The organism is Agrococcus citreus, from assembly GCF_039527715.1.
GTDB classification, from domain to species: domain Bacteria; phylum Actinomycetota; class Actinomycetes; order Actinomycetales; family Microbacteriaceae; genus Agrococcus; species Agrococcus citreus.
In genome coordinates this window covers 34,346-90,258 of sequence record NZ_BAAAKK010000005.1, presented here as the reverse complement: position 1 = coordinate 90,258, position 55,913 = coordinate 34,346, and the positions used below count along the sequence as shown (strand labels likewise).

The window sequence follows — 55,913 nt, the reverse complement described above, 5'->3', positions numbered from 1 at the left end:
CGGGCGACCTCTACTACCCGGGCTCGGTCTTCAAGGTGCTCGTGCTCGCCGCCGCACTCGAGTCGGGCCGGTTCGACCTCGACTCCGAGTTCCCCAACCCCGAGACGATCACGCTCACCGGCTCGACGGCCGAGGTGCGCAACGCATCCCGCTCCACGTGCGGGCCGGGCGAGACGGTGACGCTCGAGACCGCGCTCATCCTGTCGTGCAACGTGCAGTTCGCGATGCTCGGCGAGCAGCTCGGCGAGGACGCGATCGCGGAGCAGGCCGCGGCGTTCGGCTACGGCCAGCAGCTCGAGATCCCGCTCTCGGTGACGCCGAGCAGCTACCCGACCGGGCTCGAGCCGTCGCAGGTGCAGCTGACCTCGTTCGGCCAGTTCGACGTGCGCGTCACGCCGCTGCAGATCGCGATGACGACCGCAGCGATCGCGAACGACGGCACGATGATGCAGCCGAACATGATCGACCGGGTGCTCGCACCCAACCTCGACGTGCTCGACGACCCGGAGCCGACCATCCTCGGCAACCCCGTCTCGTCGGCCACCGCGGCGGAGATCCGCAGTGCCATGGAGCTCGGCGTCAGCGAGGGACTCGCGTCGAACGCGCAGATCCCCGGCGTGACCGTGGGCGGCAAGACGGGCACCGCCGAGACCGGAGAGAACAACGAGCCCTTCAACCTGTGGTTCACGGGATACGGAGAGCTGAACGATCGGAGCGTGGCGGTGGCTGTCGTCGTCGTGCCAAGTGAGAACATCGTCGGTGATACTTCGAACAGGATCGCCGCGCCCATCGGGAGAGCAGTGATCGAGGCGGTGCTGAACTCATGAGACCATCCAGCGGACTCACCTTCGGTGGGCGATACCAGCTCGCGAGCCGGATCGCCATCGGCGGCATGGGCGAGGTGTGGCAGGCGACCGATCAGGTGATCGGGCGCACGGTCGCGCTCAAGATCCTCAAGGACGAGTACATGGGGGACCCCGGGTTCCTCGAGCGCTTCCGCGCCGAGGCCCGGCATGCCGCGCTCGTCAACCACGAGGGCATCGCCAACGTGTTCGACTACGGCGAGGAGGAGGGCAGCGCCTTCCTCGTGATGGAGCTCGTCCCCGGCGAGCCGCTCAGCGCCATCCTCGACCGCGACCGCACGCTGTCGGCCGACAAGGTGCTCGACATCGTCGCGCAGACCTCCGCCGCGCTGCACGCCGCGCACCAGGCGGGGCTCGTCCACCGCGACATCAAGCCCGGCAACCTGCTCATCACGCCAGAGGGCCGCGTCAAGATCACCGACTTCGGCATCGCGCGGATCGCCGACCAGGTGCCGCTCACCGCGACCGGCCAGGTGATGGGCACGGTGCAGTACCTCTCGCCCGAGCAGGCCTCCGGGCAGCAGGCCGCGCCGGCGACCGACATCTACTCGCTCGGCATCGTCGCGTACGAGGCCCTCGCGGGACGTCGGCCGTTCACGGGCGAGTCGCAGGTCGCGATCGCGATGGCGCACATCAACGACGCGCCGCCGGACCTGCCGGGCACCGTGCCGGAGCCCGTGCGCAACCTCGTGCTCTCGTGCATCGCCAAGACGCCCGCCGACCGGCCGACCTCGGCCGCGCACCTCTCGCGCGCCGCCACGATGCTCCGCCGCGGCGACATCGCCGGCGCTGCCGCGATCGTGCCGGGCATCGCCTCGACCGACTCGTTCGCGACGATCGACTCCCCCACCCAGGCGGCGACGCGCGTCATCACGACGCAGTCGAGCCCAGCGACGGCGGCGCTGCCCGTGACGCGCACGACGACGACGCAGCTCGACCGCGAGCGGCGGCGCCCGAACCCGTGGATCTGGCCGGTCGTGATCCTCGCCGTGCTGCTCGTCGCGGCCGGCGTCGCGATCGCGCTCATGCTCATCAACGGCAACCAGACCCCCGCCGCGCCGACCGAGACCTCGCAGCAGCCGACCGAGAGCACCTCGGCGATGGTCAGCATCGACGAGAGCACCTTCCTCGGCATGGACGAGGCCGAGTTCCGCAGCGCCATCGAGGACCTCGACCTCGTCCCCGCCGTGCAGACGGGCGACCCCGCGACGAACCCCGACGACGTCGGCACGGTCTACGCCGTGAACCCCGTCGGCCAGGTCGCGGAGGGATCGACCGTCACCGGCACGATCTACGGGCCCGAGGCCGAGATCACCGACCCGACCACCGCGCCGCGGCTCGCCGACGGCTCGGACCCGGCGGCGCTCACCGCGGGAGCGGGGACGTCGGTCGTCTGGGATGCCGCGAGCTGCCCCGCCGGCTACACGCTGGGCGGCACGGGCGTCGCCGCCTACACCGCGACGGTGGTGTGGCCCGACGGCCGCACCGAGGCCTTCGACTCGGGCACCGCGCAGCTCGACTTCACGAGCGTGCCGGCCGGTCAGACCACGGTGTCGTACGCCTACCGGTGCACGGTCCCCGACGGTGCGACGCTCACGAGCGGCGTCTCTCCCGTGCTCGTCATGACGGCCGCGGCGCCGGAGACGCCCGACCCGGAGCCGACGCCGGAGCCGACCGAGGCCGACCCGACGCCGACCCCGACGCCGACCGAGGCGCCCTGATCAGGGCGTTGCCGTAGAATCGACCGATCCCCGCGCGAGCGAGGCCCCCGGGCCGCGCAGAGAGGAGCAGCGGATGACCGACAGCATCATCGCGTCGCTGCGCACCCTCGGCGACCGCTACGAGATCGGCGACCTCATCGGCCAGGGCGGCATGGCGCAGGTCCACCGAGCGCGAGACACGCGGCTCGACCGGCAGGTCGCCGTCAAGCTCCTCAAGCCCGAGCTCTCGCTCGACCCCGAGTTCCGCACCCGGTTCCGCCAGGAGGCGCAGTCGGCGGCACGGATGTCGCATCCCACGGTCGTGCGCGTGTTCGACGCCGGCGAGGAGCCTGCGGTCGGCCCCGACGGCGAGCCCGCCGCCGTGCCGTACATCGTGATGGAGTACGTCGACGGCCGGATGGTGCAGGACATCATCGCGGAGGGACCGCTCTCGGAGGCCGAGGCGGTGCGCATCACGAAGGGCATCCTGACGGCCCTCGAGTACTCGCACCGCGCGGGCATCGTGCACCGCGACATCAAGCCCGGCAACGTGATGGTGACGCCCGGCGGCCAGATCAAGGTGATGGACTTCGGCATCGCGCGAGCGGTGAGCGAGACGAGCGCCAACGTCGCCCAGACCGGCATGATCCTCGGCACCGCGCAGTACTTCTCGCCCGAGCAGGCGCGCGGCGAGACCGTCGACGCGCGCACCGACCTCTACTCGACCGGCGTCATCCTCTTCGAGCTGCTCACCGGTCGCGCGCCCTTCGCCGCCGACACCGCCGTCGGCGTCGCGTACCAGCACGTCGCCGAGGAGCCCCCGGTCCCCTCGAGCATCACGCCCGGCATCACGCCCGAGATGGACTCCATCGTCGCGAAGGCGCTCGAGAAGAAGCGCGACGACCGCTTCCAGTCGGCGAGCGACTTCAAGGAGGCGCTCGACGACGCGCTCGCCGGCGTGCTCGTGCCCTTCGAGCGCACCGAGACGGCACCGCTCGACATCGGCGCCGCGACGACCATGTTCGCGGCGCTCGCCGCCGACGACGCCGAGCCCGAGACCGAGCAGCCGGTGCAGCGCACGCGCCGCCCGCAGCTCGCGTGGCTGTGGGCGGCGATCGCGCTCATCGCCGTGCTCGTCGTGGGCGCGGTCGTGTGGGCGGTCAGCCTCGGCGGCAGCCTGCCGATCGCGGGCCTGTCGACGGTCGTCCCGACCGTGGCGGGACTGCAGGAGGACGAGGCGGTCGCCGCGATCGAAGAGGCGAGCCTCACCCCCGAGGTGCGGCGCGTCATCGACGAGGCGGATGCGGGGACCGTGCTGCGCTCGGAGCCCGACGCGGGCATCACCGTCTCGCCCGGTGCGGTCGTGGCGCTCGTCATCTCGAACGGCCCGCCGCCCGCGCCGCTCATGCCCGTCACCAACCTGAGCGAGGCCCAGGCGCGGCAGGCGCTCGAGTCCTCGGGCTTCGTCATCGGCTCGGTGACGCGCGAGAACTCCGCGACCGTCGCGCAGGACCTCGTGCTCAGGACCGACCCGAGCGCCGGCACCGACGTCGCGCGCGGCGCCACGATCAACCTCGTGCTCTCCTCCGGCCTCGTCGAGGTGCCGAACGTGCTCGAGCGGCCGATCGCGGCCGCGGCGGAGGAGCTCACCGCGCTCGGCCTCGTCGTCGACCGCCGCTTCACCACCCGCTGCATCGGCGGCGACGTCGTCGAGCAGTCGCTCACCCCCGGCGCGCACCCGCAGGGCAGCACCATCACCCTGCTCTACTGCAACGGCCAGCCGCGGCCCGCGCCGAGGCCGCCTGCGCCCGTCACCCCGACGACGCCGCCCGAGCAGCCGGCACCGCCCGCGCCGCCCGCGCCGCCCGAGCAGCCCGGCCCGACCGATCCCGGTGAGGGCGAGGACGAGGGCTGATCCTCGTCGAGCCGCGGCTCAGGCCACGTGGTCGGGCGGCGACGCGAGCGTGACGAGCGGCGCGCGACCGGCCGCGAGCCGCGCGGCGCCGTCGAGGCCCGCCGCCTCGAGCCAGTTGCCCAGCATGCGGTAGCCGCCCTCGGTGAGCACCGATTCGGGGTGGAACTGCACGCCCCACACGGCGGCGTCCCGATGCTCGAGCGCCATGATGACCCCGCCGGGACCGGTCGTGCGCGCGGTCACCCGCAGCGCATCCGGCACCGTGCCGTCGACGACGGCGAGCGAGTGGTACCGGGTGGCGGTGAGCGGGCTCGGCAGCCCGTGGAAGATGGTCGAGTCGTCGTGCTCGACGAGGCTCGTCTTGCCGTGCATGAGCTCGGGGGCGTGCGTCACGACGCCGCCGAGCGCCTCGGCGATCGCCTGGTGGCCGAGGCACACGCCCAGCAGCGGCGTGCCGCGGTCGATGGCGGCGTGCACCATGGGGATGGAGACGCCGGCGTCGACGGGCGCGCCCGGTCCCGGCGAGAGCAGCACCGCATCCCAATCGCCGATCGTGCGCGCGTCGACCTCGTCGTTGCGCACGACCTCGACCTCGGCACCGAGCTCCTGGAGGTAGCCGGCGAGGGTGTAGACGAAGCTGTCGAAGTTGTCGACGACGAGGACGCGGGTCATGGGGCTCACTCGATCCGGGGGTCGGGGGTCGGGAAGTAGGTCTGCATCACCCACGGGTAGCCGTAGAAGATGAGCAGGAGTGCGACGGCTGCCACGAGGGCGAGCGCGATCAGGAGCCGCAGCGGCCACGGGCCGGGCAGCGACCGCCAGAGCGCGGCGTACATCAGGCGGCTCCGAGCGCGTCGGCGAGCTCGCGCGGCATGCCGTCGGCGGCGCTCTGCCAGCCGACGAGGGTCGCGTAGGCGACGAGCCGCCCGGCTGCCGACCACTCGGGGTTGCAGGTCGTGAGGGTGAGGTACCGGCCGTCGGCCGGCACGCTCGGCTGCTGCGGCACGGCCGCCACGACCCCGACCGCGGTGGGCGGCACGTACTCGTGGTTGCGGAACTCGTAGACGTACCAGGCGCTCGCCGTCTGCACGGTGATCCGGTCGCCCACCCGCATCTCGTCGAGGTGGGTGAAGGGCCCGCCCTGCCCGTTGCGGTGCCCGGCGACCGCGAAGTTGCCGAGCTCGCCCGGCTGCGCGGCGCCGCTGTAGTGCGCGAGGCCCTGTTCGAGCGAGTCGAGCACATCGCGGCCGGTGCCCTCGCCGATCACGCGCTGGAACTGCCCGAGCCGCGGGATGTGCATGACGGCGAACGACTCGCCCTCGGCGACGGCCGTCTCGACCGGCGGCTCATCGGTGCGCAGCTCGACGCCCGCCGTGGGCGCTGGCTCCATGGGCCCCAGCTGTGCGGCGAACACGCGCGCGGCCTGCTGCTGCTCGCCGCCGAGCACCGCATCCGAGAGCCAGATCTGCCACCCGGCGTAGCCGAGCGCGAGCACGCCCGCGGTCAGCAGGAGCTCGCCGAGCACGCTCGCCACGGTGGCGCGACGCGCGGGGCGTCGCCGGTCCGCGCGGTGCTGCCTGGCCACGGGGACAATCCTAGGCGTCGACTGCATTAGCATGGGTTGCCATGAGCCCTCGTGAGAAGTCCGTCGACAAGCCCTCGGCTGCGAAGCCGAAGGCGGCGCGATCGCCGCACGACGAGCAGCGGAACCCGGCGTGGTTCAAGCCCGTCATGTTCGGCTTCATGCTCGTCGGCTTCCTCTGGGTGATCGTCTACTACATCTCGGGCACGAAGTTCCCGGTGGAGGCGCTCGGCTCGTGGAACATCGTCGTCGGCTTCGGCGTGATGTTCATCGGCTTCATCATGACCACGCGCTGGAAGTAGCGAACTACACGGGTGTAGTTCTCCACACCTGTGGAGAGAACTGTGGACAACTCGCAGCGCTAGAGCAGCGTCGCCACGCGCGCTGCGAACAGCGCCCCGACGACGAGGGCCACGCCCCCGACGACGAGCCATGCCGCTGTCGTCGGCTTCGCGCGCCGCATCCGCCGATCGGCGAGGCCGATCCCGAAGCCGAGCGCGAGCCCGATCGCGAGCCCACCCACGTGCGCGGGCCACGAGATGCCGCCCACCGCGAAGGTGATCACGAGGTTGATGCCGACGATGATGAGCAGCGACGGCTGCACTCGGCCGACCATGCGCTGCATGCCGATGAGCATGCCGAACAGCGCGTAGATGCCTCCCGAGGCGCCGACGACGCCCGAGAGCGGTGTGAACCACGACACCGCGACCGCCGCTCCGGCGACGCTCACGAGGTAGGCGGCGAGGAACGGCAGCCGGCCGATGCGCTCCTCGATGGCCGGCCCCGTCATCCACAGCACGAGCATGTTGAACGCGAAGTGCAGCACCCCGGCGTGCACGAGCGCGTAGGTGACGAAGCGCCACGGCTCGGCGAGCGAGTACGGCAGGAAGAACAGCAGCGACGACGAGAGGTCGCCGGGCAGGATCTGCAGCACGCCGACGAGCGCCGTCACCGCGAAGATCGCGATCGTGACGGGCGCGGGCTGCGCGAGCCACTGCCGCGCGCGTCGCCCGACGGCCGTGCGGGGCGCCCCGCTCGCTCGTCGGGAGGCGCGCTGGAGCGACTGCTGCTCGGTGCGCAGCTCTCGCACGCACTCCGGGCAGCGCACGCCGACCGGCGCCTGCTGCTGGCACTCACCGCAGATGGTGCGCCCGCACCGCTGGCACAGCACCCAGCTCTGGCGGCCCGGGTGCCGGTAGCAGCGATCGGCTGGCGGTGCGGCGCTCACCTGGGCGTCAGGCCTGCGCGATCTCGATGGTCTCGATGACGACGTCCTCGAGCGGCCGGTCGCGGCCGTCGGTCGGCACCGCCTGGATCGCGTCGACGACGCGCTGCGACGCCTCGTCCTCGACGAGGCCGAAGACGGTGTGCTTGCCCTGCAGCCACGGGGTGGCGACGGTCGTGATGAAGAACTGCGAGCCGTTCGTGCCGCGGCCCGCGACCTTGCCGGCGTTCGCCATCGCGAGCACGTACGGCGCGCTGAAGCCGAGGTCGGGGTGGATCTCGTCGTCGAACTGGTAGCCGGGGCCGCCGACGCCCTGGCCGAGCGGGTCGCCGCCCTGGATCATGAAGTCGGGGATGATGCGGTGGAAGACGACGCCGTCGTAGAGCGGCGCGGTCGACTTCTCGCCGGTGGCGGGGTGCGTCCACTCGCGAGCGCCGGTGGCGAGCTCGACGAAGTTCTGCACGGTCTTGGGGGCGTGGTCGCCGAGCAGGTTGACCTTGATCTCGCCGAGATTCGTGCGGATGGTCGCGACAGCGGTGTGATGAGCCATGTCCCGATCCTCCCACAGCGCGGCCGCCGGGATGCGGCCGGAGCCTCCAGGTTCGACGACAGCGAAACCGCGAAGCACTGCGTGACGCACCCAGGAAAACCTGCAAGGATGACGGCCAGGCTTCGACCACGGAAGGACAACATGTCGCTCGAACTCACGCGCAAGCGCGCGAAGGAGATCAAGAAGCTCCGCAAGCAGGCCGACAAGCTCTGGGCTGAGCAGCGCGTCGTCAGCCAGCACGCCGCCAAGGTGGCGCGCGAGGCGCGCGACCAGGCTCGCGCCTACGGCACCGAGTCCCTCATCCCCGCTGCCGAGCACTACGTGCACCGCGGCGTCGACGCAGGCCGCGACGGCCTCTCCAAGGCCGCCAAGGGCTGGAACGCCGGTGTCGTGCCCGCGCTCGCATCGGGCCTCGGCTCGATCGCCGCGATGGCGCAGATCGCCAAGGACGACCGCGTCAAGCACGCGATCGACAACGTGCGCCGCTACGCGACCGTGCCCGACTTCGCACCCGCGACGCCGGTCAAGAGCGGCCCGAACGCTTGGCAGTGGCTGCTGATCGGCGTCGGCTCCGTCGCCGTCATCAGCGCCGGCTACGCCGCGTGGCAGACGCTCCGCGCCGACGACGACCTGTGGATCCCCGACGCCGAGGACTCCGCGATCGACGCGCCGCCGCGACCGGCCGACCAGCCGACCGGCGGCATCGCCGACGGTCCCGAGGCCGGCTCGCCGCAGGCCTGACCCTCCGACTCGAAGGGGCCCCCGCCGATCGGCGCGGGCCCCTTCGTCGTCTGCGGCCGCTGCTCAGCCGAGGCTGGCGCCGATCACCACGAGGATGCCGCCGCCGAGCAGGAGCCCGCCCGCGAGCAGGAAGGCGCGCATCCGTCGCTCGGGATCGCGGCCGGCGCGCATCGTGCGCACGGCGTCGAAGCCGCTCACGAGGCAGCTGGCGACCATGATGGACAGGCCGAGGACGACGAGCGGATGCATCAGCGCAGCGGAGATCCGGCGTCGTGCAGGTGGCTCAGCGCCCAGTCGACCGCGTGCACGTGCCGAAGCTGCGGGACGGAGGCGATCGGGTGCCACGCGACGTCGTCGGTCGTGCCGTCGAGCTCGACCGCGAGCTCGCCGCCGGTGATCTCGGCGCGGTAGAGGATGCGCAGCGCCTGCATCGCGTCGCCCTGCTGGCTCGTCGGCAGCACGGCCGAGTCGACCCCGAGCAGGCTCGTGAGCCGCACGTCGTAGCCGGTCTCCTCCTTGACCTCGCGCACAGCGCCGTCGGCCGGGTGCTCACCCGCCTCGACGCCGCCGCCGGGCAGGGTCCAGCCGCTCATGCCGCCCTCGTTCCAGTGCGGCAGCAGGATCTCGCGCTCGTCGCCGTCACCCCTGGTGATCAGGGCGTAGGCGGCCACTCGCATGCGCATTCGGCCATCCTACGTCGGTCAGCCTGCGGCCGGTCCCCGGTCCCCCGACTCGGCGGACCGAGCGGACTCGGCGGCCTGCCGGGCGGCCTCGCGGTCCGCTCCCCGCCAGCCCGGCGCATCCGGTCCGGGTGCCGAGTCGGACGCGTGCGCCGTGGGCTCGATCGCCTGGGTCGGCACGAGCTCGCCGACGCCCTCGCCGGGCGCCGTCTGCTCGACGGTGAGCTGGAAGTCGTCGCCGTGCTCGGTCACGCCCGCGACCACGGCCTGCTCGACGGCGGCGTAGGCGTACGCGCGCCGCACGACCACCGGATCCTGCGAGAGGTCCTTCGTGAGCGCGATCGCGAGGCCGATCATCACCACGACGAACGGCAGCGCGGCCACGATCGTGACCTGCTGCAGGCCCGTGAGCGCATCCTCGCCGCCGATGAGGAGCATGATCGCCGCGACGGCACCTGTGGCGATGCCCCAGAAGACGACGGTGCGGCGTGAGGGGCTGAGCGAGCCGCGGTGCGAGAGCGTTCCCATGACGATCGAGGCGGCGTCGGCGCCGGAGACGAAGAAGATCGCCACGAGCACCATGACGACGACCGACATGATCTGCGCGAGCGGCAGCTCGGCGAGCGCGGTGAAGAGCGTGGCCTCGGGCGTGCCCGAGCTGCCGAGATCGATGCCGGCGCGCTCGAGGTCGATGCCGAGCCCGCCGAAGATCGCGAACCACACGAGCGACACGAGCGTCGGCGCGACGAGCACGCCCGTCACGAACTGGCGGACGGTGCGACCGCGCGAGATGCGGGCGATGAACATGCCGACGAACGGCGTCCAGCTCACCCACCACGCCCAGTAGAAGATCGTCCAGCCCGAGAGCCAGCTCGCGACGACCTCGCCGCCGGCCGCCTCGGTGCGCGCCGACATGACGGCGAGCTGCTCGAAGTACGCGCCGATGGTGGTCGGCAGCAGGTTGAGGATGAAGATCGTCGGTCCGACGACGAAGACGAACAGCGCGAGCAGGCCCGCGAGCACCATGTTGATGTTCGACAGCCACTTGATGCCGCGGGAGATGCCCGAGACGGCAGAGACGACGAACGCGGCGGTGAGCACCGCGATGATCGCGACGAGCACCCCGTTGCCGAGGTCGCCGAGCCCCGTGACGATCTCGAGCCCGGAGCCGATCTGCAGCGCGCCGAGGCCGAGCGACGTCGCCGAGCCGAAGAGCGTGGCGAAGATCGCGAAGATGTCGATCGCCCGGCCGACGGGGCCCTCGACGGTGCGCTTGCCGAGAAGCGACGTGAACGCCGCCGAGATCGTGAGCGCGCGCCGCTTGCGGAACACGCTGTAGGCGAGCGCGAGGCCGACCACCGCGTAGATCGCCCACGGGTGCAGCGACCAGTGGAACATCGTCGTGGCCATGGCCGTGCGGATGGCCTCCGACTCGTCGCCGCCGCCCGTCCCGGGAGGGGGCGTGACGAGATGGCTGACCGGCTCGGTCACGCCGAAGAAGACGAGGCCGATACCCATGCCGGCCGAGAACATCATCGCGATCCACGAGACGGTGCTGAACTCGGGGTCCTCGCCGTCGTCGCCGAGCGGGATGCTGCCGAAGCGGCTCGCGGCGATCCAGACGACGAAGATCACGAAGCCGGTCGCGGCGAGCGCGAAGAGCCAGCCGGTGTTGTGGACGACCCAGCCGAGGCCCGCCGCTGAGGCGCTCGCGAGCGTCTCGGTCGAGATCGCGCCCCAGACGACGAAGGCGAGGGCCACCGCGGCCGCGATGGCGAAGACGACCTTGTCGAGCGGGAAGCCCGCGGCGTCCTTGGCGGGTGCGGGCGGCACGTCGAGCGCAGGGTGGAGCGGCTTCGCTCGGCGGGGCAGTCCCCGGAAGGGCTTCTCCGGGCGCCTGCCCTCGTTCGTCGTCTCGCTCATCGCTCCCCGTCACTCGTATCGCACGCCGTCGACACGCCAGAAGGACGCCTCGCGACCCGACTACGTTACTCGGGATCGGCTGTGGATCTCGTGCGATTCCGCCCAGAGCGTCACTCCGCGGCGAGGGCGCCATCGCCGGTCGCTCGCGCCAGCTCGCGCGCGCGGCGCGACCATCGATCGATGCAGGGGCGGTGCTCCTCGAGCGCGACCCGTCGCAGGTCGTCGAGCATGCGCACCACCCGACGGGGGATCTGGAGCGACTCCGCGCCGTAGTGCAGGGGCTCGGCGAGCGCGAGGTCGACGAGCTGCTCGACGCGCTGCGGGCGGTGCACCAGGCGGAGCGCGCCGTCGCGGTCGATGAGCGCCGGCAGCTCCGCCCGAGCGACCATCGGTCGCAGGATCCGATGCAGCTCGTCGAGCACCTGGACGGCGGTGGTCGGGTCGTTGATGCCGGGAGAGAGCGCACGCTCCGCGATGTCGACGAGCTTGCGGATCCCGAGCGCGGGATCCTGATCGGGCAGTCGGTCCTGCTCGACGGCGACGAGTCGACGGTAGGGCGCGAGCCGGTCGTCGCTCAGCGCCGGCGCACCGCGTCGTCGCCACACGCGCAGCGCCGGGATGCCTTCTGGCACGAACTCCCCCACCTGCACCAGGATCTCGACGACCACGTCATCCTGTTCCGCTCGCGCGACCAGGGCGCGATGATCGACCTCGACGACCGCGCCGTGCTCGCGAGCCGCCACGGTCTGCGGCGCGAGGTCCCCGGGCTCCCATCGGGCGGTGCCGAGGCGGGCTCCGGGCGCGACGGGCTCGGGGAAGTACCGTTCGACGACGCCGACGGTCGAGTCACCGAGGTGCGTCACGATCGATGACACCTGGATCGAGTGCGTGATGTGGTGGATGAAGGCCAGGAACATCCCGACGCTCGCCAGCACGAGCAGGAAGCTGAGCGTGACCGAGACCTGCGGCACGAACGCTCCGCCGTCTCCCGACTCTCCCCGGACCGATCGCAGCACCGTCAGCGCGTAGGCGAAGCTCGCGGCGAAGATGCCGAGCGTCACCTGCGTGACGCGGCTGCCGAGGAAGTCGCCCATCACGCGCGGGCTGTACTGGCTGCTCGCGAGCTGCACGACGACCATCGTGATCGAGAACACGAGGCCGGTCACGGAGATCATCGCCCCGGCGATGGTGCCCAGCATGTCGCGCGCTCCGCTGGGACCGCCGGGGAAGACGTACGGCAGCTCGTCGCTCGCGAGGCGATCGAGCTCCGGCATGAGGTAGCCCACCACGACCGCCACGACCACGATCACCATCGGCAGCACCCAGAAGGGACGCCACACGCGGTGCCAGCGCGTGATGGAGCGCGTGCGCGGGAGTGTCCCGACCTCGTGAGGTCCGCCGTCCGGATCGTGCGGCATCGTCACCTTCCTGGCATCATCCCGTACCGGTGCAGTCGGACCACCGTAGTGCGACACAGCGGTCGGTTCGGGACTGCACCCCGCAGTCGCGCGAAGGGTCCTCAGCGGATGCGGCCGCGGGAGCGGACACGGCTCTCCATCGTGTCGCGCAGCGGTGCGCCGAGGAAGAGCCCGAGCGACGAGCCTGCCGCGAGCGCGATGCCGATGGCGCCGGCGCCGATGAGGGTCGCGACGCCGACGACGAGCCGCTCGGGCGCGCCGTCCGACTCGACGAGCTCGAGCAGGCCGCGGAAGACGGCCGAGCCGGGCACCATGGGCACGATGGCCGCGGTCGTGACGGCGATCGACGGCACGTGCAGGCGGTGGGCGATGAGGATGCCGATGAAGCTCGCGACGAGGGCGCCGAGCGCGCTCGCGACCGAGACGTCGAGCCCCGCGGCGGACCCGACCGAGTAGCCCGCCCAGGCGATGCAGCCGAGCCCGGCGCTCACGACGATCGTGCGCAGCCCGGCGCCGTTCCAGATGGCGACCGACACGGCGATGACGAGCACGCCGACGAACTGCAGCGGCACGGAACCGAGCGAGGTGGCGTCGCTCGAGACGACGAATCCCATGCCGAGCGCCTGCGCGACCGACAGGCCGCCCACGATGCCGATGACTACGCCGAGCGTCAGCAGCGCGAGGTCCAGGATGCGGCCGCCGGCCGTGAGCGCGAAGCCGTCGATCGCGTCCTGCGCGGCGCCGACCACCGACATGCCCGCGAGCATGAGCACGATGCCGGCGGCGACGATGATCGAGGGACGAGCGTCGTCGAGGAGCGGCACGCCCAATTGCGCCAGCCGGCTCGTCGCGGCGGCGACCGCCGTGACGACGAACGCACCGACGATCTGCGAGAAGAAGAACGGCACGCGCAAGCGGGTCATGAGGCGCTGCGACATCGCGGCGCTGCACGCGGCGATGAACGCGAGCACGGTGATGATCGGCGAGGCGCCGAACAGCAGCGCGACGCCGACGCTCAGGAAGCCCTGTGCCAGGACGATGAACGCCGGCCGGTACATGAAGGGCATCCGGCGGATGGCGTGGAACCTCGAGCGGGCCTGCTCGAGGTCGAGCCCGCCCTCGATCTCGGCGACGAGGGCCTGCAGCCGCTGCAGCTTCGAGTGGTCGGGCACGGGGGCGCGCACGACGCGCAGCAGCGTGATCGGCAGATCGGTGTCGTGCCGGTGGTACGAGACGCCGATGGAGTTGTAGGTGACGTCGACGTGGACGGGGCGGATCCCGAGCGCGCCCGCGACGCGGATCGTGGCGAGCGCGACGTCGTTGGCCGATGCCCCGACCGCGGTGAGCGCCTCGGCGATGCGCATCGCCAGGTCGATCACCTTGCGCGCGTAGACCTCGTCGATCGTGAGGATCGCCTCGGTCATGGGGCGGGAGGCGGGGTCGGTGCGGATCGCGCGCACCAGGTGCTGCCGCCAATCCTTCCGCCCGTCCATCTCCACCATCCTCGCACGACGCACGAAAGCCCCACCGGAGTGGGGCTTGACGTGGAGCCTGGGAGAATCGAACTCCCGACATCCTGCTTGCAAAGCAGGCGCTCTACCAACTGAGCTAAGGCCCCGTGGCACCTGCGTGCCGTGGGAGTGTGCTTGGTGGGGCTACATGGACTCGAACCATGGACCTCTTCGTTATCAGCGAAGCGCTCTAACCGCCTGAGCTATAGCCCCAAGCACAAGCATCGACTCTACCAGAAGGATCGCGATGCTCGGCACCGCGTCACTGGTTGGCGAACCCCACCTGGAGCCCGCCCGTGATGCGCACGGAGAGGTTGTAGAGCACCGCGATGACGGCACCCAGCACCGTGATGACCACGAAGTTCAGCACCGCGACGAGCAGGGTGAACATCATCACCTGCGGCAGCGAGATGATCGACGTGATCGCGAAGTCGGGCTGCGCGAGGATGTCGCGCAGCACCTCGTCGATCTTGCCGAACAGCCCGACGACCTGCAGCAGCGTCCACATGACGAACGTCACGACGAGCTGCACGATGCCGAGCACGAGCCCGAGCACCGCCGACACCTTCATCGCCGACCAGAAGTCGATGTGCACGAGGCGCAGTCGCACCTGCTTGCTGGAGCCGCCGCGCCGAGGCGTCTTGCTCTGCAGCTTCTCGGCGATGCTCATTCGTCGGTCTCCTCGGTGGCGTCAGGGGCGGTGGCGTCGGCGTCGGCCTCATCGGCCTCGGGCGCAGCCGCGTCCGTGGCGTCCACGATAGCGGCATCGGTCTCGACGCCCGCGGCATCCGCCGCTGACGCATCCGTCGCGCCGCCCTCGACGACCTCGTCCTCGACCTCGCGCTCGACGTTGCGAGCGATCGAGATGACGAGGTCGGTCGTCGACTTCTCGGCGAACTGCACGCCCATCGTGGTGCGACCGGTCGCCCGCACCTCGTCGACGTGCGAGCGGATGACCTTGCCCGACTCGCGGATGAGCAGCAGCTCCTCGCCGTCGCCGACGATCGTCGCGCCGACGAGCGCGCCGCGGTCGTGGTCGCCCGACGAGAACGTGAGCACGCCCTGCGTGCCGCGGCCCTTCGACGGGTAGTCGCCCACGGGCGTCTTCTTGCCGAAGCCCTGCTCGGTCACGACGAACACGTAGCCCTCGTCGCCGATCACCATCGCGGCGAGCGCCTCGTCGCCCTGCTTGAGCCGCACGCCGCGCACGCCGCCGGTGTTGCGACCCATGGGCCGCAGCGCCTCGTCGGTCGCCGCGAAGCGCGCGGCTCGACCCGACTTCGTCACCACGAGGATCTCGTCGGAGGCGTCGGCGAGCATCGCGGAGATGAGCCGGTCGCCCTCGGTGAGGTTGACGGCGATGATGCCGCCCGTGCGGTTCGTGTCATAGAGCTCGAGCCGCGTCTTCTTCACCTGACCGTGCTGCGTCGCGAGCACGAGGTACTCGGCCTGCTGGTAGTCGCGCAGCGTGAGCACGGTCTGCACCTGCTCGTCCGGCTGGAAGGCGAGCAGGTTCGCGACGTGCTGGCCCTTCGCGTCGCGCCCGGCCTCCACGACCTCGTACGCCTTCATCCGGTAGACCCGGCCGAGGTTCGTGAAGAACAGCATCCAGTCGTGCGTGGAGTTCACGCTGAAGTGCTCGACCACGTCGTCGCTGCGCAGCTGCGCGCCGCGCACCCCCTTGCCGCCGCGGTGCTGCGCGCGGTACTGGTCGATGCGGGTGCGCTTGATGTAGCCGCCGTTCGTGAGGCTCACGACGACCTGCTCCTCGGGGATCAGGTCCTCCATCGAGACGTCGCCGCCGTAGCCGTGCATGATCTCGGTGCGACGGTCGTCGCCGTGCTTGTCGACGATCTCGGTGAGCTCCTCGACGATGATCGCCCGCTGCCGCGTGGGGCTCGCGATGATCTCCTTGTAGTCGGCGATGCGCACGGTGAGCTCCTCGGCCTCGTCGTGCACCTTCTGCCGCTCGAGCGCCGCGAGCCGGCGCAGCTGCATCTCGAGGATCGCGCTCGCCTGCTCGGCGTCGATCTCGAGCAGCTCCATGAGGCCGTCGCGGGCCTGCTCGGTGGTGGACGATCGGCGGATGAGCGCGATCACCTCGTCGAGCGCGTCGAGCGCCTTGAGGTAGGCCTCGAGGATGTGCATGCGCGCCTCGGCCTTGGCGAGGCGGAACTGCGTGCGGCGCACGATGACCTCGACCTGGTGGTCGGCCCAGTGCGTGATGAAGCCATCGATCGAGAGCGTGCGCGGCACGCCGTCGACGATCGCGAGCATGTTCGCGCCGAAGTTCTCCTGCAGCTGCGTGTGCTTGTACAGGTTGTTGAGCACGACCTTCGCGACCGCGTCGCGCTTGAGCGTGATGACGAGGCGCTGGCCCGTGCGACCGGACGTCTGGTCCTCGAGGTTCGCGATGCCGTGGAGCTTGCCGTCCTTGACGAGATCGGCGATGCGCACCGCGAGGCGGTCGGGGTTCACCTGGTACGGGAGCGCGGTGACGACGAGCGCCGTGCGCCCCTGCACCTCCTCGACCGTCACGACGCCGCGCATCGTGATCGAGCCGCGGCCGGTGCGGTACGCCTCCTGGATGCCCTTCGTACCGAGGATCTGCGCGCCGGTCGGGAAGTCGGGGCCCTGGATGCGCTGCAGCAGCGCCGCCTGCAGCTCCTCCTTCGAGGCCTCCGGGTGCTCGAGGTGCCAGATGGCGCCCGCCGCGACCTCGCGCAGGTTGTGGGGCGGGATGTTCGTGGCCATGCCGACGGCGATGCCGACGGAGCCGTTGACGAGCAGGTTGGGGAACCGCGAGGGCAGCACGGACGGCTCCTGCGTGCGGCCGTCGTAGTTGTCCTGGAAGTCGACCGTGTCCTCGTCGATGTCGCGCACCATCTCCATGGCGAGCTGCGACATCTTCGTCTCGGTGTATCGCGGGGCGGCGGCCTCGTCGTCGCCGGGCGAGCCGAAGTTGCCCTGGCCGAGCGCGAGCGGGTAGCGCAGGCTCCACGGCTGCACGAGGCGCACGAGCGCGTCGTAGATCGCCGTGTCGCCGTGCGGGTGGAACTGGCCCATGACGTCGCCCACGACGCGCGAGCACTTCGAGAAGGCCTTGTCGGGACGGTAGCCGCCGTCGTACATCGCGTAGATGACACGTCGGTGCACCGGCTTCATGCCGTCGCGCACCTCGGGCAGCGCGCGCCCGACGATGACGCTCATCGCGTAGTCGAGGTACGACCGCTGCATCTCGAGCTGCAGGTCGACCTGCTCGATCGCGCCGTGGTCGGGCAGGTCGCGGTCGACGGGCTCGGCGGGGGTGGTGTCAGTCAATGTTCCAGCTTCGTTCTACGAGTGCGAGTGTCGTGGGCGCGTCGGGCGCGTCAGATGTCCAGGAAGCGCACGTCGCGCGCGTTCTTCTGGATGAAGGTGCGGCGCGCGTCGACGTCCTCGCCCATGAGGGTCGAGAAGATCGAGTCGGCGACGGCCGCATCGTCCATCGTGACCTGCTTGAGCGTGCGCGTCTTCGGGTCCATGGTCGTCTCCCACAGCTCCGAGTAGTTCATCTCGCCGAGGCCCTTGTACCGCTGCACCGGGGTGTCCTTCGGCAGTCGCTTGCCGGCGGCCTGGCCCGCGGCGAGCGTCGCGTCGCGCTCGCGGTCGGTGTAGGCGTACTCGTGGTCGGCGTTCGTCCACTTGATCTTGAACAGCGGCGGCGCGGCGAGGTAGACGTAGCCCTTGTCGATGAGCGGCCGCATGTAGCGGAACAGGAGCGTCAGCAGCAGCGTCGTGATGTGCTGGCCGTCGACGTCGGCATCGGCCATGAGCACGATCTTGTGGTACCTGGCCTTCTCGGGGTCGAAGTCCTCGCCGAGGCCCGCGCCGAACGCGGTGATCATCGACTGGATCTCCGCGTTGCCGAGCGCGCGGTCGAGCCGCGCCTTCTCGACGTTGAGCACCTTGCCGCGCAGCGGCAGGATCGCCTGGCGGTACGGGTCGCGCCCCTGCACTGCCGAGCCGCCGGCCGAGTTGCCCTCGACGAGGAAGATCTCGGAGATCGCCGGGTCCTTCGACTGGCAGTCCTTGAGCTTGCCGGGCATGCCGCTCGACTCGAGCAGGCCCTTGCGGCGGGTCTGCTCGCGAGCCTTGCGAGCGGCGAGGCGCGCCATGCCGGCCTGGATCGCCTTGCGGACGATCTCCTTCGCCGAGCCGGGGTTCGACTCGAACCAGTGGCCGAGCTGCTCGCCCGTGACGCGCTGCACGAACGACTTCGCCTCGGTGTTGCCGAGCTTCGTCTTCGTCTGGCCCTCGAACTGCGGCTCGCCGAGCTTGACCGAGACGATCGCGGTGAGGCCCTCGCGGACATCCTCGCCCGTGAGGTTCTCGTCCTTCTCCTTGAGCTGGTTCGTCTGGCGCGCGTAGCGGTTCACGAGCGTCGTGAGCGCCGCCCGGAAGCCCTCCTCGTGCGTGCCGCCCTCGTGCGTGTTGATCGTGTTCGCGTAGGTGTACACGGCCTCCTGGTAGGAGCCGGTCCACTGCATCGCGATCTCGACCGAGATCCGGCGCTCCTTGTCCTCCGACTCGAAGTCGATGATCTCCGGATGCACCGGCTCGGCCTTCTTCGACTCGTTGAGGTAGGCGACGTAGTCGACGAGGCCCTGCTCGTAGAGGAACTCGTCCGAGCGCTGCACGGCGGCGGCGCTGTCGTCGCCGTCGGGCTGGATGAGCGCCTCGGGGCGCAGGTCCTCGAGCGCGATGCGGAGGCCCTTGTTGAGGAATGCCATCTGCTGGAAGCGCTTCGCGAGCGTCTCGTAGTCGAACTCGACCGTCTCGAAGATGTCGGTGCTCGGCCAGAAGGTGATGATCGTGCCGGTGGTGTCGGCCTCCTCGCCCGTCACGAGGGGGCCCTCGGGCTCGCCGACGGAGAACGACTGGCGGTGCACGTGGCCCTGACGGCGGATCTCCACCTCCATCCTGGAGGAGAGCGCGTTGACGACCGATGAGCCGACGCCGTGCAGGCCGCCGGAGACCGCGTAGCCGCCGCCGCCGAACTTGCCGCCGGCGTGGAGCACGGTCAGCACGACCTCGAGCGTCGACTTCGAGGGGTCGCTCGAGTGCGGGTCGACGGGGATGCCCCGACCGTTGTCGGCCACGCGGACGCCGCCGTCGGGGAGGATCGTCACCTCGATGTTGTCGCAGTGACCGGCGAGCGCCTCGTCGACGGCGTTGTCGACGATCTCCTGCACGAGGTGGTGGAGGCCGCGCGGACCGGTCGATCCGATGTACATGCCGGGCCGCTTGCGCACCGCCTCGAGTCCCTCGAGGATCTGGATCTGGTCGGCGCCGTAGTCGCCCTGCTCGCGCTGCTCGCGCGACTGGTCCTCGGGCCGTGCACCCTGCTCGTTCGCCATCGTTCTCGCGTCCGCCTCCCGCGCGGCCACCGGGGCCAGCGCAACCCTCCTATTCTACCCCGGAACGGCCTCGAGCACCGCGACGAACGCGCCTCTGGGGCACGATCTCGACTTCGGAGGACAGAACACACCGCCGGAGTCGCGTTTCGACGCGCTGGATGCCTCCACCGGCCTCTGCGGGCACGCTGCCGCAGGTGGACGATCCCCCGTCGAGCACGGCTCGAGCGTCAGTGCTCCGCCGCTCCGCGGAGCGTCGGGGCGACGACGCGGATGATCGCTGAGTCGTCGAGCGCGCCGAGTCCCTGCGCCTCACCGAGCAGGAAGAGCTGCTCAGCCGCGGCCGCGACGGGTGCCGCGAGGTGGTGCGCGCGGGCGGCGGCCCCCACGATCCCGAGGTCCTTGACGAAGATGTCGAGGCGGCTGAGCACCTCGGCACCGTGCTCGTCGTACGCCTGGAGGGCCCGGGGGCCGCGGTTGCCGAGCATGAAGGAGTCGGCGGCGCCGGCGGTGAGCGCCTCGAGGGTGCGCTCGCGCTCGAGGCCGAGCGCGTCGGCGAGCGCGAGCGCCTCGGCCGCCGCGGCGATGTGCACGCCGCACAGCAGCTGGTTGACCGTCTTGAGTGCCTGCCCGTCTCCGGCTCGGTCGCCGACGACCGTGAGCGTCGAGGCGAGCTGCTCGAGCACGGGCCGCGCGGTCTCGAGCGCGGCGGGCTCGGCGCCCACCACGATGAGGAGGTCGCCGGCGCCCGCGCGGACCGGCCCGCCCGACAGCGGTGCGTCGACGAGCGCCGCGCCCACCTCGCCCAGCCGCGCAGCGATGTCGGCGATGCCGTCCGTGCCGACGGTACTCGTCAGGATCACGACCGCCCCGTCGCCGAGGTGCCCCGCGAGGCCCTGGTCACCGAAGAGCAGCTCGCGGAGCTGCTCGCCCGTGCGGACCGCGACGAGCACGGCCTGCGCGCCCGAGACGGCAGCCGCGGCGGAGGCCGCGGGCTCGACGCCCTGGCCCTCGGCGAGCGCGAGCCGCTCCGTCGCGATGTCGAAGCCCCTCACCTCGAAGCGCTCGGCGAGCCGCGCTGCCATGGGCAGTCCCATGGCGCCGAGTCCGATGACGGCGACAGTCCTGGTCATTGCGATTCCCATCTGTGGTCGGGGGTCAGTCCGCGAGGGTGCGGACGACGAGTGCGAGCGAGTCGGTGTCGCCGACGTTGCCGGCGAAGACGACGAAGGGGATGCCGAGCGCGGGGCCGACCTGCGGCTGCCACAGCGAGACGATGCCGGGCAGCATCGGGCCGACGACCGTGGCACGACGGATCTGCAGCGCCTCGGATGCGACGTCGCTCGACGTGATGCCGCCCTTCGCGATCACGAAGCGCGGCGGTGCGAGCTCGAGCACGCGAGCGACGAGCTCGACGAGTCCCGACGAGACGCGGCGGGCGATCTCGAGGCTCTCGTCCCCATCGCGGCCCGTGACGAGCGCTCGACTCGTGTGGACGATCACGGTGCCCGATCCGATCGCACGGGCCACGGCATCCGCCCGCTCGACGAGGTGCGCCTCGCGCCGGTCGTCGATGAGCGAGCGCACGTCGAGCTCGATCGTGACGGTGTCGGGGCGATCGGCCTGCAGCGCCTCGAGCTGTGCGGTCGTGAGGGGCACGTGGCTGCCGACCACGACGAGCCCGCCGCGGTCGTGCGTCGTCTCGATGCGGTCGCGGGTCACCGGCTCGGCGACCTCCTGGCCGATGTGCGCGCGGAGGTACGGCGGACCGATGCGCAGCAGCGTCGTGATGCCCTCCCGGTCGAGGGCGTGGAGCGCGAGCGCGACCTGCCGCATGTCGTGCTCGTCGACCGCGTCGACGGCGACGACCGTGCCCGCGGGCAGCGAGCGCAGGAACGCCGTCACGGCCTCGGTGCCCGCGCGGATGATCGAGAGCGTCAGCGCGGCGACGTCGTCGCGGCGGGTGCGGCCGCCCGTCTTCTCCGCCACCCAGTCGCGGAGGTCGGACGAGCGGTAGCCGAACGTCGCGTCGGCGGCGAAGGCCGTCTCGCCCACGGGCGTCGCCTCGCCGTCGACGACCCAGTAGTGCACGGCGTCGACGGTGATCCGCCCCGCGTCGGGGAAGGCGGGCACGAGCATGACGAGGTGCGGCGCGACACCCGCGTGCTCCGCAGCGGCCGCGCTCAGCACGTCGGTCTCGAGCGGGAAGTGCCCGCGCAGCGTCGAGTCGCTGCGGCTCACGAACGACACCCGAAGGCCGGCTCGGGCGGCGGCCGCGACGGACACCGCGACCACCTCGCGGTTGCGGGCTGCGGCATCCTGCTCGCCGAGCGAGCGCGTGTTCGTGAGCACGTAGACCGCGGGCGCGCCCTGCGCGAGCGCCCAGTCGAGGTCGTCGTCCTCCCAGCGGGTGAGCACCGGGAGCCCGGCGACCGACTGCGTGCCGGTGGGGTCGTCGTCGAGCACGACGAGCACGAGATCGTCGCTGAGCGAGGCCGCGACCTCGGCGGCCTCGATCGTGATCGGCGCCGGCGCGCCGGCGAGCAGGTGGTCGAGCTGCACGGGAACTCCCTTGTCCACGGGATCGCTTGCGTCGTCAAGCGATCTGATATCAGACATGTTGCGCATCCGGGCGACCGGTTGTCAATCCCGGCGGCGTGGCGCTCAGTCGAGCACCAGCGCGACGAGGTCGTCGCGCGTCTGCGCCATGTGGTGCGCCATCGCATCGCGCGCGGCGATCGCGTCCCTCGCGCGGATCGCGTCGAGCAGCTTCGCATGCTCGTCGATCGCGTGCGCCCGGATCTCCGGGACGGCACTCGTCTCGCCGCGCGTCTCCTCGAGCATCGAGGTGAGCGGCAGCATCGCCGCGATGAGGATGCGGTTGTCGGCGGCTCGCAGGATCGTGTCGTGGAACTCGAGGTCGGCGGCGACGAAGGCCTCGACGTCGCCGGCGTCGTGATGGACGGCCATGCTCCGCAGCGCCGCGTCGAGCGCTTCGAGCTGCTCGGGCGAGCGGCGCTCGGCGGCGAGCTGCGCGGCGCCGGTCTCGATCATGACGCGCACCTCGAGCAGCTCGAGCGACGACCGCTGCCGCTGACCGGCGCTGCGCGCGTGCCGCACCACGGCATCCATGCCCGTCCACTCCGCGACCGGCGCGATCCGGTGCCGGCTGCCGGGCACCTGCACGATGACGCCCTGCGCCTGCAGCAGCCGCACGGCCTCGCGGAGCGTCAGGCGCGAGACGCCGAACTCCGTGGCGAGCTGGCCCTCGGGCGGCAGCTGCTCCCCCGCGGTCAGCGTGCCGGCGATGATGGCGTCGAGCAGCTGGTCGACGGCGTCGTGGGTGCGCGAAGGCCTCGGCATTGCTCCTCCTCGAGCTCGATGTCAGACAGCCTAGCCGCCGTCGCGACGATCCTCGGCGCTAGCCCCAGGTGTCACGCGGGCCTCGACCGGGCACCGAGCGGCGACCGCGCGAGAAGCTCGGCACGCTGGGCCCGACGAACTCCACCCGCTGCAGGCCGCAGTCGGGGAAGCGGGCGAGGATGCGCGTCGTCGTCTCGGCGCGCAGGATGCGCATCTGCTGCGTCCAGGCGGTCGAGGCGCATCGCACGGTGAGCACGCCGTCGTCGAACGAGACGGGCTCGGTGCGATCGGCGTTCTCCTCGCCGACGAGCTCGCTCCAGCTGCTGATGACATCGGCGCGCGCGAGCGTCGCGGTCCACCCGCGGGCGTCGGCGAAGCCGACGAGCACGTCGCCGAGCGCACGCGGATCGCGACCCTTGCCGAACGGCACCGAGGCACCGGGCTCGCGGTGCGAGCGGCGGCGGCCGTCGCGCGAGACGAGATCGGGATCGCCGAACTTCGCCTTCATCCGCAGCCACACGCGCTCCGGCTCGCTCGCGGCGAGCTCACGCATCCTCGACCACCGCCTGCCCCACCGGCGGATCGGCGACCACCGGCTCCGGGACGACCTCGCCCGCGACGATGCGGATGCGGTGGTCGCGCAGCGCATCCGGCACGTCGTCCTCGACCGCCGCCGTGATGAGCACCTGCTCGAAGCCGCCGGCGGCCTCGGCCAGCCGCTGACGCCGGCCCGCGTCGAGCTCGGCGAACACGTCGTCGAGGATCATCACGGGGTCGCCGCCCGAGCCGTCGCGCAGCAGCTCGGCCGAGGCGAGTCTGAGCGCGAGCGCGAACGACCACGACTCCCCGTGGCTGGCGTAGTGCCGGGCGAGCAGGTCGTTGAGGTGCAGCTCGAGGTCGTCGCGGTGCGGGCCGACGAGGCTCACCCCGCGGTCGAGCTCGTCGCGCCGCCGCTCGGCGAGCAGCGCGCGGAACGTGTCCTCGTCGTCGGGCACGTTGGTGACGAGCGCGATCCTCGCCGCGTGCTCGTCGCCCGCGACGAGCCGGTACGCGGCGTCGACATGCGGTGCGAGGTCGGCGACGAGCGCGCGCCGCGTGCGCATCACCTCGAGCCCGAGATCGATGAGTCGCCCGTCCCAGACCTCGAGCGTCGTGAGGTCGTCGGGGCGCAGTCGCGCCGCCCGAGCGCTCTTCAGCAGCGAGTTGCGCTGCTTCAACACGCGGTCGAGGTCGCTGTGCACGCCCGCGAGGCGCGGGGCGCGCATGACGGCGAGCTCGTCGAGGAAGCGGCGCCTGCCGCCGGGGTCGGCGCGCACGAGCTGCAGGTCCTCGGGGCTGAAGAGCACCGCCTGCAGGTACCGAGGCAGATCGCGGATGCGCACGTTCTGTCCGTTGGCCTGCGCTCGGTTCGCGCCGCGGGCGTTGAGCTCGACATCGAGCTGGAAGGCGCGCTCGTCGTTCGTGACCGAGCACCGCACGATCGCGCGCTGCTCGCCGGCACGGATGAGGGCGACGTCGGTCGGCACGCGGTGGCTCGAGCCCGTCGCGATCCACACGAGCGCCTCGACCATGTTGGTCTTGCCCTGCCCGTTGCGGCCGACGAGCAGGTTCGCGCCGGGCTCGAACGCGACATCCGCCGTGACGTAGTTGCGGAAGTCGGTCAGCGCGAGCCGACTGACGCGCACCTAGGCCTTCTTGACCGCGTGGCCGCCGAACTGGTTGCGCAGGGCCGCCACCGCCTTCATCGCGGGGCTGTCGTCCTGCCGCGACTCGAAGCGGGCGAACAGCGACGCCGAGATCGCCGGCATCGGCACGGCGTTCGCGATCGCCTCCTCGACGGTCCAGCGGCCCTCGCCCGAGTCGTCGACGTAGCCCTCGATCTCGGAGAGGTCGTCGTCCTCGTCGAGCGCCCGCACCATGAGGTCGAGCAGCCACGAGCGCACGACGGTGCCGCGCTGCCACGCCTTGAAGCTGCCGGCGACGTCGTGCACGAGCTCCTTGCGCTCGAGCAGCTCGAAGCCCTCGGCGTACGCCTGCATGAGTCCGTACTCGATGCCGTTGTGCACCATCTTCACGTAGTGCCCGGCACCGGTCGGACCGGCGTGCACGAAGCCCTCCTCGCGGGGACCCTCCGGCCGGAGCGCGTCGAACACCGGCAGCAGCTCCTCGACGTCGGCCTTCTCGCCGCCCACCATGAGGCCGTAACCGTTCTCGAGCCCCCACACGCCGCCCGAGACGCCGACGTCGACGAAGCGGATGCCCCGCTCGGCCAGCTGCGCGGCGTGCCGCTCATCCTCGGTGAAGCGCGAGTTGCCGCCGTCGATGACGAGGTCGCCCGCGGAGAGCTTCTCGCCCAGCTCGGTGACCACGGCATCGGTGATCTCGCCCGCCGGCACCATCGCCCACACGACGCGCGGCGTCGGGAGCGCCTCGATGAGCGCCTCGACGCTCTCGACGTCGGTCACCTCGGGGTTGCGGTCGAAGCCGGTCACCTCGATGCCGGCGGCGCGGAGGCGAGTCCGCATGTTCCCGCCCATCTTGCCGAGCCCGATCAGGCCGATGTGCGTCATGGTGCTCCCTCGCCGGTCGACTAGCGCAGCAGCAGGTTGGGCTGCAGCAGGTACTTGAAGTCGGTCGCCTCTGCATCGTCGCGCGAGGTCTGCCCGCGGATGAGCATCGGTCCCGGCTTGTTCGTGTTCTCGGAATGCGTGAAGGCGACGCGCACGAACTCGGAGTGCGTTGCCTGGATGCCGTCGATGAGCAGCTGCGGCTTGATCGAGAGCACGATCTCGCCGCCCTCGAGCACGGCGTCGATGATCTCGGAGGCCTGCGCCTGCTCGGAGCCGATCGCCTCGAGCTGCGCCTGGCCCTCGCTGAAGGTGTAGCGGATGGCGGCCTCGGCGTCGAGCACGAGCTGCACGCGGCGGGTGGCGTCGACGAGCTCGGCGGTGTTGACGACCGCGTGGTGCTCGACCTGCTCGGGGAACAGCCGGCGCACGGGCGGGTAGTTGCCCTTGATGAGCAGGCTCGTCACCGTGCGATCGGCGGTCGAGAAGGCGATCTGCTGCCGCTCCCCCGGCTCGCTCATCGTGATCTCGATGCGCTCGGCGCCGCCGAACGTGCGGCCGACCTCGGTGAGCGTGCGCGCGGGCACGAGCGAGGTGAGCGCTTCGGTCTGGTCGCCGGCATCCCACGGGATGCTGCGCACCGAGACGCGGTAGCGGTCGGTGGCGATGAGCGTGAGCACGTTGTCGGCGGCCTCGAGCTGCACACCGGTGATGACGGGCGTGACATCCTCGCGCGACGCGGAGATGGCGACCTGCGAGATCGCCTCGGCGAAGGCCTTGCCCTCGACGACGCCCGTGCGCCCCTCGACGGTCGGCACGGTCGGATACTCCTCGAGCGGCATCTTCGCGAGCGAGAAGTTGGAGTTGCCGCAGCGGATCGACACCTTCTGGCCGTCGTCCTCGATGCGGACCTCGCGCTGCGGGAGCTTCGACGCGATGTCGCTCATCATCTTGCCCGAGACGAGCACGACGCCCTCGGCGTCGACGGCTGCCTGCACCGTGGTGCGGGCCGACGACTCGAAGTCGAAGGACGAGAACACCACGCCGTCGGCGGTCGCCTCGATCCGGACGCCGCTCAGGATCGGCATCGTCGGCCGCTGCGGCAGCAGCTTGACGGCGAACGACACAGCGTCGCTGAAGACATCGCGATTGATGACGAACTTCACTCGGCATCCTCCTTCGGTGGCACGTGGCCTGCTGGGCTAGGCCGCACGGCAGGGCGTGCACGGCGCTGTTGATTCTGGCACAGGGTTGTCATCCCCCGACCGCCGAGCCACCGAGCCGCCGGAGCCTCATGGTTGGTGACTCGCCGGATCCTCTTCTCAATGAACCCTGTCATTCATAACCCCTGTGGGTTCTGTGGAGCGGTCGGGTCCTCCCGGCGGCTCGACTGGGAACTACAACGTTGGAAGATGTTGGCCGCCTGTTGACGCGCATCCACAGATCGGTGGAGTCGGCGGATGCATGATCCGCTGCCGTCCACAGATGCGGCGCCGGTTGTCCACAGGCTCGCCGTGGTGGTGCACAACCGGACCACATGAAGTCCACGTTGAAGGTTGCGTCTGGTGCGCACAAGGTCGGAGACCTTCTGCGCACCAGACGCAAGGTCGAGTAGCGGCCGACGAAGTCGGCCGCGTACCGAGACCTGGGCGCCGAACTCTGGATCGCGCCCTTGATCTCGATACGCGCGGCCTTCGGCCGAGCTGCTCGATCACCGAAGCGTCAGCGCGTCTGCCGGATCCTCGACGTCAGCTCCGTCACCTGCGTGTACACGGATCGGCGCTCCTGCATGAGCTTCTCGATCTTCTTGTTGGCGTACATGACGGTGGTGTGGTCGCGATTGCCGAAGAGCTGCCCGATCTTGGGCAGCGACATGCTCGTCATCTCGCGGCACAGGTACATCGCGATCTGGCGTGCGAGCGCGATCGTCTGCGACCTGGACGAGCCGTGCAGGTCCTCGACCGTGAGCCGGAAGTAGGCAGCGGTGTGGCTGATGATGTCGCTCGGCGAGACGACCGCCTCCTCGTCGAACGAGAAGAGGTCCTTGAGCACCGTCTGCGCGAGCTCCATCGTGACCGGCAGCCGGTTGAGGCTCGCGAAGGCGGTGACGCGGATGAGCGTGCCCTCGAGCTCGCGGATGTTGGACCGCACCTTGTCGGCGATGACCGACAGCACCTCCGGCGGGATCTGGATCCGCTCGGCCTCCGCCTTCTTGCGGAGGATCGCGATGCGCGTCTCGAGGTCGGGCGCCGTGACGTCGGTGATGAGGCCCCACTCGAAGCGGCTCACCATGCGGCCCTCGAAGCCCTGCAGGTGCTTGGGCGCCACATCCGACGTGATCACGACCTGCTTGTTGTGGTCGTGGAGCGTGTTGAAGGTGTGGAAGAACGCCTCCTGCGTCGACTCCTTACCGCGCAGGAACTGGATGTCGTCGATGAGCAGCACGTCGACCTCGCGGTAGCGCTGCTGGAACGACTGGTTCAGGTTGTTGGCGATCGCGTTGATGAAGTCGTTGGTGAACTCCTCGCTCGACACGTACCGCACCCGGATGCCCGGGTACATGCCCTCGGCGTAGTGGCCGATGGCGTGGAGCAGGTGCGTCTTGCCGAGCCCGGAGTCGCCGTAGATGAACAGCGGGTTGTAGGCCTTGGCCGGCGTCTCGGCGACCGCGAGGGCCGCGGCGTGCGCGAACCGGTTCGATCCGCCGATGACGAAGTTGTCGAACACGTACTTCGGGTTGAGGCGCGAGTCGACGCGCCGAGACGACTGCTCGGACGGCTCGCGCTCGAACGAGGCGATCGGCTGCACGACCGGCTCCGCAGCGGGGTCGTCGACGACGTCGGGCAGCGGCTCCTCGTGCTCGAGCTCGAGGTTCACGACGATCTTGAACGACGCGATGTCCACAGCGTTGTCCACAAGGGAGTCGGTGATCGGCACGCGCAGCCGCTGCTCGAGCATGTCGCGCGTGAGGTCGTTCGGAACCTCGAGGTAGAGCACCGAACCCATCACGCCCTGCGGCTCCACGAGGTCGAGGAATCCGCGCAACGACGGGGGAATCCGGGCATCGCCCTCGAGGGTCGCCAGCACGGAGGACCAGAGCTGTCCGGTTCGGGGATCCGGGGCCATCGGTATGCGGTTCCTCTGCAGAGCTGTCGACGAGTGGTGCTATCCACACCATTATCCACAGGAACGTGGGTCGTGAGATCCGCGCTTCGCGCTGCTCCCCGGGCACCGGCCGCGGCGCGGACCCCCCGAGTCTGCACGCATAGCGCAGACCTCGCAAGTCCCTATGCGTTGACTGCGGCGTGGCGCAGAGACCCTTCGGTCGCCGTTGACCGACCGGCTGGTCTCGCGTATGCTCGTGAGGTTGCCGCGACCGTGTGCGGCACATCGTCGAGCCTGGTGGCTCGACCAGACGACTTGCGGCGCGATCGCGCCGGACACCGGGAGATTCACCATGAGCAAGCGCACGTTCCAGCCGAACAACCGCCGCCGCGCCAAGAAGCACGGCTTCCGCCTCCGCATGCGCACGCGTGCCGGCCGCGCCATCCTGGCGGCCCGTCGCGGCAAGGGCCGCACCGAGCTCTCGGCGTAGCCCTCGAGGTGCTCGCGAAGGCGAACCGGATCATGCGCGGCGACGACTTCCGTCGCGTCGTGCGGACCGGTCGCCGCGCGGGCGGCCCTCTTGCGGTGGTGCACCGCGCGAAGCCCGAAGCGGCAGTGAGCCGCTTCGGGTTCATCGTGTCCAAGCAGGTCGGCAACGCCGTGGTCCGCAATCGCGTGAAGCGTCGGCTCAGCGAGATCGTGCGGGCTGAGCTCGACTCGATCGACACGGCCGACATCGTCATCCGTGCTCTGCCCGCGGCCGGACAGGCCGACTTCGCTACACTGAGATCCGGCATCTCGGCGCTGCTGGTGCAACGATCATGAGTGGGAGCCTCCTCAGGCTGCGGCTCATCCCGCGCAACGTCTGCGTCGCGATCCTGGTCGTCTACCGAGCGGTGATCTCACCGCTCTACGGCGACGTGTGCCGCTACTACCCCAGCTGCTCGAGCTACGCCCTCCAGGCCATCCAGCAGCACGGGATGGTGCGCGGCATCTGGTTGGGCGCTCGACGCATCCTCCGCTGCCACCCCTGGGCGGCCGGCGGAGTGGACGACATCCCAGAGCCGCAGTCGCGGCTCGCAACGACTCGAGCGGGGTTCGTCCTCGCTCGCAAGGAGCAGTGACAGCTTGGACATCTTCGCCCTGCTGATGTGGCCCATCAAGTTCGTCATCGAGGCGATCCTGGTCGGGTTCCACACCTTGGTCACCATGCTCGGCGGCGACGCCGGCTCTGGTCTCACCTGGGTGCTGTCGATCGTGGGCCTCGTGCTCGTGATCCGCAGCGCGATGATCCCGCTGACCGTGCGGCAGATCGTGTCGTCCCGGAAGTCGCTCGAGATCCAGCCCGAGATCCAGCGCATCCAGAAGAAGTACAAGGGCAAGAAGGACCAGTTCTCGCGCGAGGCGATGCAGCGCGAGACGATGGAGGCCTACAAGAAGGCCGGCACGAACCCCTTCGCCTCGTGCCTCCCCCTCCTGATCCAGATGCCGATCTTCCTCGGTCTCGTGCAGGTGCTGACCGACGCGAACGCGGTGAAGCCCGGCGTGGGCCTGCTCACCGTCGAGCTCGCGCGGCTGTTCAGCGAGTCGACCCTGTTCGGCGTGGTGCCCCTGCACATGACGATGCAGGCCGGCTTCGCCGAGGGATCGATCCCCGTGATCATCACGGCGATCGTGCTGACGCTCATCATGTGCGCGACGCAGTTCTACACGCAGCTGCAGATCATGACGAAGAACCAGACGCCGGCGATGAAGGAGTCGCCGATGTACAAGCAGCAGCGCGTGCTGCTGTACATCATCCCGGTGTTCCTGCTCGTCTCGGCGTGGCTCTTCCCGCTCGGCACGATGTTCTACTGGCTGGTCTCCAACATCTACACGCTCGTGCAGCAGCTCATCATCATCAACAAGCTGCCGACGCCGGGCTCGGAGGCCGCCCTCGCCCGTGAGGCGCGCATGGCCCGCAAGCGCCAGCGGATGGGGCTGCCGGCGACCGACGACGAGCACGTGGAGACCGCCGCAGAGATCGAGCTGCGCACCCAGCGGCAGCAGCCGCGCGGCAAGAAGCCGAAGTCGCAGCGAGAGGGCTGAGCATGAGCGACCAGAACCCGACCGTCGAGGTCGATGTGCAGGACCAGCCCGATGAGGGCGAGGTCGCGGCGGACTACGTGGAGGGGCTGCTGGACATCGCGGACCTCGACGGCGACATCGAGATCGAGCAGACCGAGACGCGCACGACCATCGTCGTGGGTGAGGCGGGCGACGATCTCGCGGGGCTCGCGAAGCCCGAGGTGGTCGCGGCGCTCCAGGAGCTGACGAGGCTCGCAGTGCAGCAGCAGACCGGTGAGTTCTCGCGCCTCGTGCTGGATGTCGCGGGCTCCCGCGACGCCCGGGCCGAGCAGCTGCAGGGCATCGTCGACGACGCGGTCGCCGCCATCGAGGGTGGCGAGCAGCGCGTGGCGCTCGAGCCGATGTCGTCCTATGAGCGCAAGCTCGTGCACGACCTCGTGCGCGAGGCGGGGCTCAGCAGCGACTCCGAGGGCGAGGGCTCCGGCCGGCACATCGTCGTCCTGCCCGCCTGACGCCGTGACCACTCCCCCATCGCTGGAGGCAGAGCCCGCGGCGGCCGCAGCCCTGTTCGGCGATCGGATCGAGCTCGCACGGTCCTATACGGTGTCGCTCGCATCGAACGGTGAGACGCTCGGCCTCATCGGACCGCGCGAGCTGCCGCAGCTGTGGAGTCGACACATCCTCAATTCTGCGCTGCTCGCGCCGCTGCTCCGTGGACGCGTCGGCGACGTCGGCTCTGGTGCCGGCCTGCCAGGACTCGTGCTCGCGATCGCGCGACCCGACGTCCATGTCACGCTCATCGAGCCCATGGAGCGTCGCACGGAGTGGCTGCGGTCGGAGGCCGACCGCATGGGGCTGACGAACGTGGCGGTGCTCCGCGCACGAGCCGAGGACGTGCGGGGTTCCGGCGACCTCCTCCCCCTCGACCAGGTGACCGCCCGCGCGGTGTCCGCGCTGCGGACGCTCATCCCTCTGACGGCGCCGCTCGTGCGCAGCGGCGGCGAGCTGCTGCTCATGAAGGGCGGACGCGCGGCTGACGAGATCGTCGCCGCGCAGAAGGCGATCCGCAAGCACCGGCTCGATCACGTCGAAGTGCTCGAGCTGGGCGCTGAGCACGGTCTGGAGACCACGCGGGTGGTGCGGGCGGTCGTCGACCCCTGAGCCCAGGGACGGCGTCGATGACGGCGCGCTGTCTCACGTGCAGCGACTCGCGCAGCGCGCGGGCTATCAGTGCCGGCGGACGATGCGAAGCGCTTCGCGCCGAACGTCGGTCGTCGAGTCGCGACGACGATGCCGTCACCTGGATGGGCCGCCGGGTATGCCGCGAGGCGCGGGGGTGCTTCCGAGACCTCCCGGAAGGGGCGGCTGCTGGAGTCTCTCGCGGATCGGCCTGTTTCACGTGAAACACAGGGCTCAGATCGGCATCTGAGGGCCACGCTGACGGTGCCGGCGTGACCCGTACGATCGCTCTCCTGGCGCCACGAGAATGTGCTCATCGACGGCTGGCTCGCCGGCGGGACGTTTAACGTGAAACACAGCCCTTGGGTGCGAGGCGAACGCTCCATGCGCCATCGTGCTCAGCACCTGCGGTGCCCATCCTGAGCCGGTGCTCCTTGCCGGCTCACGGCGCAGCGGGCTGTTTCACGTGAAACCGGCAGGTCTATCCAAGGCCTGATGTCCCGTTCGTGTCGGATCGCGATCACTGCTCACCGGGCGTCGCCGGAGTCTCGACCGCAATGGGTGCGACGGTCGCCTGTTTCACGTGAAACATCGACTCCGTCGTGGGACACGGGCGAGCCGCGGTGTACGGGTCAGCGATCAGGTCGCTTGTCGATTCCCGTGCTGACGTCGCGCCGGAGAGAGAAGGCACGCTGTCGGTCACCTATGCGTCGCCCGCTCGCCCGGGCCTGGCGCCTCGGGACGGGTGCTCGCGCGCGCCGACATGCTGTGCCCGCTGCGCCCGTGCGGGAGGAGCAAGTCAGGTGAGACCCCGCCGTGCCTCTCGAGCTCGAGATCAGCGGCGCCGTGTCGTTCCCGTGGGCATTGCTCGGGGCAGCGGCGCTGCGCGCTGGTCCGAGGCGCCCGGCTCGACACGGGAAGCGAACGTTTCACGTGAAACACCGGGGGAAGGTGTGCGGGCCGCGACGCGACGCCTCCGGGACCAGGTGATGTTTTGTCATCGTCGACGAGAGAGGGCGATGCCGACTGCACCGGCGCAATGCTGCGCGCCCCGCGCACAGGGCGTCGGCCATGTCGACCGCCCTGTGGAGAACTGTGGACAACCTCGTGTCGGCGACAGGCGCACCCAGGCAGCGCGGCGCGCTGGACTGCTCAGAACCCGCGCAAACACTAGGGAGTTGCCTGTACCCCAGTTGCTTCACGCTCCACTTGAGGGCCAGTGATCCGTAACACGGTTCTCCACAGGCCTGTGTACAACTCGGCAAGTCGACCCCGCCAGCAAGGCTGCCCCCGGGGCAGATCGCGCGGAGTTTGCGTTCGCGGCGCGAGGCGTCAGACTGGACTCTTGCACCGCACCGCGATGCAGCACACCGCACTGCAGCACACCGCACTGGATTGCAGCACACACACAGGGGACGTCGCTCCGCGCGCTCAATGTTCCACGTGAAACATCGATCAGGAGGGCATGCGTGACCACGGGAAAGTTCGACACGACCCCCATCGCCCGCGAGCTCGCCGCCATGGCCCGTCGTCGACAGGCGCTGTCGGCCGCAGAGCTCCCTCTCCCGCGTCGCACTCGCATCTTCACCGTCGTGAACCAGAAGGGCGGGGTCGGCAAGACGACGACTGCCGTCAATCTGGCGGCTGCGCTTGCACAGGGCGGCGCGCGCGTGCTCGTGCTCGACCTCGACCCGCAGGGCAATGCCTCCACGGCGCTCGGCATCGACCACCACGCCGACGTCGTGAGCACGTACGACGTGCTCATCGATGGGGAGCCGCTCGCCTCCGCCATCGCTGTCAGTCCGCAGAACGAGCGGCTCCACGTCGTGCCCTCGACGATCCACCTGGCTGGCGCCGATCTCGAGCTCGCCGGCATGGAGCGCCGAGAGCACCGCTTGCGCATGGCGCTGGATGCCTACCTCACCGACCTGCCCGAGCCGCCGCACTACGTGTTCATCGACTGCCCCCCGTCGCTCGGGCTGCTCACGATCAATGCCTTCACCGCCGCCACCGAGGTGCTGCTGCCCATCCAGTGCGAGTACTACGCGCTCGAGGGCGTCTCGCAGCTGCTCGACACCATCGAGCGCATCAAGGCCCACCTGAACCCGACGCTCGACATGTCGACCGTGCTGCTGACGATGTTCGACGGCCGCACGCTGCTGTCGAGGCAGGTCGTCGACGAGGTGCGCAAGCACTTCCCGGAGCAGACCCTCGATTCGGTCATCCCCCGATCGGTGCGCGTCTCGGAGGCGCCCGGCTACGGCCAGACGGTGATCACGTACGACCCGAACTCACCGGGCGCGCTCTCGTATCGCGAGGCGGCCGCGGAGATCGCACGCAGAGGAGCGGCATGAGCAAGAGAGCAGGACTCGGGCGCGGCATCGGGGCGCTCATCCCGACAGGACCGTCGGTCGTCGCGGACGACGAGCGAGCGCCGGCCGAGCCGCAGCCCGACGGTGCGAGCGCACAGCCGCAGCGTCGCGCGCGTCGGGCTCCGAAGCCCGGCGGTCGTCCGGTCGACGTCTTCTTCTCCGGCGAGGAGGAGGAGGGCGAGGGGCTGCTCGCGATCCCCGGTGCCACGTTCGGGGCGGTCGCGCCCGGCGACATCCGGCCCAACGCGAATCAGCCCCGCACGGTGTTCGACGAGGACGACCTCGCGGAGCTCGAGCACTCGATCCGCGAGTTCGGCGTGCTGCAGCCCATCGTGGTGCGCCCCGTGTCCCTCGGCGACGACGGCACCCACTACGAGCTCATCATGGGGGAGCGGCGCTGGCGCGCGAGCCAGCGCGCAGGGCTCGAGACGATCCCGGCCGTCATCAAGGACACCCCCGACGACGCGATGCTGCGCGACGCGCTGCTCGAGAACCTGCATCGAGCCTCGCTCAACCCGCTGGAGGAGGCCTCGGCCTACCAGCAGCTGATGGACGACTTCTCGATCACCCAGGAGGAGCTCTCTCGCCGGATCGGCCGCAGCAGACCGCAGATCTCGAACACGATCCGGCTGCTCAAGCTGCCGGAATCGATCCAGGCGAGGGTGGCGAGCGGTGTGCTGTCCGCTGGCCATGCCCGTGCCATCCTCTCGCTGCCCACGGTCGAGGCCATGGAGCAGCTCGCCGCCAAGATCATCAATGAAGATCTCTCAGTTCGTGCGGCCGAAGTGGCAGCTGGACTCGTCCACACGCGCAACCCGCGCCGGACGCCGACGAAGGGCGCCGTGCAGCACGGGCTCGACGAGATCGCCACCCGCCTCGAGGACCGCCTCGACACGCGCGTCCGCATCGCGCTCGGCCGCTCGAAGGGACAGCTGACCATCGACTTCGCCACCGTCGGCGACCTCAACCGCATCCTGAGCGAGCTGGGCGAGCAGGGGGTCGGCGCTGCGCTCGAGCCCTCGGCGGACTGACCGAGCAGCGACCGCACGACGAAGGGCCCCCGGACGCGTCCGAGGGCCCTTCGTCGTGTCAGATCACAGGAACGCCGCGAGCTCCTGCTCGATCGCCGGCTTCGGTCGAGCGCCGATGAGCTCCTTCACGACCTCGCCGCCCTGGAAGAGCTTCATGGCGGGGATCGACGTGATGTTGTAGCGCATGGCCAGGTCGGGCTCCTGGTCGACGTTCACCTTGACCACGTCGAGCTTCTCGGTCTCGCCGTCGATCTGCTCCAGGATGGGGCTGACCGCGCGGCAGGGGCCGCACCAGGCAGCCCAGAAGTCGACGAGGACGGGCTTGTCGGCGTTGAGCACGTCCTGCTCGAACGATGCGGTGGTGACTTCCTTCACAGTGCTGCCTCCTCAGGGCTTGCGACGAGGACCGGCACGGCGTGCGCGGTCAGGTAGTGCTCGGCGTCGAGCGCGGCGACCGTGCCCGACGCGGCAGCCGTGACGGCCTGGCGGTAGGTGGGGTCGATGACGTCGCCGGCGGCGAAGACGCCCGGGACCGAGGTGCGCGAGGTGCGGCCGTCGACCGCGATCGTGCCCTCGGCGGTGAGCATGAGCTTGTCGTGCACGAGATGCGTGCGGGGATCGGAGCCGATGGCCACGAAGACGCCGTCGACGGGCATGGCCCGGACCTGGCCGGAGACGGTGTCGCGCAGCGTGACGGCGTTCACCTGCGCGTCGCCATCGATCGACTCGACGACCGTGTTCATGAGGAACTCGATCCTCTCGTTCGCGCGCGAGCGGTCGAGCATGACCTCGCTCGCGCGGAAGTGCTCGGAGCGGTGCACGATCGTGACCTTGTCGGCGAACTTCGTGAGGAAGTTGGCCTCCTCCATCGCCGAGTCGCCGCCGCCGACCACGATGAGCTGCTTCTGCTTGAAGAAGAAGCCGTCGCACGTCGCGCACCACGAGACGCCGTGACCGGAGAGCCGCTCCTCGCCCTCGACGCCGAGCTTGCGGTAGGCCGATCCGGTCGCGAAGATCACGGCGCGGGCCTCGAGCACCTCGTCGCCGACGTGGACGCGCTTCACCTCGCCGTCGAGCTCGAGCTCGGTGACGTCCTGCATGCGCACGTCGGCGCCGAAGCGCTCAGCCTGCTGCTGCATGGCGAACATGAGGTCGGGGCCCTGGATGCCCTCGGGGAAGCCGGGGAAGTTCTCGACGTCCGTCGTGGTCATGAGGTCGCCGCCCATCTCGACGCTCGAGGCGAGCACGATCGGCTTGAGGTTCGCGCGAGCGGCGTAGATCGCCGCGGTGAACCCGGCGGGGCCGGAGCCGATGATGATGAGGTCGTGCACGCAGAACTCCTGAGTCGATGGCGGATGCTTGGGGATCAACCGATTCTAGGTGGCGGGCATTCCCGCTCGGCCGGCCTCGCCCACGACGGTGAGCAGGTCGCCGGTCGCGGCGTCGACCACGATGAGTCCGCCCGCCGGCCACTCCGGCGTCCTCCGCACGACCGGGCGCTGCACGCGACCGCGCGTGCGGCGGTCCCACGAGTCGACGAGCTGGGCGGTATCGGCGTCGACGATGAGCACGGCCGGATGCGCGTGGGCGAGCGACGACGACGCATCCGATGACCACCATCCCTCGACGGCGAGCGGCCGCGGGCCGGTCTCGAGCTCGAGGTGCTTGCGTTCTCGAGTGAGGCTCGCGCCGACGATCGCGCCGATGCCTGCGGCGACCCCGACGAGCAGCGGTGCGGCGACGCGGATGAGCGAGCTGGCCATGCGGTACCCCCTGCGACGTGCCCGAGCGCCTTCGCGGCTGCCCGGGCGGCCCATGCTAGACGCGGAGCTTGTGCGCTTGCCCAGCGCCCCCAGCGCGGCTCAGACGGGCTCGACGCTCTCCGGGGCGGTGCGGCCGCGGCGGAACCGCGCGACGACGATGTCGACGGTCGCGCGGAAGTCGGGGTTGCGGGTGATGAAGAGCAGGCCGAAGTAGATCGCTCCCATGACGATGCCCGCGGCCACGCACGTGATCACAGCGCCGGGGATGTTGACCGTGCCGAACCCGCCCGCGCCGTACCCGCCGAGCGCGAGCACCACACCGAAGCCGCCGGCCGCTGCCACCAGCCCGTATGCGAGGTACTGGATGTGCCGGAGGCCGATGAGCTTGAAGCCGAACGGGCCGATCCTGCGGCGGACGAGCACGAGCCAGACCGCGCACGAGATGAGGTTCGCGATCGACACCGCGAGCGCCGTGCCGGCGATGACCCACACCGCCGGCAGGGTGGAGGCCCACCACAGCAGCGAGAACGTGACGAACATGCCGAAGCACGAGTAGACGAACGCCGTGCGCGTGTCACCGAGGGCGAAGAACACGCGCTGGAGCACGTACTCGGCGCTGAATGCGACGAGGCACAGCAGGAAGGCCCAGATCGTGTAGGGCATCGCGAGGGTCGGGTCGAAGCCGCCCTCGAGGATGCGCGAGAACGGCACCGCGATCACCGCGAGGACGAGGGCCGAGATCGTCGTCAGCATCCCGACCGATCGCAGCGCGCTCGACAGGTCCTGACGGATCCCCGGGAGGTTCGTCTGCGCCGCGTGGTGCGACATCCGCGTGAAGAACGCGATGGCGATCGACACGGCGATGATCGAGTGCGGCAGCGAGAAGATGTACCAGGAGTTCTGCATCGTCGCGATGTTCGCGCCCTCGCCGAGCGAGGCGACGCGCGACTGCACGATGCCCTTGATCTGACCGATGATGACGATGCCGAACAGCCACAGCGCGGCCTTGCCCGTCGCACCGAGCCCCACCCCGCGCCAGCCGAAGTCGAGGCGGAACTTGAGCCCCGTCTTGCGGAAGAACAGCACGAGCACGAGCGCCTGCACGGCGACGCCGCCGGTCGTCACGAGGCCGAGCAGCGTGACGCGGTCCCAGTCCCAGACGTCGACGCTCCGGTTCACCTGGTCGTTGCCGAACAGCAGGATGAACACGGCAAGACCGGCGATCGACACGAGGTTGTTGGCGACGGGCGCCCACGTGTACGGCCCGAACTGGCTGCGTGCGTTGTAGATCTCGCCGAGCAGCGTGTAGATCGCGTAGAAGAGGATCTGCGGCATGCACCAGTAGGCGAGCGCCACGGCGAGCGCCATCTGCTCGGGTGAGAAGCCGCGGCCATCGGCGCCCGCGCTCACCGCGTAGATGTCGACCAGCAGCGGCGCGAGGATCGTCGCGACCACCGTGAGCAGCAGGAACACCGTGCCGCCGAGCGTCACGATCTTGGAGACGTAGGACTCGCCGCCGTCCGAGCCCCTCGACGCCTTGACGATCTGCGGCACGAGCACCGCGCTCATGACACCGCCCGCGACGAGCGCGTAGACGTTGTTCGGGAGCTGGTTCGCCATGCCGAAGGCCTCCGCGGCCTCCGAGCTGGACTGCCCGATCGCGATCGCGAGCAGCACCATCTTCGCGAACCCCAGCAGTCGCGACACCATCGTGCCCGCCGCGATGATGGCGCTTGCCTTGCCTGTGTTCACAGGGTCTCCTTCACTGGGTGCTCGCGAGCCTCGCGGTCACCGGCGTCATCGGCGTCGCCGTGGGCATCGCCCCGGCGGCGCTTGCGCACCGACCGCCAGATGCCGAAGACGATGAGCAGCACGATGGCGATGCCCAGCGCGACGGCGACGGCGGTCTCGATGGTGGGCTGCGCGGTCACGCGCATCGTCTGGGGCTGGCCGAGCGGCACGCCGTCGGGCGTGTGCAGCTGCGCGACCATGAGCACGGTACCGGTGCCGACGACGTCGATCGGCACCTGCACGCGCTGCTGGGTGCTCGGGGCGAGCGTGATCTCGAGGCGCGGCTGCGGCACGGTGACGAGCGCGTTGAGCGGTCGCACCGACAGCACGACGCGCGCCGCGACGCTCAGCTCGTTCGCGACCGTGATCGGCAGGCCGACGCTCTCGCCGACCGCCCGGATGTCGCTGCCGCTCACGATGTGGACGGCCTCCCGCACCTGGCCGAGCTCGCTGCCGAGTCCCTCGATCGCGACGCGATCCGCCTCGGCGACCGGGCGCCCCGCATCCGGCAGGGCGGCGAGCAGCGTCAGCCGCAGCCCCGAGAGCAGCGATGCCGGCTCGTCGACGATGCTCGCGACGCGCGCCGCGTCGGCCTCCTGCGTGAGCGCGGCGGTCACGAGCTCGGCGCCCGCGTCGCGCTCGGGATCCTCCGGAGCGGCGAGCACCGCTTCGCGCGCGGGCAGCTCGAGGGCATCGTCGACGCCGACCGTCTCGACGAAGCCCGCGTCGGCGAGCACCTCGAGCACGGCGGCCGACGAGCCCTGCGTCATCGCCGGCAGCACCGCCGCGAGCGTGCGCGGATCGCTGGGTCGCTCGCGCGTGATCGTGGCGAGCAGCGCGACGAGCTCGGCGCGCCCCTGCGCCGCGACGTCGGCGTTCGTGGCCGTCGCATCCTGCAGCCGCTGCTGCACCTCGGCGTCGGCCGCGAGCACCTCGACCCCGCCGATGCTCGCGTGGGCGCTCGGGGTCCGGCCCTCGAGTGTCTCGTCGAGGTTGCTCGTCGACAGCACGACGGTGCCGATGTCGGCGAGCGTCGTGAGCTCCTCCTGCTGCAGCACGGCGCGCGTCGCGTCGATCACCGGCACCCGGGTGCCGATCGTGCCGGTCGTGGGCGGCAGCGGGTCGTCGTCCTCGCGCGGGATGCCGAGCGGATCGACCGGGAAGGCGCCGGCACGCACCTGCGCGATCGTGTCGGCGTTGGCGTAGTGCAGCGGATAGGAGTCGGCCCGGCCCGCGAGGTCGAGCCAGTCCACCGCGGCCTCGGGGACGTCGGTGCCGAGCGCCTCGACGCTCGCGCCGAACGCGGGGTCGACGCCGATGGTCGCGTCGGCGTCGAGCGCCGCCTGGAGCGCTTCGCTCGCCGCTCCGCCCGGCTCGGTGAGCGACTCGAGCTCCTCGGCGTCGAGCAGGCCCGTCTCGTCCACGCCCGCATCGATCGGCGCCGACAGGGCGAGCCGGGTCGGGCTCGCGTCGCCGGGCTCGTCCCGCACCACGACGCTCGTGCCGCCCTGCATCGCGGGGGCGGATGCCGCGAGGCCGTACGCGCCCCATCCCGCGCCGTCGAGGCCCAGGGCATCCGCGTCGATCGTGACGGTGGTCGACGTCCGGCCGAGCGCCGAGACGGCCGGCAGGTCGACGGTCGCGATCGCGGAGCTCGCGAGGATGCCCTGCCCCTCGAACCAGCGGCTGAGGCCGTAGCGCGTGCTGATCGGTGCGGTCGTGAGCAGCACCTCGATGGTCGTCGCGGGCACGCTCTCGCCAGTCGGGTTGTCCAGCAGCACCTCGAGCTCGAGCGCCTCGCCGGTGCTCAGCAGCGGGTCGACGGGCGCGAGCATGAGGCTCGGCGCCTCGTCGGTCGCGGTCGTCGCCTGCGCGGGCGTGGAGGCGACGAGGGGAGCGGCGAGGACAGCCGTCGCCACTGCTGCGGCGGCGCACGCGGTCGCGCGCCGGCGCGCGAGGCGACCTGCCGACAGCATGGGTGACAGTGTAAGCCGCCATGCCACGGGCGCCGTCGGCGGCCGCCGGGCCGGGCCGCTCGCGCCGTGCCAGAATGATCGGTCGTGACCGACATGGCTGAGGCGACCGAGCGGATGCACGCGCTCGTCGCGTCCGCGCCCACCGCGCGGCTCGCCGAGGCGTTCGCCGCCGCGGGCCACGAGCTCGCGCTCGTCGGCGGTCCCGTCCGCGACGCGTTCCTCGACCGACCGGTCACCGACCTCGACTTCGCGTCGAGCGCGACCCCCGACGAGATCCTCGCGCTCGTCGCGCCGCTCGCCGACGCCACGTGGGACGTCGGGCGCGAGTTCGGCACGATCGCCGCGCGCATCGGCCGCGACACGATCGAGATCACCACCTACCGCGCCGACACGTACGACGGGGTCTCGCGCAAGCCATCCGTCGCCTTCGGCGACCGGCTCGAGGACGACCTCGAGCGCCGCGACTTCACCGTGAACGCGATGGCCCTCGTCATCACGCCGCGGCGCGACGACGGCGAGTCGACGGTGCCGCAGCTCGTCGACGTCGGCGGGGGCCTCGAGCACCTGCTGCAGGGCGTGCTCGACACCCCGATGGCTCCCGAGCGCTCGTTCGACGACGACCCGCTCCGCATGATGCGCGCCGCTCGCTTCGCCGCGCAGCTCGGCTTCGAGGTCGCACCGCGGGTCGTGACGGCGATGACGGCGCTCGCCGAGCGCATCCGCGACATCTCCGCGGAGCGCGTGCGCGACGAGCTGTCGAAGCTGCTGCTGACGAGCAGCCCGGTGCCCGGGCTCCGGCTGCTCACCGAGACGGGCATCCTCGACATCGTGCTGCCCGAGGTGCCGGCGCTGCGGCTCGAAGCTGACGAGCACGCGCACCACAAGGACGTCTTCGAGCACTCGCTCACGGTGCTGCAGCAGGGCATCGACCTCGAGGCGTCGCGCAACCCGGATGCGGCGCCCGACCTCGTGTCGAGGCTCGCGGGCCTGCTCCACGACATCGGCAAGCCGGCGACCCGCCGGATCGAGGGCCGCACCGTCACGTTCCACCAGCACGACCTCGTCGGCGCTCGGCTCGCGAAGCAGCGGCTCAAGGCGCTGCGATTCGACAACGACACCGTCAAGGCGGTCGCCCGGCTCGTCGAGCTGCACCTGCGCTTCTACGGCTACGGCGAGCAGGCGTGGACCGACTCGGCGGTGCGCCGCTACGTCCGCGACGCGGGGCCGCTGCTCGAGCGGCTGCACATCCTCACGCGCTCCGACGTCACCACCCGCAACCGCCGGAAGGCCGAGCGGCTCGACTTCGCCTACGACGACCTCGAGCGCCGCATCGCCGAGCTGCGCGAGCAGGAGGAGATGGAGGCGGTGCGGCCCGACCTCGACGGCGAGCAGATCATGGCGATCCTCGGGATCCGCCCCGGCCGCGAGGTCGGCGAGGCCTACCGGATGCTGCTCGAGCACCGCCTCGAGCACGGGCCGCTGGGCGCCGAGCGCGCCGAGGCCGTCCTGCGCGACTGGTGGTCCTCCCGCCCCTGACCCGGTCGAGAGATCGGCATGGCGGCGGATGCGCTGGGTGCGGTAGGATCGCCAGGTTGCGCGGACTCTGATCCCGCACATGCATACCCTCCTGCTGCAGATCGTCTGCAGCCGTTCTAGTCCGAAGGAGGTGGGTGAAGCATGCAGCAGTACGAACTCATGGTGATTCTCGACCCGGAGGTTGACGAGCGCTCTGTCGCTCCGTCGCTCGACAAGTTCCTCAACGTCATCCGCAACGATGGCGGCACGATCGAGAAGATCGACATCTGGGGCCGTCGTCGCCTGGCATACGAGATCGACAAGAAGACCGAGGGCATCTACGCCGTCGTGAACTTCTCGGCCGAGTCCGCCACGACCGACGAGCTCGACCGCCAGCTGGGCCTGTCCGAGGCCGTCATGCGCACCAAGGTGCTGCGTGCCGAGACCGCGGTCTCGCAGACCGGTGACTCCAAGCGCTACAACGACGCGAAGGCCGCCAAGGCCGCTGCGAAGGCCGCCGCGGCTCCCGCCGCTCCCGCGACCCCCGTCGACGCGACCCCCGCAGCCCCGGCAGCCGCTGAGGCACCCGCAGAGGTCGAGGCCGAGTAGCCATGGCAGGCGAGACGATCATCACGGTGGTCGGCAACCTGACGGCCGACCCGGAGCTGCGGTACACGCAGAACGGGCTCGCGGTCGCGAACTTCACGATCGCATCGACCCCCCGCACGTTCGACCGCCAGGCGAACGAGTGGAAGGACGGCGAAGCGCTGTTCCTCCGCGCGTCGGTCTGGCGCGAGTTCGCCGAGCACGTGTCGCAGAGCCTGTCGAAGGGCTCGCGCGTCATCGCGCAGGGTCGCCTGAAGCAGCGCTCCTTCGAGACGCAGCAGGGCGAGAAGCGCACGGTCATCGAGCTCGAGGTCGACGAGATCGGCCCCTCGCTCCGCTACGCGACCGCGCAGGTCACTCGCTCGCAGGGCGGCGGCGCAGGCCGCAGCTCGGGCGGCCAGGGCGGCGGCAACCAGGGCGGCGGCTTCGGCCAGCCGCAGCAGGTCGCCGACGAGCCGTGGGGTCAGCCCGCGCAGCAGCAGGCGCAGCCCGCCGCAGGCGGCGACGTCTGGGGCGCTCCCGGCACCTCGTACAACGACGAGACGCCCTTCTAGGGCATCTCGGCTCCAAGCACTCACGGGACGGCAGTCCCGAGCACGAAAGAAGGACACATGGCTGGCAAGCCGCAGAACAACCGCAAGCCGCGGGGCCCGAAGGGCGGAAAGCCGCTCGCCCCGGCGAAGGCGATCAAGGTCGGCGTCATCGACTGGAAGGACGTCGCGACGCTCAAGAAGTTCATCTCGGAGCGCGGAAAGATCCGTGCCCGTCGCATCACCGGCGTGTCGGTGCAGGAGCAGCGCCTGATCGCGAAGGCGATCAAGAACGCGCGCGAGATGGCGCTCCTGCCCTACTCCGGCGCCGGACGCTGAGGGGACCGGACATGGCAAAGCTCATTCTCACGAACGAGGTCTCGGGCCTCGGTTCCGCCGGTGACGTCGTCGACGTCAAGACCGGCTTCGCGCGCAACTACCTCGTTCCCCAGGGCCTCGCGGTCATGTGGTCGCGCGGTGGCGAGAAGCAGGTCGAGCAGATCAAGGCCGGTCGCGCAGCGCGCGAGCACGCCACGATCGAGGAGGCGCAGGACCTGCGCGCCCGTCTCGAGGCCAACCCCGTCACGCTGACCGCGAAGGCCGGCACCGAGGGACGCCTCTTCGGCTCGATCCAGACGAAGGACATCGCTGACGCTGTCGCGGCTGCCGGTCACGGCACCGTCGACAAGCGCGTCATCGAGATCTCTTCGCCGATCCGCTCGGTGGGCGACCACCAGGCGACGGCTCGGCTGCGCGACGACATCATCGCGACGATCACCCTCCGGGTGGTTGCCGCGAAGTGACGCTCCGCGCCCCTGTGGAGAGGCCCGCATCCCCTGTGGATGCGGGCCTCTTCGCGTGCCCTCGATCGACGCTCAAGGGGTGCTCAGCACCGCGTGCACACAAGTCTCAACGTGCACTTGAAGCCAGTCTGCACACACCGGATGTGGAAAGAGGAATGCCCGGTCAGAGCCGGGTTTCCGTCGTATCACCGTTTGCATTCCACAGATCTGTGCACAGGGGTGGAGCGTCGGCTCGGCGAGCCGTGCGGCGTTTCGCGCTGCTGTCCACATCTGTCCACAGCGTTCTCCACAAGGGCGATTCGACGTGGTGCATGAGCCCTTCTAGCCTGTGCGAGGCTCCCTCGATCGATCGGCGTGGGTGGCCTGCGCCATCGTCGAGCGGACTAGGGGGATGCAGATGACGGACCTTGCAGAGATCGGTCTCGACGAGAGCCGGTACAGCGAGCGGACCCCGCCGCACGACATGCTCGCCGAGCAGTCGGCCATCGGCGGCATGCTGCTCTCGAAGGACGCGGTCGCCGACTGCCTCGAGACCGTGCGCGGCCACGACTTCTACCAGCCGAAGCACGAGATCGTCTACGAAGCGATCCTCTCGCTGTACTCGCGCGGTGAGCCCACCGACGTCATCACGGTCGCCGATGAGCTGACGAAGACGGCGATGCTCTCGCGCGCCGGCGGCGTGCAGTACCTCCACTCGCTCACCTCGATGGTGCCGACCGCGGCGAACGCCGGCTACTACGCAGAGATCGTCGCCGAGAAGGCCGTGCTGCGACGGCTCGTCGAGGCAGGCACGCGCATCGTGCAGATGGGCTACGCCTCCGAGGGCGAGGTCACCGACCTCGTGAACCACGCCCAGGCCGAGATCTACTCGGTGATGGGCGAGGACCAGTCCGAGGACTACGTGCCGCTCAGCCTCGCCGTCGAGTCGGCGATCGAGGAGATCGAGGCCGCGAAGGGCCTCGACGGCGTCATGACGGGCGTGCCGACGGGCTTCCGCGAGCTCGACGAGCTGACGAACGGGCTGCACCCCGGCCAGCTCGTCGTCGTCGCCGCTCGACCCGGCCTCGGCAAGTCGACGCTCGCGATGGACCTCGTGCGCTCCGCATCGATCAAGCACGACCTCCCTTCGGTGTTCTTCTCGCTCGAGATGGGCCGCACCGAGATCGCCATGAAGCTGCTCTCGGCTGAGTCGAGCATCCTGCTGCAGAAGCTGCGCAAGGGAGCGATCGAGGGCCGCGACTGGACGACGCTCGCGCAGGTGCGGGGTCGCATCAACGACGCGCCGCTGTACATCGACGACAGCCCCAACCTGACCCTCGTCGAGATCCGCGCGAAGTGCCGCCGCCTCAAGCAGCAGGTCGGGCTCAAGATGGTCGTCGTCGACTACCTGCAGCTCATGACCAGCGGCAAGAAGGTCGAGTCGCGCCAGCAGGAGGTCTCGGAGTTCTCGCGATCGCTCAAGCTGCTCGCCAAGGAGCTGCAGGTGCCGGTCATCGCCCTCTCGCAGCTCAACCGTGGCCCCGAGCAGCGCGGCGACAAGAAGCCCGCGATCAGCGACCTCCGCGAGTCGGGCTCGATCGAGCAGGACGCCGACATCGTGATGCTGCTGCACCGCGAGGACGCGTACGACCGCGACATCCGCCCGGGCGAGGCAGACATCATCGTCGCCAAGCACCGAGGCGGACCGACGAAGACGATCCCGGTCGCCTTCCACGGCCACCTCGCGCGCTTCGTCGACATCGCCCCCGGCATGGGCGGCGACGGCGGGCCGGGCATGGCGCCCGGCGGCACGCCCTTCGGTGGCATCCCGTACGGCCCGCCCCCGCCCGTCGAGGGCTGAGACGCGACGAGGGCCCGGTCGTCGCGACCGGGCCCTCGAGCGTGCGTCGGTTCAGCCCGTGGGGTTGATCGCGAAGTCGACCCGGCCGTCGGGGCTCGCGGATGCGTCGAGCACCTTGTCGTCGAGCGCGACCGCGGCCGACGGGTCGAGGAACACCTTCGCGCCGGCCGCCTCGACCACCTGGTCCTGCACCTCCGGCAGCTCGGCGACCGTGACGTTGAGCCCCTCGCCCTGGGCGTCCTGCGCGATCCGGATGCCGCCGGTCTGCGGCACCTGCGCGCTGTCGACGATGCCGGTGATGATGGTCTGGGCGTTCTCGGTCAGGGTGAGCATGGCTGCTCCTTCCGTTGGCGAGCGGGCCACGATGCCGAGGATGCGGGCGCCGCGCAACCCGTGGCGGGGGCCCGGGCGTGTCGATGCCGCCGGGCAGATGTGCCCGAGCGCCTGTCAGACTGGCTGCATGCCCATTGACTCCGAGGCGCGTGTCGCCGTCTACATCGACTTCGACAACATCCTCATCTCGCGCTACGACCAGATCCACGGTCGCGGCGCCTTCCACTCCGACAAGGTGCGCACGCTCGCGACCGACGGCCGAGAGTCGAAGGTCCGCACGCGCTTCTCGCAGGCGACGGTCGACCTCGGCGCCATCATCGACTACGCCTCGAGCTACGGCTCGATCGTGCTGAGCCGCGCCTACGCCGACTGGTCGGTCCCCGCCCACGCGGCCTATCGCGACCAGCTGCTCGCCCGAGCCGTCGACCTCGTGCAGATGTTCCCCACGACCCGCTCGCTCAAGAACGGCGCCGACATCCGCCTCTCGATCGACGTCGTCGAGGACCTCTTCCGGCTCGACAACATCACGCACGTCGTCGTCGTCGCGGGCGACAGCGACTACATCGCGCTCGCGCAGCGCACGAAGCGGCTCGGCCGCTTCATGGTCGGCATCGGCGTCGCAGGCTCCACGTCGAAATCGCTCGCCGCCGCGTGCGACGAGTTCGCCGACTACGACGCGCTGCCGGGCATCGAGCCGGTGCAGATCGACGAGCCCGAGCCGGAGGTCGACGCACCGGCGCCGACGCCCGCCGAGGCGAAGGTCATCGAGGCCGAGGCCGAGCAGGTCGCCGAGGAGACGCCCAAGCGCGGGCGCCGCAGCCGCCGCGCGTCGAGCGCATCCGTGGCCGCCGAGAACGACGAGGTCGCGATGACGACCGAGCAGCGCGGCGACGCCGCCACCGGCCTGCTCGAGCGCGCCATGCGCATCCTGCACCAGAAGAACGACGACGAGTGGCTGCACGCCAACGTGGTCAAGGAGCAGATGAAGCGCATGGACCCGGTCTTCAACGAGAAGTCGCTCGGCCACCGCTCGTTCACCGACTTCGCGACCGCACGCGGCGAACTCGTCGACATGCGCGAAGAGGGCCAGGCTCGACTGCTGCGCCTCAAGGGCGCCTGACGTCGCAGCCCGATGCGCGTGTCAGCCGCATCGGGCAGGATGACCGCATGCCGGAGCTGCCAGAGGTGGAGGCGCTCGCGACCGACCTGCGCGAACGCCTGATCGGTCGCACGATCCGTCGTGTGCAGATCGCCGAGGTCGCGGCGCTCAAGACCTTCGACCCACCGGTCGACGCGCTCGAGGGCGCCGTGGTCACCGGCGTCGGCCGTCGCGGCAAGCACCTCGTGATCGACGTCGGCCGCGACGAGGAGCCGCGGCGGCTGCACCTCGTGCTGCACCTGGCCCGCTCGGGCTGGATCCGCTGGCGCGATGCCGCGCCGAAGCCGACGGCCGGCAAGGGGCGAGGGCCGCTCGCCGCCCGGCTCGTCCTCGAGCGCGCCGACGGCGACGAGGGGCTCGGTGGCGACGGGTTCGACGTGACCGAGCAGGCCACGCAGAAGCGGCTCGCCATCCACGTCGTCGCGCACCCCGAGCAGGTCATGTCGATCGCGACCCTCGGCCCCGAGCCGCTCGAGGCCTCCTTCACCGAGGAGCGCTTCGCGGGCATCCTCGCCCACGCGGGGCGTGCGCAGATCAAGGGCGTGCTGCGCGACCAGCAGCGGATCGCGGGCATCGGCAACGCCTACTCCGACGAGATCCTGCACGTCGCGCGCATGTCGCCGTTCCACCCGTCATCGATGCCGCCCGACGACGTGCACCGGCTCTTCGAGGCGCTGCGGCAGGTGCTCGGCGATGCGGTCGAGCGGGCACACGGCGTGCAGGCGTCGTCGATCAAGAGCGAGAAGCGGCAGGGGATGCGCGTGCACGGCCGCAAGGGCGAGGCGTGCCCGGTGTGCGGCGACGTCGTGCGCCAGGTCATCTACGCCGACAGCACGCTCGAGTACTGCGCCACGTGCCAGACGGGCGGCAAGCCGCTCGCCGACCGCGTGCTCTCGCGGCTCGGCGTGCGCCGCTGACGCGCGCCTGCGCCGGTCAGACGCCGCCGGTCACCACGTTCCAGGGCTGGATCGTCACGATCTGCACGCCGGGCGCCTGGTAGTACGGGTCGCGGGCGAGGGCCGTCTTCACCTCGGCGACGTCGTCGCTCGCGAACAGCAGCAGCGCGCCCGACTGGTCGGCGTACGGGCCCGCGGCGACGAGCAGTCCCGCCTCGTGCATCTCGGCGAGCAGCTCGCGGTGGCGCGGGCGCAGCTCGAGGCGAGCGGGGTCGTCGGAGAACGAGAGGGTGACGGCGATCATGCCCTCAGCCTAGGCGGCGCCGCGACGGCGAAGGGCGGATGCGCCGGCCGACCGGCCGCGCATCCGCCCCACGAGCGTGCTCGGGTCAGGCGGAGACGAGCGCCTGCGCCGACGCCGCGACCACCTGCGCGACGGCCGCGCGGAGCGCCTCGACCGATCGGCCGACGAACGCCGCCGGGTCGGCCATGCCCCTCGCCTCGTCGAAGTCGGCGGGCTCGAACGGCATCTGCACGCCCTCGCCCTGCAGCTCGAGGCCGATGTAGCGCAGCACCGCGGCGAGCTGCGCCGCGGCGGACGCGCCGCCCGCCCAGCCGTAGGAGACGATCGTGGCGGGCATGCCGCTCCACTCGGCCTTGAGGTAGTCGATCGCGTTCTTGAGCGCCGCGGGGTAGCCGCTGTTGTAGTCGGGCGTCACGAAGACGACGCCATCGAGGGCATCGATCTGCTCGGCCCACGCGATCGTGTGGGGCTGGGTGCGCACGCCCGTGGCCGGGGGCAGCGCCTCGTCGAGCAGCGGCAGCCGGATCTCGGCCAGGTCGAGCATGACGGCGTCGCCGCCGGCCGCCTCGACGAGCGTCGCGATCTCATCGGCGACGGGCCGGCCGACGCGGACGGGACGGGTGCTGCCGACGATGATGCCGATCTGGGGACGTGCGGACATGGCGCTCCTCGAGGAAGCGGTGGGGGACTGGGCGCGACTGCGCGCCACCCCGAGCCAACCCCGGCCGTTGTCAGATATTCCCGGCGTCGCTCTCGGTGGTCGCGGCCCGGCGACCGCCGGTCAGGCGAGGAACGCGCGAGCCGCGGTCACCATGGCGGTCGTCGCGGTGTCGAGCGTCGGCTGCATGACGGGGATGAAGTCAGGGGAGTGGTTCGACGGCACGTCGACGTCGAAGGTGCCCCGCTCGCGCGCCGCGGCGACGATCGCGGGGTCGAAGCCCCCGTACATCCAGTAGACGTAGGGCGCGCCCCACGCCTCGGGGAGGTAGCTGAAGTCCTCCGAGCCGAGCAGCGGCTGCTGGAGCTGGTGCTGCTCGCCGAAGACGGCGTCGAAGGCCTCGCCGACCCGCACGGCCGCCGCCTCGTCGTTGATCGTCAGCGGCGCGATGTCGCCGCGCACGATCGTCGCCGGCGGAGCGCCCGCTGCCTGGCACTCGCCCTGCACGATGCGCTCGATCGCGGTGAGGATGCGCCGGCGCACCGGCTCCTCGAATGACCGCGTGTTGACCTCGAAGCGCGCCGACTCGGGGATGATGTTCTGCTTCGTGCCGGCGTGGAACGTGCCGACCGTGACGACGGCGCGGTCGGAGGGCGCGACCTCGCGGGAGACGATCGTCTGCAGCCGAACCACCATGCTCGCCGCGAGCACGATCGGGTCGATCGTCTTCTCGGGCTGCGAGCCGTGGCCGCCGCGACCGTGCACCGTGACGATGAGGTGATCGCTCGCCGCCATGACGGGACCGGGTGCGCTGCGCACCTCGCCGGCAGCGCCCGGCATGACGTGCTGGCCGAGGGCGACGTCGATGCCCTCGGGGAAGCGCTCGCGGAGCGCCTCCTGCATGCCGAGCGCGCCATCCATCGTCTCCTCCGCGGGCTGGAACACCGCGAGGATCGTGCCCGACCAGTCGTCCTGGTCGGCGAGGATGCGCAGGGCGCCCTGGAGCGCCGCCATGTGGGTGTCGTGCCCGCACGCGTGCATGACCCCCGTGCTCTGCCCGTCGAAGACGTCGGTCGCCGTGGAGCGGTACGGCACCTGCTCCACCTCCGTGACGGGCAGCGCATCCATGTCGGCGCGCAGCAGCACCGTCGGGCCGTCGCCGCGCCGGAGCACGCCCACGACGCCGGTGGATGCGCCGACCTGCTCGTGCACGTCGAAGCCGGTCTCGCGCAGCAGCTCCGCCATCCGCGCGGCGGTGCGGTGCTCGCGGTTCGAGAGCTCGGGGCTCGCGTGCAGCTCGCGGTAGAGGTCTTCGATGAACGGGCGGTGGCTCTCGAGCGTCATGCGGTCAGGCTACGCCGCGCTCGCCCGGGGTCCGCCGTGCCGCGACGGGTAGGATCGAGGGGAACTGTGAGGAGAGCCGTGACCGCCACGCCGAGCCCCTCGCAGGGATGGCACCCCTGGCACCTCCCTGCGATGCGAGCCGTCCCCGCGCTCGTCGTCGGGCTGCCGCTGCCGTTCATCCAGCTGCACTCGCCCATCGTCGGCACGATCGCGCTCTTCGTGCTGCTCGCCGGCACCGCGGTCGCGCTCTGGCTCGGGCGCGGCCTCGTGCCGGCGGCAGCCGGCCGCTGGCCCGCGCTCGCCGCGGCCTGGACGGCGCTGCTCGCGGTCGTCGCGCTCGGCGTGGCGATCCTCGGCGCGACCGAGCTGACCTTCGCGCTCGCGGTCGCGGCGTGGGCGGTCCCGGCGGGCGTGCTCGAGCTGCTCGGATGGTCGCGGATGCGCAGCGTCACCGAGCCGCGCACGCTTCGGCTCGCGCAGGACTGGCGGGCGGTCGGCGTCTTCACGATCGTGCTCGGCGTCGTCTTCCTGTTCGTCCGCGACGCGGTCACGCTCACCGGGCTGCTGGGCGCCTACGCCGTCATCCTCGGCGTCTATCTCGCGCTCGCGGCCCTCTCCGCGCGCCCGGCGCGGACCACCACGGAGCGGAGCAAGGCATGACCCACCATCAGCGCCCCGACGGGCAGGATCACCGCCGTCCCGACGGACCCGTCCAGCCGACGCGTCGGCAGCAGCTCAAGCCGTTCGAGTACCTCTCCTTCGCGGCGGTGGCGGGCCTCTTCACGGGCCTCGTCGTGATGCTGACCGTGCGCGACGTCGTGCTCGCCCTCATCTTCTTCGGCGTCGCCTTCATCGGCACGCTGCTCATCACCGCCACGCTCATGCTCGCGATCAAGCCCAAGGGCCGCGCCGCAGCCGACCTCGACAAGCGCGAGGGCTTCGAGCCGTGAGGCTCGCGGCGCTGCTCGGCGTGCTCGCCGTCGCGGCGCTGGGCGGATGCTCGCCGCAGCTCGCGCCGAGCGGCCAGCCCGAGCCGTCACCGACGAGTGCGCCGTCGCCCGAGCAGCAGCCCGCGCCGAGCGGTCCGCACCTGAGCGCCGAGGGTCGCGCGTTCGACCCGGTCGCCGACGACGTCGGCGGCACGGAGGTGTGCGACGGCCGCGACGGCCGCGAGGCGCTCGAGACCTTCGACCGCGCGGGATGGGCCGAGCTGGGGGTCGCCGCGGGTGAGGCCGTGCTCCGGTGCGGCAACGCCGACGGCGCCGGCTGGCGGCACATCGCCGACGGCCACACCGGCGACTTCGGCGAGCTCGCGTCGTTCGTCGGCGCCGGCTGGGAGGACGTCGCGTGGTTCGCGATTGATCGCGCGCTCGAGGCTCCCACCGCCGTCGAGCGCTACCGCGACGACATCGTGAACTACGACGTGCTCGTCGAGCTCGTCGACCAGGGTCAGGTCGAGCGGTCGTGGATGGTGACCGTCGGCGTCGGGATCGGCTCCGGGCAGATCATCACGTCGTTCCCCGACGAGCAGCGCTGACGACTCGCCCCTATCCGCCGCGGGGCCGCGGTGCTTCACTGAGCCCCGGGATGACGGGCGATCAGACGACGGGTGGACGTCGTCGTCCGCTCGAGGAGGAGGCCGTCATGATGAGAGAGCAGTCGCCGTACCTGGGCACCGACATCGCTGGCTTGATGCATGCGACGCGCGCGGAGGCACGGCGAGTGATGGAGTCGTCGAAGGGCGACCTGATCAGCGATCACGAGGCGATCCTCGACCGCCTGCAGACGGCGGAGCTCATCAGCGGCGACGAGGCCCGGACGCTGCTGGACCTCTACCGCATCGGGTTCGAGGCAGGCGAGGGCAAGGCCGACGCGCAGCGCGCCTTCTTCGAGGCGCGCAGCATCTACGACCGGCTCGCCGCGAGCGGCACGGCGAGCCCCGTGGCGCTCGTCGTCGCATCGGCGGCCGTCGGCTCGTTCGAGATCTCGCCGGGCGACGACGGATCGCCGACGGTCACCATGGCACGGCAGAGCTACGGCTCGAGCCTCGCGGGCATCGGCGCGGGCATCGGTGCACTGATCGGCGGACCGGCCGGCGCGACGCTGGGCGGCGCGATCGGGGGGCTCATCGGCGGCATCGTCGACGAGAAGCAGGACAAGAAGAAGACGTAGCCACGACTGGCACCATGGGGCGCATGCGCGATCTCGTGGACGTCGACTGGCTCGCAGAGCACCTGCACGATGACGCGCTCGTCGTCGTCGACGCGAGCATGGCACCGCCCGGCTCGAACGATCCGCTGCCGACCGACGGCATCCCGGGCGCGGTGCGGTTCGACGTCGAGGGCCGCATGTCCCGCCAGAGCGACGCCGACGGGCTCGGTCCCGTCGGCGTGCATGACATGCTCGCCCCCGACGACTTCGAGCGCGCGCTCCGCGACCTCGGCATCCGCGCCGGCGACCGCGTCGTCGCCTACGACGCCGCGGGCATGTTCTCGAGCGCCCGCGCCTGGTGGATGCTGCGTGCCGCGGGCGTCGACGCGGCCGTGCTCGACGGCGGCCTGCCCGCCTGGCTCGCGGCGGGGCATCCGCTCGCGCCCGTCGCCGAGTCGCTCGGCCGCGCCGGCGACGTCGCCGTGCGGTGGGATGCGTCGGCCTTCGTCGACGCCGACACCACGGCCGCGGCCCTCGAGAGCGGTGCTGCCGCAGTGCTCGACGCGCGGTCGCCCGCTCGCTTCAGCGGCGCGGAGCCCGATCCGCGCGCCGGGGTGCGCCCCGGCCACATGCCGGGGGCGCGATCGCTGCACTACGCGACCGTCGCACCCGGCGGCCGCCTGCGACCGGCCGACGAGCTCGCCGAGCTGCTCGCGAGCGCCGCGGGGGAGCGGCCGATCGTCGCGACCTGCGGATCGGGCGTCACGGCTGCGGTCGTCGCGCTCGCGGCGACGCTCACCGGCCGCGAGGCGACCGTCTACGACGGGTCGTGGTCGGACTGGGGCCGCGCCGACTCCGGCCGCCCGATCGCCACGGGCGACTGAGCCGCTCGCCAGCTGCTGGAGCATGCCCCGCTGCGTGCCGCACCGTCTCGCTTGATTTGATCGATTCACGATAAGCGATACGGTGGAGGCATGACCGAGCCGGATGCCGAGCTGCTGCGAACGCGCGGACTGCGCGTGACGCAGGGGCGCCTCGCCGTGCTCGGCGTGCTCGATCGGCTCCCGCACGCCGACGCGGACGGCGTGCACCGCGCGCTCGCCGACGACGGCGCCGAGACGTCGGTGCAGTCGGTGCACAACGTGCTCGGCGACCTCACCGCGGCGGGCATCGTGCGCCGGTTCGAGCCGGCGCGGTCCGCCGCCCGCTACGAGCGGCGCATCGGCGACAACCACCACCACGCGGTGTGCTCGAGCTGCGGCCGCGTCGACGACGTCGACTGCGTGGTCGGCGAAGCGCCGTGCATGCACGCGGATGCGCCGGCCGGCTTCACCGTGCAGGCGGCCGAGGTGACGTTCGTCGGCCTCTGCGCCGACTGCGCACCGGCGACCTGACCGCAGCACCGAACCACAGCACCGATCCACCCGGGCAGCGTCGCCCATCCCGAGACCCGCACGGCCGACTGCGCCGTGCCCACAGCCCCGCGCACGCGGACCCGCACAGACCAGAAGAGGAAGAGGAAGCATGACGACTCCCACTACGAACAGCGTCGGCACGCCGATCGCGAGCGACGCCCACTCCCAGACCGTCGGCGCCGACGGCGTCATCGCGCTCACCGACCACTACCTGGTCGAGAAGCTCGCGCACTTCAACCGCGAGCGGGTGCCGGAGCGCGTGGTGCACGCCAAGGGCGGCGGTGCCTACGGTCGCTTCGTCACGACGCACGACGTCTCGCAGTACACGCGCGCCGCGCTCTTCCAGCCGGGCGCCGAGACCGAGATGCTCGCCCGCTTCTCCACCGTGGCCGGCGAGCAGGGCAGCCCCGACACGTGGCGCGACCCGCGCGGCTTCTCGCTGAAGTTCTACACGACCGAGGGCAACTACGACCTCGTCGGCAACAACACCCCCGTCTTCTTCATCCGCGACGGCATCAAGTTCCCCGACTTCATCCACTCGCAGAAGCGCCTGCCGGGCTCGAACCTGCGCGACAACGACATGCAGTGGGACTTCTGGACCCTCTCGCCGGAGTCGGCGCACCAGGTGACCTGGCTCATGGGCGACCGCGGGCTGCCGAAGACGTGGCGCAACATGGACGGCTTCGGCTCGCACACGTACCAGTGGATCAACGCCTCGGGCGAGCGCTTCTGGGTGAAGTACCACTTCAAGACCAACCAGGGCAACGACTACCTGACGCAGGCCGAGGCCGACCAGCTCGCCGGCAGCGACGCCGACCACCACATCCGCGACCTGTACTCGGCGATCGAGGACGGCGACTTCCCGTCGTGGACGCTCTCGGTGCAGGTCATGCCCTACGAGGACGCGGCGACCTACCGGTTCAACCCGTTCGACCTCACGAAGGTGTGGCCGCACGGCGACTACCCCCTCATCGAGGTCGGCCAGATGACGCTCGACCGCAACCCCGAGAACTACTTCGCCGAGATCGAGCAGGCGGCGTTCAGCCCCGCGCACTTCGTGCCGGGCATCGCGGCGAGCCCCGACAAGATGCTGCAGGCGCGCATCTTCAGCTACGCCGACGCGCAGCGGTACCGCATCGGTGCCAACCACGCGGAGCTGCCCGTCAACCGCGCCCGCGCGGCCGAGGTCGACTCGTACGACAAGGACGGCCAGCTGCGCCAGACGTTCCGCTCGCCGAGCCGGCCCGTCTACGCGCCGAACTCGTTCGGCGGACCCGCGGCGGATGCGGTAGCGGCCAGTGACGACCGCGGCTGGCAGAACGACGGCGAGCTCGTGCGCTCGGCCGTCACGCTCCACCCCGAGGACGACGACTTCGGCCAGGCCGGCACGCTCGTGCGCGAGGTGCTGAGCGACCAGGAGCGCGAGCGCCTCGTCGCGAACATCGTCGGCCACGTCGGCAAGACGCGCGTGCCCGAGATCCGCGAGCGCGCCATCCAGTACTGGAAGAACGTCGACGCCGGCCTCGGGGCACGGGTCGAGGCGGGCCTCACGCCCATCACCGACGCGCGCACGACGCTCGCGTCCGAGCCGGTGCGCACGCCCGCCGTCTTCTAGCCGCTCGACCCACGCTGCCCGCGCCG

Annotated in this window: 56 protein-coding genes, 2 tRNA genes and 2 pseudogenes (1 of these 60 cut by a window edge); 28 read left to right on the top strand and 32 right to left on the bottom strand. The window is 70.9% G+C overall.

Annotation, left to right across the window (positions count from 1 at the left end):
- The 3 genes from ABD106_RS09205 to pknB form a co-directional block, all read left to right on the top strand.
- Positions 1-827, top strand: partial view of a peptidoglycan D,D-transpeptidase FtsI family protein gene (locus ABD106_RS09205; RefSeq protein WP_343919623.1) — the 3' portion only. 655 nt of this gene lie to the left of the window's left edge; the window shows 827 of its 1,482 coding nt (coding positions 656-1,482); its start codon lies off the left edge, out of view; the stop codon is at positions 825-827.
- Entirely contained in the window at positions 824-2,584 is a 1,761-nt protein-coding gene (locus tag ABD106_RS09200) for a protein kinase domain-containing protein (protein ID WP_343919621.1), read from the top strand. Before ABD106_RS09205 ends, ABD106_RS09200 begins: the two co-directional genes overlap by 4 nt.
- Before the next feature lie 73 nt (positions 2,585-2,657).
- Positions 2,658-4,478, top strand: coding sequence for a Stk1 family PASTA domain-containing Ser/Thr kinase (gene pknB / locus ABD106_RS09195; RefSeq protein ID WP_343919619.1), 1,821 nt, complete (start codon positions 2,658-2,660; stop codon positions 4,476-4,478).
- Positions 4,479-4,496: 18 nt separating this feature from the next.
- Here pknB and ABD106_RS09190 read toward each other — a convergent pair whose 3' ends face one another.
- Genes ABD106_RS09190 through ABD106_RS09180 form a run of 3 tightly spaced genes read right to left on the bottom strand, consistent with a single transcriptional unit; the run spans position 4,497 to position 6,063 of the window.
- Positions 4,497-5,150: an anthranilate synthase component II gene (locus tag ABD106_RS09190; RefSeq protein WP_343919617.1), complete on the bottom strand. Its 654-nt coding sequence runs from the start codon at positions 5,148-5,150 to the stop codon at positions 4,497-4,499.
- A 5-nt stretch (positions 5,151-5,155) separates the two neighbouring features.
- Positions 5,156-5,314: a hypothetical protein gene (locus ABD106_RS09185; protein WP_343919615.1), complete on the bottom strand. Its 159-nt coding sequence runs from the start codon at positions 5,312-5,314 to the stop codon at positions 5,156-5,158.
- Positions 5,314-6,063, bottom strand: a complete 750-nt coding sequence (locus tag ABD106_RS09180; protein ID WP_343919613.1) for a class E sortase — start codon at positions 6,061-6,063, stop codon at positions 5,314-5,316. The genes ABD106_RS09185 and ABD106_RS09180 overlap by 1 nt, the downstream gene beginning before the upstream one ends.
- 41 nt (positions 6,064-6,104) lie before the next feature.
- Here ABD106_RS09180 and ABD106_RS09175 point away from each other — a divergent pair, with 41 nt between their 5' ends.
- Positions 6,105-6,362, top strand: a complete 258-nt coding sequence (locus ABD106_RS09175; protein ID WP_343919611.1) for a cell division protein CrgA — start codon at positions 6,105-6,107, stop codon at positions 6,360-6,362.
- Between the two features lie 59 nt (positions 6,363-6,421).
- Here ABD106_RS09175 and ABD106_RS09170 read toward each other — a convergent pair whose 3' ends face one another.
- Entirely contained in the window at positions 6,422-7,150 is a 729-nt protein-coding gene (locus tag ABD106_RS09170) for a rhomboid family intramembrane serine protease (RefSeq protein WP_343919609.1), read from the bottom strand.
- 145 nt (positions 7,151-7,295) lie between these two features.
- Positions 7,296-7,835: a peptidylprolyl isomerase gene (locus ABD106_RS09165; protein WP_343919607.1), complete on the bottom strand. Its 540-nt coding sequence runs from the start codon at positions 7,833-7,835 to the stop codon at positions 7,296-7,298.
- Positions 7,836-7,976: 141 nt separating this feature from the next.
- Between ABD106_RS09165 and ABD106_RS09160 the strand changes: the two genes are divergently transcribed.
- On the top strand, positions 7,977-8,576 hold the full coding sequence (locus ABD106_RS09160; RefSeq protein WP_343919605.1) for a hypothetical protein: 600 nt from the start codon (positions 7,977-7,979) through the stop codon (positions 8,574-8,576).
- A gap of 63 nt (positions 8,577-8,639) precedes the next feature.
- Here the strand turns inward: ABD106_RS09160 and ABD106_RS09155 are convergent, their stop codons facing one another.
- From ABD106_RS09155 to dnaA, 18 genes are all read right to left on the bottom strand, one after another.
- Positions 8,640-8,825: a hypothetical protein gene (locus tag ABD106_RS09155; protein ID WP_343919603.1), complete on the bottom strand. Its 186-nt coding sequence runs from the start codon at positions 8,823-8,825 to the stop codon at positions 8,640-8,642.
- Positions 8,825-9,259, bottom strand: a complete 435-nt coding sequence (locus ABD106_RS09150; RefSeq protein ID WP_343919601.1) for an NUDIX hydrolase — start codon at positions 9,257-9,259, stop codon at positions 8,825-8,827. The genes ABD106_RS09155 and ABD106_RS09150 overlap by 1 nt, the downstream gene beginning before the upstream one ends.
- Positions 9,260-9,277: 18 nt before the next feature.
- Positions 9,278-11,179, bottom strand: a complete 1,902-nt coding sequence (locus ABD106_RS09145; protein WP_343919599.1) for a BCCT family transporter — start codon at positions 11,177-11,179, stop codon at positions 9,278-9,280.
- A gap of 110 nt (positions 11,180-11,289) precedes the next feature.
- On the bottom strand, positions 11,290-12,597 hold the full coding sequence (locus ABD106_RS09140) for a DUF2254 domain-containing protein (RefSeq protein WP_343919597.1): 1,308 nt from the start codon (positions 12,595-12,597) through the stop codon (positions 11,290-11,292).
- 101 nt (positions 12,598-12,698) lie between these two features.
- Complete coding sequence (locus ABD106_RS09135) at positions 12,699-14,090, bottom strand: threonine/serine exporter family protein (RefSeq protein ID WP_343919595.1); 1,392 nt, start codon at positions 14,088-14,090, stop codon at positions 12,699-12,701.
- Between the two features lie 52 nt (positions 14,091-14,142).
- A tRNA-Ala gene (locus ABD106_RS09130) sits at positions 14,143-14,215 on the bottom strand.
- Between the two features lie 29 nt (positions 14,216-14,244).
- Positions 14,245-14,321, bottom strand: a tRNA-Ile gene (locus tag ABD106_RS09125).
- Positions 14,322-14,370: 49 nt separating this feature from the next.
- Positions 14,371-14,778 carry a DUF3566 domain-containing protein gene (locus ABD106_RS09120; protein ID WP_343919593.1) on the bottom strand — a complete coding sequence of 136 codons (408 nt, stop codon included), beginning with the start codon at positions 14,776-14,778 and terminating at the stop codon, positions 14,371-14,373.
- The gene (gyrA, locus tag ABD106_RS09115; protein ID WP_343919591.1) at positions 14,775-17,429 is read right to left on the bottom strand and encodes a DNA gyrase subunit A; all 2,655 of its coding nucleotides are present in this window, start codon (positions 17,427-17,429) and stop codon (positions 14,775-14,777) included. Before gyrA ends, ABD106_RS09120 begins: the two co-directional genes overlap by 4 nt.
- Positions 17,430-17,479: 50 nt before the next feature.
- A complete protein-coding gene (gene gyrB, locus ABD106_RS09110; RefSeq protein WP_343919589.1) occupies positions 17,480-19,507 on the bottom strand; it encodes a DNA topoisomerase (ATP-hydrolyzing) subunit B in 2,028 nt (675 codons plus the stop codon).
- A gap of 227 nt (positions 19,508-19,734) precedes the next feature.
- Positions 19,735-20,637, bottom strand: coding sequence for an NAD(P)-dependent oxidoreductase (locus ABD106_RS09105; RefSeq protein ID WP_343919587.1), 903 nt, complete (start codon positions 20,635-20,637; stop codon positions 19,735-19,737).
- A 25-nt stretch (positions 20,638-20,662) separates the two neighbouring features.
- On the bottom strand, positions 20,663-22,066 hold the full coding sequence (locus ABD106_RS09100; RefSeq protein ID WP_343919585.1) for a four-carbon acid sugar kinase family protein: 1,404 nt from the start codon (positions 22,064-22,066) through the stop codon (positions 20,663-20,665).
- A gap of 102 nt (positions 22,067-22,168) precedes the next feature.
- Positions 22,169-22,867, bottom strand: coding sequence for a FadR/GntR family transcriptional regulator (locus tag ABD106_RS09095; RefSeq protein ID WP_343919583.1), 699 nt, complete (start codon positions 22,865-22,867; stop codon positions 22,169-22,171).
- Positions 22,868-22,925: 58 nt separating this feature from the next.
- Positions 22,926-23,420 carry a DciA family protein gene (locus tag ABD106_RS09090; RefSeq protein WP_343919581.1) on the bottom strand — a complete coding sequence of 165 codons (495 nt, stop codon included), beginning with the start codon at positions 23,418-23,420 and terminating at the stop codon, positions 22,926-22,928.
- Positions 23,413-24,552, bottom strand: a complete 1,140-nt coding sequence (gene recF, locus ABD106_RS09085; RefSeq protein ID WP_343919579.1) for a DNA replication/repair protein RecF — start codon at positions 24,550-24,552, stop codon at positions 23,413-23,415. The genes ABD106_RS09090 and recF overlap by 8 nt, the downstream gene beginning before the upstream one ends.
- Positions 24,553-25,437: a phosphogluconate dehydrogenase (NAD(+)-dependent, decarboxylating) gene (gnd, locus tag ABD106_RS09080; protein WP_343919577.1), complete on the bottom strand. Its 885-nt coding sequence runs from the start codon at positions 25,435-25,437 to the stop codon at positions 24,553-24,555.
- A 20-nt stretch (positions 25,438-25,457) separates the two neighbouring features.
- On the bottom strand, positions 25,458-26,600 hold the full coding sequence (gene dnaN, locus ABD106_RS09075) for a DNA polymerase III subunit beta (protein ID WP_343919575.1): 1,143 nt from the start codon (positions 26,598-26,600) through the stop codon (positions 25,458-25,460).
- A gap of 556 nt (positions 26,601-27,156) precedes the next feature.
- Positions 27,157-28,560, bottom strand: coding sequence for a chromosomal replication initiator protein DnaA (gene dnaA, locus ABD106_RS09070; protein ID WP_343919573.1), 1,404 nt, complete (start codon positions 28,558-28,560; stop codon positions 27,157-27,159).
- Positions 28,561-28,891: 331 nt separating this feature from the next.
- On the opposite strand from dnaA, the gene rpmH reads away from it, so the two are divergent.
- The 8 genes from rpmH to ABD106_RS09030 all read left to right on the top strand — a co-directional run bounded on the left by rpmH (position 28,892) and on the right by ABD106_RS09030 (position 35,188).
- Entirely contained in the window at positions 28,892-29,029 is a 138-nt protein-coding gene (rpmH, locus tag ABD106_RS09065) for a 50S ribosomal protein L34 (protein WP_003800212.1), read from the top strand.
- An 8-nt stretch (positions 29,030-29,037) separates the two neighbouring features.
- On the top strand, positions 29,038-29,364 hold the full coding sequence (gene rnpA / locus ABD106_RS09060; protein ID WP_343919571.1) for a ribonuclease P protein component: 327 nt from the start codon (positions 29,038-29,040) through the stop codon (positions 29,362-29,364).
- A complete protein-coding gene (gene yidD / locus ABD106_RS09055) occupies positions 29,361-29,663 on the top strand; it encodes a membrane protein insertion efficiency factor YidD (RefSeq protein ID WP_343919569.1) in 303 nt (100 codons plus the stop codon). The genes rnpA and yidD overlap by 4 nt, the downstream gene beginning before the upstream one ends.
- 4 nt (positions 29,664-29,667) lie before the next feature.
- Entirely contained in the window at positions 29,668-30,627 is a 960-nt protein-coding gene (yidC, locus tag ABD106_RS09050; protein WP_343919567.1) for a membrane protein insertase YidC, read from the top strand.
- 2 nt (positions 30,628-30,629) lie between these two features.
- Entirely contained in the window at positions 30,630-31,118 is a 489-nt protein-coding gene (locus ABD106_RS09045) for a Jag family protein (protein WP_343919565.1), read from the top strand.
- Between the two features lie 4 nt (positions 31,119-31,122).
- On the top strand, positions 31,123-31,767 hold the full coding sequence (rsmG, locus tag ABD106_RS09040; protein ID WP_343919563.1) for a 16S rRNA (guanine(527)-N(7))-methyltransferase RsmG: 645 nt from the start codon (positions 31,123-31,125) through the stop codon (positions 31,765-31,767).
- Positions 31,768-33,305: 1,538 nt separating this feature from the next.
- Complete coding sequence (locus ABD106_RS09035) at positions 33,306-34,139, top strand: ParA family protein (protein WP_343921032.1); 834 nt, start codon at positions 33,306-33,308, stop codon at positions 34,137-34,139.
- The gene (locus ABD106_RS09030) at positions 34,136-35,188 is read left to right on the top strand and encodes a ParB/RepB/Spo0J family partition protein (protein WP_343919561.1); all 1,053 of its coding nucleotides are present in this window, start codon (positions 34,136-34,138) and stop codon (positions 35,186-35,188) included. Before ABD106_RS09035 ends, ABD106_RS09030 begins: the two co-directional genes overlap by 4 nt.
- A gap of 63 nt (positions 35,189-35,251) precedes the next feature.
- Here ABD106_RS09030 and trxA read toward each other — a convergent pair whose 3' ends face one another.
- The 5 genes from trxA to ABD106_RS09005 form a co-directional block, all read right to left on the bottom strand.
- A complete protein-coding gene (trxA, locus tag ABD106_RS09025; RefSeq protein WP_343919559.1) occupies positions 35,252-35,563 on the bottom strand; it encodes a thioredoxin in 312 nt (103 codons plus the stop codon).
- Entirely contained in the window at positions 35,560-36,519 is a 960-nt protein-coding gene (gene trxB / locus ABD106_RS09020) for a thioredoxin-disulfide reductase (RefSeq protein WP_343919557.1), read from the bottom strand. The genes trxA and trxB overlap by 4 nt, the downstream gene beginning before the upstream one ends.
- A gap of 45 nt (positions 36,520-36,564) precedes the next feature.
- The gene (locus ABD106_RS09015) at positions 36,565-36,951 is read right to left on the bottom strand and encodes a hypothetical protein (RefSeq protein WP_343919555.1); all 387 of its coding nucleotides are present in this window, start codon (positions 36,949-36,951) and stop codon (positions 36,565-36,567) included.
- 99 nt (positions 36,952-37,050) lie between these two features.
- Positions 37,051-38,703 (bottom strand): murein biosynthesis integral membrane protein MurJ, encoded by a 1,653-nt coding sequence (gene murJ, locus ABD106_RS09010; protein ID WP_343919553.1) that lies wholly within the window; start codon positions 38,701-38,703, stop codon positions 37,051-37,053.
- Positions 38,700-40,718, bottom strand: coding sequence for a DUF6049 family protein (locus ABD106_RS09005; protein WP_343919551.1), 2,019 nt, complete (start codon positions 40,716-40,718; stop codon positions 38,700-38,702). The genes murJ and ABD106_RS09005 overlap by 4 nt, the downstream gene beginning before the upstream one ends.
- Positions 40,719-40,802: 84 nt before the next feature.
- On the opposite strand from ABD106_RS09005, the gene ABD106_RS09000 reads away from it, so the two are divergent.
- The 6 genes and pseudogenes from ABD106_RS09000 to dnaB form a co-directional block, all read left to right on the top strand.
- The gene (locus ABD106_RS09000; RefSeq protein WP_343919549.1) at positions 40,803-42,254 is read left to right on the top strand and encodes a CCA tRNA nucleotidyltransferase; all 1,452 of its coding nucleotides are present in this window, start codon (positions 40,803-40,805) and stop codon (positions 42,252-42,254) included.
- Positions 42,255-42,395: 141 nt separating this feature from the next.
- A pseudogene (gene rpsF, locus ABD106_RS08995) lies at positions 42,396-42,758 on the top strand (30S ribosomal protein S6); the annotation flags it as partial.
- An 86-nt stretch (positions 42,759-42,844) separates the two neighbouring features.
- The gene (locus tag ABD106_RS08990) at positions 42,845-43,393 is read left to right on the top strand and encodes a single-stranded DNA-binding protein (RefSeq protein ID WP_343919545.1); all 549 of its coding nucleotides are present in this window, start codon (positions 42,845-42,847) and stop codon (positions 43,391-43,393) included.
- A 57-nt stretch (positions 43,394-43,450) separates the two neighbouring features.
- A complete protein-coding gene (gene rpsR, locus ABD106_RS08985; RefSeq protein WP_123696691.1) occupies positions 43,451-43,708 on the top strand; it encodes a 30S ribosomal protein S18 in 258 nt (85 codons plus the stop codon).
- Between the two features lie 11 nt (positions 43,709-43,719).
- Positions 43,720-44,172: a 50S ribosomal protein L9 gene (gene rplI, locus ABD106_RS08980; protein ID WP_343919542.1), complete on the top strand. Its 453-nt coding sequence runs from the start codon at positions 43,720-43,722 to the stop codon at positions 44,170-44,172.
- 397 nt (positions 44,173-44,569) lie between these two features.
- Positions 44,570-45,919, top strand: a pseudogene (gene dnaB, locus ABD106_RS08975) (replicative DNA helicase); the annotation flags it as partial.
- Between the two features lie 144 nt (positions 45,920-46,063).
- On the opposite strand, the gene ABD106_RS08970 reads toward dnaB, so the two are convergent.
- On the bottom strand, positions 46,064-46,345 hold the full coding sequence (locus ABD106_RS08970; protein ID WP_343919540.1) for a Fe-S cluster assembly protein HesB: 282 nt from the start codon (positions 46,343-46,345) through the stop codon (positions 46,064-46,066).
- A 127-nt stretch (positions 46,346-46,472) separates the two neighbouring features.
- Here ABD106_RS08970 and ABD106_RS08965 point away from each other — a divergent pair, with 127 nt between their 5' ends.
- Positions 46,473-47,465, top strand: a complete 993-nt coding sequence (locus ABD106_RS08965) for an NYN domain-containing protein (RefSeq protein ID WP_343919538.1) — start codon at positions 46,473-46,475, stop codon at positions 47,463-47,465.
- 47 nt (positions 47,466-47,512) lie between these two features.
- Positions 47,513-48,421: a DNA-formamidopyrimidine glycosylase family protein gene (locus ABD106_RS08960; protein ID WP_343919536.1), complete on the top strand. Its 909-nt coding sequence runs from the start codon at positions 47,513-47,515 to the stop codon at positions 48,419-48,421.
- A gap of 16 nt (positions 48,422-48,437) precedes the next feature.
- Here ABD106_RS08960 and ABD106_RS08955 read toward each other — a convergent pair whose 3' ends face one another.
- The 3 genes from ABD106_RS08955 to ABD106_RS08945 form a co-directional block, all read right to left on the bottom strand.
- The gene (locus ABD106_RS08955) at positions 48,438-48,704 is read right to left on the bottom strand and encodes a YciI family protein (protein WP_343919534.1); all 267 of its coding nucleotides are present in this window, start codon (positions 48,702-48,704) and stop codon (positions 48,438-48,440) included.
- An 85-nt stretch (positions 48,705-48,789) separates the two neighbouring features.
- A complete protein-coding gene (locus tag ABD106_RS08950; protein ID WP_343919532.1) occupies positions 48,790-49,365 on the bottom strand; it encodes an NADPH-dependent FMN reductase in 576 nt (191 codons plus the stop codon).
- A gap of 120 nt (positions 49,366-49,485) precedes the next feature.
- Complete coding sequence (locus ABD106_RS08945) at positions 49,486-50,706, bottom strand: amidohydrolase (RefSeq protein WP_343919530.1); 1,221 nt, start codon at positions 50,704-50,706, stop codon at positions 49,486-49,488.
- A 78-nt stretch (positions 50,707-50,784) separates the two neighbouring features.
- Between ABD106_RS08945 and ABD106_RS08940 the strand changes: the two genes are divergently transcribed.
- The 7 genes from ABD106_RS08940 to ABD106_RS08910 all read left to right on the top strand — a co-directional run bounded on the left by ABD106_RS08940 (position 50,785) and on the right by ABD106_RS08910 (position 55,887).
- Positions 50,785-51,366 (top strand): hypothetical protein, encoded by a 582-nt coding sequence (locus tag ABD106_RS08940; RefSeq protein WP_343919528.1) that lies wholly within the window; start codon positions 50,785-50,787, stop codon positions 51,364-51,366.
- Positions 51,363-51,656, top strand: a complete 294-nt coding sequence (locus ABD106_RS08935) for an ABC transporter ATP-binding protein (protein WP_343919526.1) — start codon at positions 51,363-51,365, stop codon at positions 51,654-51,656. The genes ABD106_RS08940 and ABD106_RS08935 overlap by 4 nt, the downstream gene beginning before the upstream one ends.
- Positions 51,653-52,243, top strand: coding sequence for a hypothetical protein (locus tag ABD106_RS08930; RefSeq protein WP_343919524.1), 591 nt, complete (start codon positions 51,653-51,655; stop codon positions 52,241-52,243). Before ABD106_RS08935 ends, ABD106_RS08930 begins: the two co-directional genes overlap by 4 nt.
- Before the next feature lie 107 nt (positions 52,244-52,350).
- Positions 52,351-52,878 (top strand): hypothetical protein, encoded by a 528-nt coding sequence (locus ABD106_RS08925; RefSeq protein WP_343919522.1) that lies wholly within the window; start codon positions 52,351-52,353, stop codon positions 52,876-52,878.
- Between the two features lie 23 nt (positions 52,879-52,901).
- Positions 52,902-53,741, top strand: a complete 840-nt coding sequence (locus tag ABD106_RS08920) for a sulfurtransferase (RefSeq protein WP_343919520.1) — start codon at positions 52,902-52,904, stop codon at positions 53,739-53,741.
- Positions 53,742-53,831: 90 nt separating this feature from the next.
- Positions 53,832-54,251: a Fur family transcriptional regulator gene (locus ABD106_RS08915; protein WP_343919518.1), complete on the top strand. Its 420-nt coding sequence runs from the start codon at positions 53,832-53,834 to the stop codon at positions 54,249-54,251.
- Positions 54,252-54,381: 130 nt separating this feature from the next.
- Positions 54,382-55,887 (top strand): catalase, encoded by a 1,506-nt coding sequence (locus ABD106_RS08910; protein ID WP_343919516.1) that lies wholly within the window; start codon positions 54,382-54,384, stop codon positions 55,885-55,887.
- The last annotated feature ends 26 nt before the right edge of the window (positions 55,888-55,913 follow it).

Excerpts from the sequence above, each read along its gene's own strand:
- ABD106_RS09200 (WP_343919621.1), top strand. The coding sequence starts at position 824 with ATGAGACCATCCAGCGGACTCACCTTCGGTGGGCGATACCAGCTCGCG.
- pknB (WP_343919619.1), top strand. The coding sequence starts at position 2,658 with ATGACCGACAGCATCATCGCGTCGCTGCGCACCCTCGGCGACCGCTAC.
- ABD106_RS09190 (WP_343919617.1), bottom strand. The coding sequence starts at position 5,150 with ATGACCCGCGTCCTCGTCGTCGACAACTTCGACAGCTTCGTCTACACC.
- ABD106_RS09185 (WP_343919615.1), bottom strand. The coding sequence starts at position 5,314 with ATGTACGCCGCGCTCTGGCGGTCGCTGCCCGGCCCGTGGCCGCTGCGG.
- ABD106_RS09175 (WP_343919611.1), top strand. The coding sequence starts at position 6,105 with ATGAGCCCTCGTGAGAAGTCCGTCGACAAGCCCTCGGCTGCGAAGCCG.
- ABD106_RS09165 (WP_343919607.1), bottom strand. The coding sequence starts at position 7,835 with ATGGCTCATCACACCGCTGTCGCGACCATCCGCACGAATCTCGGCGAG.
- ABD106_RS09160 (WP_343919605.1), top strand. The coding sequence starts at position 7,977 with ATGTCGCTCGAACTCACGCGCAAGCGCGCGAAGGAGATCAAGAAGCTC.
- ABD106_RS09155 (WP_343919603.1), bottom strand. The coding sequence starts at position 8,825 with ATGCATCCGCTCGTCGTCCTCGGCCTGTCCATCATGGTCGCCAGCTGC.
- ABD106_RS09150 (WP_343919601.1), bottom strand. The coding sequence starts at position 9,259 with ATGCGCATGCGAGTGGCCGCCTACGCCCTGATCACCAGGGGTGACGGC.
- ABD106_RS09145 (WP_343919599.1), bottom strand. The coding sequence starts at position 11,179 with ATGAGCGAGACGACGAACGAGGGCAGGCGCCCGGAGAAGCCCTTCCGG.
- ABD106_RS09140 (WP_343919597.1), bottom strand. The coding sequence starts at position 12,597 with ATGCCGCACGATCCGGACGGCGGACCTCACGAGGTCGGGACACTCCCG.
- ABD106_RS09135 (WP_343919595.1), bottom strand. The coding sequence starts at position 14,090 with ATGGACGGGCGGAAGGATTGGCGGCAGCACCTGGTGCGCGCGATCCGC.
- ABD106_RS09120 (WP_343919593.1), bottom strand. The coding sequence starts at position 14,778 with ATGAGCATCGCCGAGAAGCTGCAGAGCAAGACGCCTCGGCGCGGCGGC.
- gyrB (WP_343919589.1), bottom strand. The coding sequence starts at position 19,507 with ATGGCGAACGAGCAGGGTGCACGGCCCGAGGACCAGTCGCGCGAGCAG.
- ABD106_RS09105 (WP_343919587.1), bottom strand. The coding sequence starts at position 20,637 with ATGACCAGGACTGTCGCCGTCATCGGACTCGGCGCCATGGGACTGCCC.
- ABD106_RS09095 (WP_343919583.1), bottom strand. The coding sequence starts at position 22,867 with ATGCCGAGGCCTTCGCGCACCCACGACGCCGTCGACCAGCTGCTCGAC.
- ABD106_RS09090 (WP_343919581.1), bottom strand. The coding sequence starts at position 23,420 with ATGCGTGAGCTCGCCGCGAGCGAGCCGGAGCGCGTGTGGCTGCGGATG.
- gnd (WP_343919577.1), bottom strand. The coding sequence starts at position 25,437 with ATGACGCACATCGGCCTGATCGGGCTCGGCAAGATGGGCGGGAACATG.
- dnaA (WP_343919573.1), bottom strand. The coding sequence starts at position 28,560 with ATGGCCCCGGATCCCCGAACCGGACAGCTCTGGTCCTCCGTGCTGGCG.
- rpmH (WP_003800212.1), top strand. The coding sequence starts at position 28,892 with ATGAGCAAGCGCACGTTCCAGCCGAACAACCGCCGCCGCGCCAAGAAG.
- yidD (WP_343919569.1), top strand. The coding sequence starts at position 29,361 with ATGAGTGGGAGCCTCCTCAGGCTGCGGCTCATCCCGCGCAACGTCTGC.
- ABD106_RS09045 (WP_343919565.1), top strand. The coding sequence starts at position 30,630 with ATGAGCGACCAGAACCCGACCGTCGAGGTCGATGTGCAGGACCAGCCC.
- ABD106_RS09035 (WP_343921032.1), top strand. The coding sequence starts at position 33,306 with ATGGCCCGTCGTCGACAGGCGCTGTCGGCCGCAGAGCTCCCTCTCCCG.
- ABD106_RS09030 (WP_343919561.1), top strand. The coding sequence starts at position 34,136 with ATGAGCAAGAGAGCAGGACTCGGGCGCGGCATCGGGGCGCTCATCCCG.
- ABD106_RS09015 (WP_343919555.1), bottom strand. The coding sequence starts at position 36,951 with ATGGCCAGCTCGCTCATCCGCGTCGCCGCACCGCTGCTCGTCGGGGTC.
- ABD106_RS09005 (WP_343919551.1), bottom strand. The coding sequence starts at position 40,718 with ATGCTGTCGGCAGGTCGCCTCGCGCGCCGGCGCGCGACCGCGTGCGCC.
- ABD106_RS08990 (WP_343919545.1), top strand. The coding sequence starts at position 42,845 with ATGGCAGGCGAGACGATCATCACGGTGGTCGGCAACCTGACGGCCGAC.
- rpsR (WP_123696691.1), top strand. The coding sequence starts at position 43,451 with ATGGCTGGCAAGCCGCAGAACAACCGCAAGCCGCGGGGCCCGAAGGGC.
- rplI (WP_343919542.1), top strand. The coding sequence starts at position 43,720 with ATGGCAAAGCTCATTCTCACGAACGAGGTCTCGGGCCTCGGTTCCGCC.
- ABD106_RS08970 (WP_343919540.1), bottom strand. The coding sequence starts at position 46,345 with ATGCTCACCCTGACCGAGAACGCCCAGACCATCATCACCGGCATCGTC.
- ABD106_RS08965 (WP_343919538.1), top strand. The coding sequence starts at position 46,473 with ATGCCCATTGACTCCGAGGCGCGTGTCGCCGTCTACATCGACTTCGAC.
- ABD106_RS08960 (WP_343919536.1), top strand. The coding sequence starts at position 47,513 with ATGCCGGAGCTGCCAGAGGTGGAGGCGCTCGCGACCGACCTGCGCGAA.
- ABD106_RS08955 (WP_343919534.1), bottom strand. The coding sequence starts at position 48,704 with ATGATCGCCGTCACCCTCTCGTTCTCCGACGACCCCGCTCGCCTCGAG.
- ABD106_RS08950 (WP_343919532.1), bottom strand. The coding sequence starts at position 49,365 with ATGTCCGCACGTCCCCAGATCGGCATCATCGTCGGCAGCACCCGTCCC.
- ABD106_RS08945 (WP_343919530.1), bottom strand. The coding sequence starts at position 50,706 with ATGACGCTCGAGAGCCACCGCCCGTTCATCGAAGACCTCTACCGCGAG.
- ABD106_RS08935 (WP_343919526.1), top strand. The coding sequence starts at position 51,363 with ATGACCCACCATCAGCGCCCCGACGGGCAGGATCACCGCCGTCCCGAC.
- ABD106_RS08925 (WP_343919522.1), top strand. The coding sequence starts at position 52,351 with ATGATGAGAGAGCAGTCGCCGTACCTGGGCACCGACATCGCTGGCTTG.
- ABD106_RS08920 (WP_343919520.1), top strand. The coding sequence starts at position 52,902 with ATGCGCGATCTCGTGGACGTCGACTGGCTCGCAGAGCACCTGCACGAT.
- ABD106_RS08915 (WP_343919518.1), top strand. The coding sequence starts at position 53,832 with ATGACCGAGCCGGATGCCGAGCTGCTGCGAACGCGCGGACTGCGCGTG.
- ABD106_RS08910 (WP_343919516.1), top strand. The coding sequence starts at position 54,382 with ATGACGACTCCCACTACGAACAGCGTCGGCACGCCGATCGCGAGCGAC.